This is a genomic window from Roseateles toxinivorans (assembly GCF_004362525.1).
GTDB lineage: Bacteria > Pseudomonadota > Gammaproteobacteria > Burkholderiales > Burkholderiaceae_C > Paucibacter > Paucibacter toxinivorans.
Genome location: NZ_SNXS01000002.1, coordinates 1 through 57,671 on the forward strand (window position 1 = coordinate 1; position 57,671 = coordinate 57,671).

Below are 57,671 nucleotides of genomic sequence, written 5' to 3' on the forward strand. Positions count from 1 at the left end.
TGATGTCTTCCAAATCACTGGCCATTACGTTCCCACGTTGATGTACATGGGAACGTAGGCTGTCAGCTCAACACTCGTTGCTCAAGGACGCGGTTTATTGACCGCTTACGTAATCTCCATGGTGGGCGCCCCTTCCGGTTCGAGTGGTGGATGACACCTCCACTCTGGCACATCGATGCAGTCATCGGGTGGGGGCGTCCATCCCATTGCATACGTAGGTCAGAACATACAGGCCCATCTCAATTGAGGCGTCTGAGAACTCACCGAGCACAATGGTCTAGGTTCATACAGCGAAGGCAACGGGGAGAATCGAGTCCTTCCAGGCGCTACGAAGTACGAAGCTGCTGTGGACACCGGAGACGCCTGGAATTCGCGTCAGATGTCCAAGCAACAGCGCTTGGTAATGGTCCATGTCCCGCACGGCGACCTTGAGCTGGTAGTCCGCATCTTGCCCGGTAATGAGCAGACACTCCAAGACTTCAGGCAATAGCCGCACCGCGGTTTCGAAGGCTTCAAAACGTTCTGGTGTGTGCACATCCATTGAGATATGGACAAGGGCCATGAGAGTTAGGCCGAGTTTTTTGGCGTCAAGCACGGCGCGGTATCCGGTCACAACACCCGCCTCCTCCAACGCGCGTACGCGTCGCAAGCAAGGCGAAGGTGAGAGTCCTATGCGATCGGCAAGTTCTTGATTGTTGACTCTGCCGTCTCTCTGCAGGATCTCGATGATCTGCCGATCGAATTTATCAAGTTTCAAGAGTCTGCCAAATAGTCTGATGCTGTTGGCAGATTATTGCGCAAAACGCGTTTTCTTTGCCAAATTGGCAATCGCCTGCCAACAGCTGATTTCTACACTTACTGCACTGAGTTATCGACTTGGTCGGCGGAAGGTCACAAGCCTCACACCAGCGCGCTTCGGCTTCACAAGAGTCTCGACAGGCGTGAGATCACGCCCCATCGGCATCGCGATGTCATGGGGCTCTCGCTGTAGGCGATGGGATGGACGACCCCACCCGTAGACGGCATCGAAGTGCCACAGTGGATGTGTCAACTACCACTCGATCGGAAGGAGCGTCCATCCCATTGCTTACGCATTCGAAACTCACTAGGCATGTACTTGAATACTGATGCCGGAGCATGGATGGCTCCCTTGAGAGGAGCGGCATTCGGCCACCTCGCCAAGCAGCATAAGGCGGCTGTGGCGCAGCCATCGGAGCTCGAACTTGCTCGCAGCCTTGGTCGAAGATATGAAGTCCGCGTGTGTTCGTGGATGCTGTCATTCAGGTCCTCGCAGCGAAAGACTTGGATCACGTCGAAGGTCCTCGTCGTCAAGGTGTTCAGCGATCACAGGAATTAGCTGTACTCACGACGCCCAGCCTCTCGCCGTTTTGAGGCAATGCGGCACTCACGTGCTGATCAAGCCAGGACAGGGTTTCCGCCAGCACATGCAAGATCGACTCGCGCGCCACGTAGCGGTGCCCTTCGTGCGGCAGCAGCACAAGCCGGGCGGTACTGCCCAGTCCGCGGAGCGCGGCGAACATGCGCTCACTTTGCATCGGGAATGTGCCGCTGTTTGCATCGGCCAGCCCATGGATTAGCAGCAACGGCGCGTGGATCTTGTCGGCCTCGTCAAACGGCGATACCGCGCGGTACATCTCGCGTGCCTGCCAGAAGTGACGCTCCTCGGATTGAAAACCGAACGGTGTGAGTGTGCGGTTGTAGGCTCCACTGCGCGCGATGCCAGCACAGAAAAGCCGGCTGTGCGCCAGCAAGTTGGCGGCCATGAAAGCGCCGAACGAATGGCCGCCAATGGCGATGCGATGCGGCTCGGCCACGCCCAATCGCACAAGCTCATCGACAGCAGCCTGCGCGTTGGCCACCAGTTGAGGCACGAAGCTGTCGTTTGCTGGGCTATCGGCGCTACCAATGATAGGCATTGACGGGTTGTCGAGCACCGCGTAGCCGGCAACAACCATGACCGCCGGGCCCAGCGGGTCGAAAGTGTTGAATCGCAATGGCGAGCCGTCGACCTGGCCGGCTGCGGCCGTGCTGATGAACTCCATCGGATAGGCCCACACCAAAGTGGGCAGCGGCCCGTCCCGATGCGGGTCATGGCCCGGCGGCAGCCACAGTGTTCCGTTGAGGGTCACGCCATCGGCGCGGCGATAGTGCAGTGTCTGCCTGTGCAGGCCACGCAGTTGGGGTGTAGGGTGCGGCCAATGGGTGACGTCGCGTGCAAGCTCGAGACTATGCAATACGACCACTCGGTACTGGGGCGGTTCGTCGGGCGTTTCACGTGTACTCAGCCAAGTCGACCCCGCATCGTCAAGCGGAGCCACCGGAACGTCATGGTGACTTAAATCCGACTGAAAGACGCGAACCTTCTGATCAGTGCTCAAGTTCCAGCGATCGACGAAAGGGCGGTCTCCCTGCGGTGAAGCCCCCGTGCCGGTCCAGGTCGTCACGTCCCCGTCGACGGCGAGAAGTCGCCTGCGGCCACGGGCATCGGCGCGCATTACAGCTTGCCCGGGATCGGCGTAGCGGTCCTCCAGCGATCCACTGTAGAAGCGCCTCGGCGTTTGACCCTCTTTGTCTGGCGCGATGCGCCAGTAGGCGATTGCGCGTGTACGCCACCAGCGCTCCGTCACCACGGCCAGACCACCATCAGCCCAGGCCACCTGGCCAAAGCGTAGTGGCAGCTGCGCTATGCAGCGCGGCGGCGCGCTGAACGGAGCAGCGTGCAGCCACAGCTGGTCGCGCACCTGGGCGACCTGGTCCGGGTCGCCACCATCGGCGGCTTCCACCCAGGCCAGACAGGCATCGGCGTCGGCACGCCAATGCACTTCGCGCGGCCCCGGCGGCACCGCGTCGAATCCTGACGGCAACCGGTCGGCAGCATCCAGCCGGGCCACCGTGTGCAGCAAGGCGCCCGATGCGTCAAGCACCTCGATGCAACGCGCGAAACGATGCGCGGGCACCCGGTGCGAAAAGGGTCGTTCCAGACGCTGCACCAGCAGTTGCAGGCCATCGGGAGAGGGGTCAACGGCCTGATGCAAGGCCGGCTCGCCGAGACGGGTGAGGCCGCCCTCGAGATCGACCCAGGCGAGCTGACTCAACAGGTGGTGTTCGAGCAGGCGCTCGTCGTGCTCGCTGCGCAGCAGGTCGGCAAAGGTTCGGGTCTGCCGGCCCCGATCCAGCGGAGACGCCTCCTCAACGACGGGCCCACCAGGTGACGCCGAAGCCTCGGGCTCGGGCCAAGGTGCCTCTGGGCGCAATGTCAGCAATAGACGCTGGCTGTCGGAGGCCCAGACGAAGCCGGCGCCCATCACGGCGTGCAGCGCTGGTAAGACCAGGCGCCGCGCCCGGCGCGATTGAACCTCGACGCACCACAGCTGCACCTCGGAAGCTGCATCATCGTGGTGGCTGAAGGCCAGTTGCTGCCCATCTGGCGACCAGGACCAATCGGCAAGCGACAACGGGTTTGGAAGACCATCGATGCGATGCACACGCCCATCTGTCAGTTCGATCAACTGCACCTCGTGGACGCGCTCGCCCCCCACGGCCGCTGCCAAGCGTGGGTTCCAGCGCAGGCCGGCCATTCGTATTTCGGGTCGGGCCAGTTCCGCGATCGATGGCATGGCACGTGCATGCAGCACCAGCGCCAACTGCTCTCGCGGTGCGGGCGCCAAACGCGCGAGGGGTGCTGCATCGGCAATCGCCGCAAGGCTTGGTTCGGGCAGCCTGTAACCGGTCCCCTGCACTGAAACATCCCTAGTAGCCTGTGACACTGTTCTTCCTCTTGCACATGTTCGTGGCCGGACGGCTCGGTGCAAGAGTAGAGATGCGCGAGTCCAGCTTTTCCGCCAGTGACTGAGCTGCCCATATTCCCCGATTGTCAGGCTATGGTCCCAGCATCGACACTCGCCGGTAATGAATCCCGATTCGAAGTCCCGCTGGCGCTGGCTGGCCGCCAACATACTGCCGCATGAGCCGGCACTGCGGGCCTGGCTGCGGCGCAAGCAGGACCTGCCAATCGAAGCCGACGATCTGGTACAGGAAGCCTATGCGACGCTGGCAAGCCTCAATACGGTGGACCACATCCACAACCCCAAGGCCTATCTGTTCCAGACCGCGCATTCGATTGCCTTGCAGCAACTGCGTCGGGACCGCGTGGTCTCGATCGTGGCCATTGCCGATGTCGATGAACTGCACCTAAGCATCGACACACCGGGGCCGGAACAGCAGGCTGCCAGCCGCCAGGAACTGCGGCGCGTGGTTGAGGCGATCGACTCGCTGCCGCCGCAATGCGGTGAAGTGTTCCGCCTGCGTAAAGTGGAGGGTCTGTCGCAGCGTGAGGTCGCCGGCCACATGGGCCTTGCCGAGAGCACCGTCGAAAAGCACATGGGTCGGGCGATCCGCACGCTGATGGACCTGTTCGGCCGTGGCGGAAAACCTGCCTCCCGAGCATCTAGAACTGACACCGATTCAAACGACGAGTATGAACAGCGTACGAGAGACCAGTAGCCGCATCGACGACGTGGCCGCCGATTGGGCGGCGCGTGTCGACCGTGGCGCGCTGAGCACCGAAGAGCAGGCCGCGCTGGATGCCTGGTGCGCCAGCGACCGGCGGTGCCTGGGCGCCTATGCGCGCGCGCAGGCTGTCTTGTGCAGCATGGATCGTGCGCAGGCACTCGGCGCAGGTGACTCCTTCGAGCTTCGCAGCGCTGCGCCGGCGGCTGCCATTGCGGCCTTCCCGCCGCATCGGCCCTGGCGGGTGACGGCGGCCATGGCCGCCGGCCTTGCCGCACTGGTGATCTGGTTGATGCCACACTGGTCATCCGACCCTTCGGTGACGACAGTCAAGGGCGAATTGCGGCAGTTGCCGCTGCCAGACGGCTCCTCAGTCACCTTGAACACGGCCACGGCGATCCAGACCCGTTTCACGGCGAAGCAGCGTGTGGTGGAGCTGGTTCAAGGAGAGGCGCTGTTCGACGTCGCCAAGGACCCTACACGGCCGTTCCAGGTGCGCGCCGGCGAGCTCACAATCAAGGCCGTCGGAACGAGTTTCACGGTGCGCCGGATGTCGGGGTCAGCCGTACAGGTCGTCGTACGTGAGGGCGTGGTAGAGGTGGTACATGCGCATGCGCTTCGCCCCTTGCGTGCCATGCAGAACCAGCTGGTGGAGCTCTCGCCACGCACAGAGGCACCAGGCCAGTCGCTGGTACAGCGGACCATCACGCCGCAGCGGGTGGCACGCGAGCTTTCCTGGCGAGAAGGCCTCATCTCCTTCGAAGGCGTGACGCTCGCGAAGGCGGCGGCCGAATTCGAGCGTTACAGCGATATTCGCATCGTCGTGGTCGAGCCAGAGCTGGCAAACAAGACTATCACCGGACTTTTCGCAGCCAACAACCCGGCAGGCTTCGCGCGCGCCGCGGCCGCCGTGGTTGACGCCCATGTAAGCGAACACGCCGGCGAGTTGCGCATCAGCCGCAACTGAGGTCCCCAAGTGTCGGGCCGCGCCCGGCTCCGCTTCCGCCCCTTCCGTGCCCACTGAAACGATGAACGCCTACTCCCAACTTCTCAATGCCCATCGCTCGATTCGCCAATTCAAGTCAGAGGCGATCGATCCGGCTCTGGTCGAGCGCATCTGCGGCGATGCCATTGCGGGCGGCTCGTCTTCCGGCAATCTCAACAGCCTGTCGATCGTGCTGACGCGCGATACCGAACGCAAACGGCATCTGTACGAGTTGCACGCGCAGCAAGACATGGTCTTGCAGGCGCCGCTGGCCATCACTTTCTGCGCCGACTTCTACCGCACCCGCCGCTGGCTGAGCGCGCGTGGTGCCCGTGACAACTTCAACAACCTCATTGGTTACCACATTGCAGCCTTTGACGCGATCATCGTTGCGCAAAACGCCTGCCTTGGCTTCGAGTCCGAAGGACTCGGCATCTGCTACATGGGCACGACGCTGCACTCGATGCAAGCCATCGCCGAGTTCTTGCAGCTGCCACCTACCTGCGTGCCGGTGACCAGCATCGTGGTCGGCCACCCTGCCGAAGACCCGCCCAAGCGCGACCGCCTGCCGCTGTCGGCAATCCTGCATGACGAGACCTACCGGCGGCCCAGCGATGCGGGTCTGGACCTGGCGTTCGGCAAAAGGGAGGTCGACGGCTGGCGGCGCTATCTGTCGACCCCGCGCATCAAGGCCCTGATAGATGAGCATGGCATCCGTTCACTCGCTGAGTTCTACACCAGCAAGGTGAAGTACGAGCCCGAGTTGTTCCAGCGCGACTCGCAGAGCCTGCTGCGGCTTCTGCATGCCAGCGACTTCATCGACGGCGGCCCTCTCGAAGAAACGCCCTGACCCATAACGTCCAGCCGCGTGTGCCGGGTGTCGGGCACGCCTGCTCAGCAGGGGCGCCGCGTATCAGCGTTTACCCGGTGGCGGAAGGTATGGCGCCCGCGCATCCAACATACCAGGGGTGTCCCTGATGCCGCACCCAGAGGCGGCCACAACAAATGGATGGAGATTAGCGAATGCAATATCGACGTACAGTGGTCTCGGCAGCCGCGCTTGTGGCACTCCTGGTCTCGACAGGGCTTCAGGCGCAGACGCGCAGCTTCGACATACCTTCGGACGCCGCCGTGCGTTCGATCCCGCTGTTTGCGCGCCAGGCCGGTGTGCAGATCGTCGCGCCGGCCGATGGGCTGGGCGGCGTCAGCACACCAGCCATCCAGGGCAACCGTGATGTGCGCACTGCGTTGGGTGATCTGCTGATCGGCACAGGCCTGGTAATCGCATCTGACACGGGCGACGTCATCACCTTGCAGCGCGGCTCCGTCACTGCTGCCCCGCCGGCCGGTCCGGCGGCGCTCGCCACCGTCATCGTGACCGGCTCTCGCCTGGCGCAGTTCGATGGCGATTCGCCCACGCCGGTGCTGGCCATCGGCGCCGAGGCGCTCGCGGGTCGGGGCGGTGGCATCTCCGTCGGCGACCAGCTCAGTCAATTGCCTCAGTTCCGCGCCACTTTCACCCAGGCTGCCTCGACCGGCATTGGCTTGGGCGCACCTGGTCAGGTAGGCCTGAACCTGCTGGACCTTCGCGGCCTGGGCACGACTCGCACCCTGGTGCTTCAAAACGGCCGCCGCGTGGTTTCGAGTTCGCAGCAACTGGCCCAGCCCGACACCAACACCATCCCGATGCCTTTGCTCAAGCGGGTGGAAGTGCTGACCGGGGGTGCCTCGGCCATCTATGGCGCAGATGCGATCGCTGGAGTCGTCAACTTTGTGTTGATGGACAACTTCGATGGCATGACCCTGCGCGCCCAGTACGGCACGAGCCAGGAGCGGGACGCAGACTCGCGAAGTGCCAGCATCGCTGTGGGCCGCAACCTGGCCGGTGGCAAGGCGAACATCGCGGCCAGCCTGGAGATTGCCGGACGCTCGCCACTGGGGTATTCGGACAGATCGTTCTCAGTTGGTCAATCGCCCTTCGTACCCAATCCCAAGGCTGGCCAGCCAGGGGAACCGACGCAGATCCTCGTCAACGACATCCGCTGGCTGAGCCGCTCAACCGGCGGCACCTTACCCTATGGCCCTCCGTTCTACCGCTTCGCAGCCAACGGCAGCCTGAATCCCGCAGACACGGGAAGCCGGTCTTTGTTGAACCTCGGCATCAGCGAGGGCGGGGACGGCACAGCACCGGTGGCCTACAACACCCTGCTGCCGCGCAACGAGCGCATCGCGGCGAACCTTCTAGGACACATCGACTTGTCGGCCCAGACGCGGATCTTCGGGCATGTCGCGGCAATAGAGCAACGCTCCGCCGCCTTCAACGGACCGATACTCAGCACGATCAACATCAGCAAGAGCAACCCCTACCTGAGTGCACAGGCGCTGACCGTTCTCAATAGCTACGGACCCACAGCGACTGCACCCGGTTTCGTCATGCTGCGTGACAGCGAGGACCTCGGCATTGCCGGCGAGTCGGTCAGGCGCAGCACTTTGCGCGGAGTGGCCGGCGTCAAGGGATCACTGAGCGGCGACTGGAGCTACGAGCTGTCCGTGAGTCTCGGCCGCGTCGACATCACCAGCACCAGCCTCAACAACCTGTGGCTTGCGCGCATAGGCAACGCCGCTGACGCCGTGGTCGATATCAACGGCGTGCTGGGCAACCGGGGTGCGATCGTCTGCGCCTCACGTCTAGCCGCCGGTGGAGCTGCCACTGGCAATGCTGATATAGACCAATGCGTTCCCGCCAACTTTTTCGGCAATGGCAGCGTGAGCGCTGCGGCGCGCAACTACCTGTCGCTGAACACGGCGGCCGACGCGCGCATCTCCCAAAAGCTGCTCGGTGGCTTCATCAACGGCGACAGCGCTGCGTGGTTCAAGCTCCCGGCAGGTCCGGTAGGCGTCGTGGCCGGTTTCGAGCATCGCCAGGACAACACGCGCTACACGCCTGACGCACGTGATGCCGCCGGACTCACCGGCGCGGCCGGCGTCGGCGCGGTCAACGGCTCGCTGAAGGTGACTGAGCTGTTTTCCGAGTTCAAGGTGCCGCTACTGGCCAAGCTGCCGATGGTGGACAAGCTCGAGCTCACAGCTTCCATGCGCACCAGCGACTACAACCTCTCGGGCGTAGGCCGTACCAACTCCTGGGGCCTCGGCGGCTTGTGGCAGATCAACCGGCAGATCAGCCTGCGGGCATCCACACAGAAGGCTGTTCGCGCCCCCAACGTGGCCGAGCTCTACGAGCCGGTTGCGCCCGTGCAGGTCGGCGTGAACGACCCCTGCAGCGCACAAAACATTGCCCTGGGCAGCCCCACGCGCGCGGCCAACTGCGCAGCGCTGGGCATGCCGGCGGGGTTCCGGGCCAACACGCTGGGTCGACCGATTACCGCCACCAGCGGCGGCAATGCCAACCTGACAGTAGAGGACGGCGACTCCCGCACACTGGGCGTGCTGCTGGCACCCGCCTTTGCGCCCGGCTTCGCGGTCTCGGTGGACTACTACCGCATCAACCTCAAGAACGCAATCACCAAGCCCAACAGCAACCAGATCATCACCACCTGCGTAGATAGCACGTCGATCAACAACCCGTTCTGCGGGTCCATCCAGCGCGGCGCCGACTTCAACATACGCGGTATCACCCAGCAGACGATGAACCTGACGCGACAGTTCGCCGAGGGCTTGGATGTCGACGCCACATACGGCTTCGCCCTGCCCGGTGCCGGCCGTGCCGACTTGCGCGCGATCTACTCGCATGTGCTCAAGCGCGACGACTACCTGCGCCCCACCGAGCCCAGCTTCCCTTCGCAAATGGTCGAGCGTGTGGGCAACCCGCGCGACTCGTTGACCTTCACCACCAACCTTGCCTTCGGCGCATTGCAGCTCACGCACAAGCTACGCTGGTTCTCCGGCCAGTGGCGCGGCGACCCGGCCGACTTCGTCTCCGTGGGCGGGCTGCCCGCGCGCAATCCGAATCTGCTGCCTCAGGACTTGCGCCGCACGCAGGCCGAGAGCTTCCACGATCTGCGGGCGAGTTGGCAGTTTGGCAAGGGACGCGAGATCTACCTGGGCGTAGAGAACGTCAGCAACGTCAAGCCACCGCCCGGCATCTACGGCGCCGGCTTTGGCGGCGCCAACTACGACGCCGTGGGCCGCTTCTTCTACACAGGGATCCGCTATGACTTCCAATAAGACCGCCGCTGCGCTGGCCGCGCTGCTGCTTGGCGCTACGACATGGCTTCCGGCGCATGCCCAGCCACGTCCGGATTGGTCCGGCACCTGGCAAGGCACGCTGGTGAACCTGCCGCTGCGCCCCGGCGTACCCGTGGTCAGCGTGCGCGCCGAGATAGGCCCCTGGCCGACCGCCGAACAGGCCTGCACGACGTGGCGGCGCAGCTACAGCACACCGGAGCAGCCGACGCAGGTGAAGGACTACCGGTTGTGCCGAGGTGCAACCGACGACGAATGGATCGTCGACGAAGGCAACGGCGTGAAGCTTAACGGCCGTATGCGCGGAGACATGTTCGTCTCGCCTTTCAAGTACGACAAGCTCATCTTGGTCGCCACCACCCGCCTCCGCGGCGAGACGCTGGAAGACGAGATCATCACGATCGACGACAAGCCGGCCGTGGAAGGTCCGTTGACCTTGAATGCGCGCACCATCCAGCGCATCACCTTTCGGCGCGTGTCGCCCTGAGCGCAGGCACGACATGCCGGCACCGCACAGCGTGGGCGCGCTCACCGATCGGCTGGTCGCACCCGGGGCCACCGTGAACACGGCAGCGGGCGCGGTGCGCGGCTACCAGCGTGGCGGCGTGCATTGCTTCAAGGGGCTTGCCTACGCCGGCGCGCCGACCGCAGAGCATCGATTCCGGCGCGCGCCCGACCTTGCTGCTTGGACCGGGGTGCGCAATGCATACAACTACGGGCCGGTGTGCCCGCGCTGGACAGCGCCGGCCGATCTGTCGAACAACGAGTGGGCCTTCCTGCTGCAGCGCGGTGCCGAATCAGCAGCCCAGGAGGACTGCCTGCGCATCAACGTCTGGACGAGCAGCACGCGACCCGAGCATCCGCGGCCGGTGATGCTTTGGCTGCATGGCCAGGGTTTCATGTCCGGCTCGAGTCAGGACTTCCTGGCAACCGATGGCGAGAATCTGGCCCGCACCCAGGAGGTGGTGGTGATGAGCCTGAACCATCGGGTCGGACCACTGGGCCTGCTGCATCTGGGCGAACTGTCTGGCGCCGAATATGCCGATTCCGGCAACGCGGGCATGATCGACATAATTGATGCGCTGCGCTGGGTGCGGACCAATGCCGAGGCCTTCGGCGGCGATCCCGACAACGTCACCCTGTTCGGCCAGTCGGGCGGCGGCTTCAAGATCAGCGTGCTGCTGGCCATGCCAGAGGCCAGGGGCCTGTTCCACAAGGCCATCATCCAGAGCGGCGCCCGGCTGCGCGTGCACACCAGCGCCTCGGCCACCGTACTGACGGAACGCACCTTACAGCGCCTGGCCATCAACAGCCGCACCGGTCTATCCGCCCTGCAATGCGTGCCGCTGAACCGACTGCTGCAGGCAGCCCAGGACGCCAGCATGGAGATGGCACCCGCCACCCCCGACGACACCGGCTATCGCAACGCTCCGGGGTTCTACTGGATGCCCGTGGCCGGCGTACCTTCCCTGCCGACACAGCCCGTCGATCCGGATGCGCCGGAGCAGTCGCGCCATGTGCCGCTGCTGGTGGGCACCACGCTCAACGAATTTGCGCCGTGCATGACTTTCCCTGGCGCAGAAACCCTGACCTGGGCCGAACTGCCGGCAAAGCTCGCACCCCAGTTGGGCGATCGAGTGACAGCGGCCATTGCTGCCGTACGCGCCATCGAGCCCAGCGCATGCCCGGTGGATGTGTGGTCGGTACTCGGCGGCCGGCGCTTCCGGCAAGCGGCTGTCGCGCTGTGCGACGCACGGGTGCGCCAGCAACAAGCCGCGCCCGTCTTCAACTACTTGTTCCGCTGGCGCACCGCCATGTTCGAAGGCCGCCCTGGAGCCTTCCATTGCGCCTGCCTGCCCTTCGTCTTCAACAACACCGATCTGTGCGACCACGCCACCGGCGGCGACAGCCGGGCGCAGCGACTCGCCACGCGCATGAGCCGTGCCTGGGCGCAGTTTGCGCGTACGGGACACCCGGGGCATGACGATTTGCCCGCGTGGCCGGCCTTCACGCCCTGCGAACGCGCCGTCATGGTCTTCGACGATCACTGCCAGGTGGCGCGCAACCTCGACACCGAACTGCTGGCGCTGCTGCCCGGGAACTGACCGATGCTGAATGACTTCCTTCGACGCCTGACGGCTGGCGTTCTGCTGGTGCTGTGCCAGGGCCAATGCGCTGCCGGAGAAGCCGGCCAATGGGGCCACGCCTGGGCCGGCTATGGCGAGCCCAAGTACCCAGCAGGCTATTCACACCTGGACTGGGTCAACCCCAATGCCCCCAAGGGCGGAACGTTGGTCCTGCGCAACCCCGACCGGCGAAGCAGCTTCGACAAGTTCAACCCATTCACGCCGCGCGGTGCCGCGCCCACCGGTGTGATGCTGTTCATGTTCGAGACGCTGGCTGTGATGTCGGGCGACGAGCCTCAAACCATGTACGGACTGCTGGCCGAGGCGATCCGCGTCGCACCCGACAAGTCCGCCGTCAGCTTCCGGCTGCACCCAAGGGCGAGCTTCAGCAATGGGGAGCCCGTGACCGCCGCCGATGTCAAGTACAGCTATGACATGCAGGCCGGCCCTGCGAGCAGCCCGGCCTCGCGCATGGCATGGCGCGGAGTCGAACGCGTGGTGGTGCTGGACGATCGGACCGTGCGTTTCGACCTGCGTCAGCACACCACGGACATGGTGCTGGCCACCGGCAACGTGCGTGTGTTCTCACGAAAGTGGGGCGGCGGCAAGCCCTTCGACGAGGTGGTCAGCGAACCGCCAATCACAAGCGGGCCATATGTGATCGGCGCGGTCGACATGGGCCGAAGCCTAGAGCTCAAGCGCAACCCGTCGTACTGGGCCAAGGACCTCGGTGCTCGACGCGGGATGTTCAACTTCGACCGCGTCATTTACCGCTACTACAAGGACACTGCTGTGGCCCGCGAAGCCTTCAAGGCCGGCGAGGTCGATATCTTCCTGGAAGGCGATCCCGGCGCTTGGACTCGCCTGCACACCGGCCGCAAGTGGCAAGACGGGCGCATCCGCAAGGAGACCTTTGCCACCGAGATCGGCGTTCATATGGTGTCCTACGCCTTCAATATGCGTCGGCCGGTGTTCCAGGACCGACGCGTCCGCCAAGCGCTGGATCTGAGCTTTGACTTCGACACACTCAACCGCCAGGCCATCTTCCGCCGCGCCGAAAGCCTGTTCAGCAATTCGGAGTTCGCCGCCGCCGGCTCGCCAACGCCCGGCGAGCTGGCGCTGCTTAAACCACATCGAGCCGAGCTGCCCGAGGCAGTGTTCGGCCTGCCCTACGTCGCACCGCGCACCCAAGGCGACCCGCGCCAGCTGCGCCGTCACCTGCTGCAGGCGCGCGCGCTACTGGAACAGGCCGGCTGGACCTTGGACAGCGGCGGCGTGATGCGCAACGCTCGAGGCCAGCCGATGGTGCTGGAGTTCTTGACGACCGGGCCTACCGGTCAACTCACCGAATGGCAGGCCAATCTGGAGCGGCTGGGCATCCGTCTGATCGAACGTGTCGTCGACAGCGCGCTGATGGGGCGACGCATGGAGCGCCAGGACTTCGACCTCTACCTGTCCACCGAAGGCACTTTCACCTTACCCAGCGCCACGCAGCTCGCCGGGTCTTACGGCAGCAGCCCCGATGGAAAGACCGGCAGCCGCTACCGCGGCATTCAGCACCCCGTGGTGGATGCCTTGCTCAAGACCATGAGCGAGGCCTCGACTCAGGAGGAGCTGCGCAACGCCACCCGCGCACTGGACCGCGTGGTGATGTGGAATCACTGGGGCGTGCCCTATCGCTTTTCAGCCGATGCGCGGGTGTCGTACTGGAATCGTTTCGGGCAGCCCACCCGCCGGCCGCGCTTGTACGTCATTGACAGCGTGTCCACCAACCTGCCCGCCTGGCCACTTTTGGCCTGGTGGGCACTACCCGGCGCGCCGCGCTGACCCGCCATGCTGAGCTACCTGATCAAACGCGTACTACTGATGCTACCGACCCTGCTGGGCGCGCTGACGTTGACCTTCGTCGTCGTCCAGTTCGTGCCGGGCGGCCCTGTGGAGCAAATCATGGCTGAGGCCGGCGAGAGCGCCAGCGGCGCCACCGAGGGCTTCTACAGCGCCGGCCGCGACAGCGACCCCCGACAGGTGGAAGAGCTGAAGAAGCTGTATGGCTTCGACAAACCCCCGCTGCAGCGCTACCTTGACATGCTGTGGGAGTTCGTGCGCCTGGACCTCGGACGCAGCTTCCAGCAGAACAAGAGCGTTTGGGCATTAATTGTCGAGAAGCTGCCGGTGTCGATCAGCCTGGGCGTGTGGTCGATGCTGCTGTCGTATGCCATTTCTGTGCCGCTGGGCATTGCCAAGGCGGTGCGCCAGGGGCAGCGCTTCGACGTCATTACCTCGCTGCTGGTACTGCTGGGCTACGCCATCCCGGGCTTTGTACTGGGCGTGCTACTGATCGTGCTGTTTGCGGGCGGCAGCTTCTTCGAGCTGTTCCCGTTACGTGGTCTGACCTCCGACGGCTGGGCCGATATGACCTGGCCGCAGCGCATCGCCGACTACGGCTGGCATCTGACCCTGCCGCTGATCTGCATGACGCTGGGTGCCTTCGCCGTGACAACAATGCTGACCAAGAATGCATTTCTCGAGGAAATCCGCAAGCAATATGTGCTGGTGGCCAGGGCCAAGGGGCTGTCGGAGCGGACGGTGCTGTGGAAGCACGTGTTCCGCAACGCGCTCATCCCGCTGGTCACCGGCTTTCCGGCGGCATTCATCGGCGCCTTCTTCGCCGGGTCGGTGCTGATCGAGACGCTGTTCTCGCTTGACGGTCTGGGCCTGCTGGCCTACGAGTCAGTGGTGCGGCGCGACTACCCAGTGGTGCTCGGCTCGCTCTACCTGTTCACACTCTTGGGGCTCGTCGTCAAGCTGCTGTCTGACGTGCTGTACGTGTTGGTCGACCCGCGCGTGCAATTCGGCGCTATGCAGCGCTGATGGCTGCGACATGAACAGTTCCAACATCGCCCAAACCAGTCGGTCCGCAACGCCCGCGGCCGAAGTCGCGCGCTCGCCAGAGCAGCGCGCCTGGGCCCGTTTTAAGTCCAACCGCCTGGGCTACGGCTCGCTGTGGCTGTTTGCCTTCTTGCTCGTTCTGTGCTCGCTGGCCGAACTGGTGAGCAACGACCGGCCGCTGCTGGCGCACTACAACGGTACGCTCTTCACGCCGATACTGCACAACCCAAGCGAGGTGGCGCTGGGAGGCGATTTCCACACCCCCGCCCGCTGGACCGACCCGCTGATCGCCGAACAGTTTGCAAAGCCTGGCAACTGGGCCGTGTTCACCTTCAACCGCCACTCGGCGCAATCCACCAACCCCTTCCTCGACGCGCCGGTGCCGGGCCCACCGGACAGCGAACACTGGCTGGGCACCGACAGTCTGGGGCGCGACATGTTGGCGCGGCTGCTCTATGGTTTTCGCGTGAGCATCTGTTTTGCGATCGTGTTGACCCTGATCGGCACCATGCTGGGCATCGCGGCCGGCGCCATACAGGGCTACTTCGGCGGGCGGCTGGATCTGTCGATGCAGCGGCTGATCGAAGTCTGGGGCGCCGTGCCCGAGCTGTACCTGCTGATCATCTTCGCTTCGATCTTCGAGCCCTCGCTGCTGCTGCTGCTGGTGCTGCTCTCGCTGTGGGGCTGGATCGGGCTGTCTGACTATGTGCGCGCAGAGTTCCTGCGCAACCGCAACCTCGAGTACGTGAAGGCGGCACGCGCGCTGGGCCTGTCGCACGCCACCATCATCGCCCGCCATGTGCTGCCCAACTCGCTGGCACCCGTCATCACCTTCCTGCCCTTTCGCATGAGCGGCGCCATCCTCGCGCTGACCTCGCTGGATTTCCTGGGCCTCGGCGTCCCGGCTTCGACGCCGTCGCTGGGCGAGCTGCTGCGCCAGGGCAAGGACAACCTCGACGCGTGGTGGATCATCGGGCCGACCTTTCTCCTGCTGGTGGCAACCATGCTCATGCTGACATTCATCGGCGACGCCTTACGCGACGCTTTCGATACGCGCAAGTCATGACACCCCACCCCGCACCATTGCTGCAAGTCGAAGCGCTGGACGTGCGCTTTGGCGCCACCCACGCCGTACGAAAGGCGAGCTTTCAGATCGCGGCCGGTGAGAAATTCGCGCTGGTCGGCGAGTCCGGGTCCGGCAAGTCTGTCACCGCCCTGGCGCTTTTGCGTCTGATGCATGGCGCTCAGATCGGGGGCCGCATCCTCTTCGACGGGCAGGACCTGACGGTCTTGCCCGAGGACCAGATGCGGGCCCTGCGCGGTGCGCGCATTGCGATGATCTTTCAGGAGCCGATGACGGCGCTCAACCCCGTTTTTCCGGTGGGCAGCCAGATCGCTGAGGTGCTGCAACTGCATGCCGGGATGGATCCCAAGGCAGCACGTCAGCGCGCCATCGATCTGCTCACACGCACCGGCATTGCCGACGCCGAGCGTCGAGTGGACGACTTCCCGCACCAACTCTCCGGCGGCCAGCGGCAGCGCGTCGTGATTGCCATGGCCCTGGCCTGCAAGCCCAGCTTGCTGGTGTGCGACGAGCCGACCACGGCGCTGGATGTCACCGTGCAGGCGCAGATCCTCGCACTGCTCGACGAGCTGCAGGCGGAAATGGGCATGGCCTTGCTGTTCATCACCCACGACCTTGGGTTGGTGCGTCGCTTCACGCACCGTGTGGGCGTGATGGAACGAGGGCTTCTGGTGGAGACGGGCAACACCGAAGCTGTCTTCGCCGACCCGCAGCATCCGTACACCCAGAAGCTGCTGGCGAGCCGCCCACAACGCGCCGTTCAGCCGCTGCTGGTGCAGACGCCGGAGTTGTTGCAAGGGCGCGGAATGCGGGTGGAGTACCACCGCAGCGCCACCTGGTGGCGCAGGGAAGTGAACGCTGCCGTGGACGGCGTGAATCTCGCCGTACGGCGTGGCGAGACACTGGGCATCGTGGGTGAGTCAGGTTCCGGAAAAACCACGCTGAGCATGGCGCTGCTGGCGCTGCAACCTATGGCGCAAGGTGACGTTCATCTGGGCAAGCAGCGCATGGACACCGCCCGCGGTGCGGCGCTGCGCCAGCTGCGCCGCCGCGTGCAGGTCGTGTTCCAGGATCCATTCGCTTCGCTCAGTCCGCGCCTCACGGTCGGGCAGATCGTTGGCGAGGGACTGTCCCTGCACCGGCTCGAGTTGACGCCCGCCGAGCGCGAGCTGGCGGTGCTGAAGGTGCTAGATGAGGTGGGCCTGTCGTCGCGCCAGGGCGTCGATGGCGTGTTGCATCGATACCCGCATGAGTTCTCTGGCGGCCAGCGCCAGCGCATTGCGATCGCGCGTGCGCTTGTCATCGCGCCAGACTTGCTGATCCTCGACGAGCCGACCTCGGCGCTCGACATCTCTGTGCAGAAGCAGGTGCTGGAGCTGCTAGCCGAGTTGCAGCGCCGGCATGGCCTCAGCTATATCTTCATCAGCCACGACCTGAGCGTGATTCGCGCCATGGCGCATCGCGTCATGGTGATGCGGCACGGCCGCGTGGTGGAGGAGGGCGAAACCGAGGCGCTGTTCGCGGCGCCGCGTGAGGCTTACACACGCGAGCTGCTGGCTGCAACCCAATACGACTGGGAACGCTGCGCATGACCAAATTTGGCTCCAGTCTGTCCTACCCGCCGAGCCCGCGTGGCGCCGATGAGGAGCTCTTCCACGGCCGACGCATCGGTGATCCGTATCGATGGCTGGAGGACCCCGATTCCCCGCAGGTGGCGTTATGGATCAAGGCGCAAAACGCGCTGACCGACAGCCTGCTGTCTGGCAACCCTTGGCGCCAGGCCCTGCTGGCGCGCCTGACGCAGCTGCAGCAGTTCGAGCGCCGCACGCCGGCGGCTTGTGTGCAGGGCACGCTCTACCATTGGCGCAACACCGGCCTGCAACGACAACCTGTACTGTGGGCAGAAGCCTTGGATGGCAGCGCCGAGCGGGTGGTGCTGGACGCAAACGAGCTCTCCGCGGATGGCACCGTGGCGGTTGCCGATGTGGCGGTGAGCCCCGACGGACGCTGGCTGGCCTACGCCGTAGCCGACGGCGGCTCCGACTGGCGGCAGTGGCGGGTACGCGATCTGTGCTCGCTGCAAGACATGCCCGATCGGCTTGACCACGCGCGCTTTAGCGGCGCAGCCTGGCTGCGCGACAGCAGCGGCTTCGTCTATGGCCGTTATGGCGCCCCGGCGCGCGGCCGGCATGCTGCGCTCATCGACCATGAGCTGCACCTGCATCACGTCGGCAACGCACAGGAGACCGACACGCTGCTCTACAAGCGTGCTGACCAGCCCCGATGGGTCTACAGCCCGCACATGAGCCGCTGCGGCCGCTGGCTCGTCGTCCGGATCTGGGACGGCAGTGCCAATCACAGAGTGCATCTGGTCGATCTGCACGCCCCTGACCGCAAGCCACTGCACTTGCTGGACGAGGGCCACGCGGCCTATTTCTGGGTGGGCAGCACAGCGGGTGGCGAGCTGCTGTTTCACACCGACGCGCTAGGCGGCACCGGCGCCGTGATCGCGATCGACCCCCAACGGCCGCAGCGCAGCCATTGGCGCACCGTGGTAGCACCTGGCCCGCAACGGCTGGAGTCGGCAGTGCTCAACGGCGCGCACCTCGTGTTGTGCACCTTGCACGATGGCGCAAGTGAGTTGCACCGGATGCAATTGGATAGCGGTGCACGCGAGCCGCTGCCACTCCCAGCCCTTGGCACCGCCAGCGGCTTCATCGTCGAAGACGCGACGCTGCAGCCGGCCGAAGCCGGCGCCCTGCACTTCAACTTCATGTCCTTCACCGTGGCCCCCACCGTGTTGCGGATTCAGGATGAGCGCAGCGCGGCAAGACCATGGTTCGTGGCGAAGTTGCCCTTCGATGGTGCTGACTACGAAACGGTACTCGAATGGGCGGAGAGTGCCGACGGCACGCTCGTGCCGATGCACATCACGCGCCGTCGAGGCCTGGTGCTGAACGGCCAGTCCCCTTGCCTGCTGATCGGCTACGGCGGATTTGGGATTTCGCAGCGGCCTGGTTTCGTCGCGTCGCGCATCGCCTGGCTGGAGATGGGGGGCATGCTGGTGCAGGCCATGCTGCGGGGCGGCGGCGAGTACGGCCGAGCGTGGCACGACGCCGCGCGGCTGGAGCACAAGCCACGCACGTTCGAGGACTACATCGCCGTTGCCGAGTTCCTCGTGCGCAGCCGCCATACTCGACCGCAGCTGCTGGTAGCACATGGCGGCAGCAATGGTGGGCTGACAGTGGCTGCCAGCGTGCTGGCACGCCCCGATCTCTTCGGCGCGATGGTTTCGGCCGTGCCCGTGCTCGACATGCTGCGCTATCAGCGCTTTGGCATCGGCGCAGCCTGGGCGTCCGACTACGGCCTTGCCGATAAGGCCGAACAGTTCACCACGCTGATGCAGTACTCGCCGCTGCACAACGTGCAGACCGGCCGCCGCTACCCCGCCACCTTGCTGCTGACGGCCGAACGCGACGACCGGGTGCACCCGGCGCATGCCTTCAAGTTCGCGGCGACGATGCAACAGGCTCAGGCACTGGCACTGGAGCCGACCGCGCCGGTACTGTTGCGCGTTGAGCAGCGTGCCGGCCACGGCGCCGGCAAGTCGGCACGGGCCGACGTGCATGAGAAGACGGACCTTTACACCTTCATCGCCCTGGCACTGGGCCTGCCGTACCAATCTGGGGACCTATCTTGACCCCAAGCAACCTGCTCGCGACCATCCTGACCCTCACCTTCGTCATGACATTCAATCCCAGTATCGCAGCCAACATTGCCGGTGTTGACGTCCCGCCTCCGCTGCCTGCGGTCGACGTCGTCGACACCTTGTGGGGACAGCCGGTGCCCGACCCTTGGCGGCGACTGGAAGATCTGACCGACCCGGCCGTGCAAGGCTGGATGCGGCAGCAGGCTGACGCGACCCTGCAGATACTGAACCGGATACCCGGCCGCGCTGCTCTGGTGCAGCGTCTGCGCAAGATCGATGACGGAGCAGCTGGCCAGGTCGGCAACGTGGTGCGCTGCCCCGACGGCAGCCACTTCTATCTGCGGCGCAACCCGGACGAGGAGCAGTTCAAGGTCGTGCGGCGCGGCGTCAGCGATAACACGGATACCGTCGTGCTGGACCCGAGCCAGATCGAACGCGGCGGCGGTCCAAAGGCCGCCGTGATGGACTACCAGCCCTCACCCGACGGACGTCGGCTGGCCTACTCGCTGCAAACCGGCGGCGCCGAGCAGGGCACCTTGCACGTCATCGACCTGGCCACCGGTCGTGCGCTGATCGAGCCTGTCACCGGTGTGCGCTACCCGCAGGTGAGCTGGCGCGGCGACAGCAGCGGCTTCTTCTACACCCGCCTGCGCGAGGGCTACGGCGAGATGTCGCAAGCCCAGCGGCAATTGGACCAGCAACGCCGCTACCGCACGCTGGACGGAGAGGCCGGCGATCGCTTCGTGATGAGCGCGAGCCAAGCGCCCGAACTGGGACTGCCCAACTTCACGCATCCTGGGGTGTTCGAGATCCCCGGCACCGAGCAGGCGGGCGCTTGGATCGCTTATGGCGTAGAGCCCTATGGCGCACTGGCCATCGCCGAGATGCGCGACGTGCTGCAAGGCAGAGCCCGTTGGCGTCTGGTGGTCAGCCGTGCCGATGAAGTGATTGCCGCCAGCATGGCCGAAGGCAACATCTACCTGCTGAGCACCCGCGACGCACCGCGGGGCCGGGTGCTTAGACTGTCGCTGAAAGACCCCGTGCTCGCCAGGGCGACGGTGGTGGTGCCGCAGGGCGAGGGCGTCATCGTCAGCATCGCCGCAGCGCGCGACGCACTTTATCTGACTCGCCGATCCGGCGTACAGGTGGTGCTGAATCGCCTGCCACACGCCGCGGCGCCACCCGCGGCGCACAACCCATTGCAGCGAGTGGAGCTGCCCGTGGAAGGCCGTGTCGCTTTGCGCTACGCGCACCCGCAGCAAGACGGCGTGGTGCTGGCTGTCGGCGGCTGGACCATGGCCTCCCGCATCTGGACTTACGACTCCACCAAGGCCGAGGCGCGCCTGCTGCCGCTCGGGCGCGCGGGCCGCTTCGATGTCCTGGCCGGCTACGTCGCCCGGGAGGTGATGGTGCCGGGGCATGACGGCGTGCGAATACCGCTCAGCCTGGTGATGCGCGCCGACCTGCCGCGCGACGGCCGCAACCCGACCATGATCTTTGGCTACGGTGCCTACGGTATTCCCAACGATCCAATGCTCAACCCGCACACGCTGGCCTGGATGGAGCGTGGCGGCATCTTTGCCGTGGCCCATGTGCGCGGTGGCGGCGCCTTGGGTCGTTCGTGGCATGAAGCCGGCCAGAAAGACTCCAAGCCCAACACCTGGAAAGACGCCATCAGCATCGCACAGTGGCTGGTCGATCAGCGCTATACACAGCCGGCCAAGCTCGGCATTTGGGGTGGGAGCGCCGGCGGCATCCTGGTGGGCCGTGCCATCATCGAGCGCCCCGACCTATTTGCCGCGGCGGTGCCCGCCGTGGCGGTGCTCGATGCCCTTCGCGCCGAGCACATGCCCGGTGGCAGCGCCAACGTTCCTGAGTTCGGCACCGTCACGCGCGAGCAGGATTTCCCAGCTTTGCTGGCCATGAGCAGCTACCATCAGCTGCATGAGGGGCAGCGTCTGCCCGCCGTGATGCTGATCCACGGTGTCAACGACAACCGCGTGCTGGTATGGCAATCGTCCAAGTTCGCCTCTCGGCTCGCGTCGCTGAAGTCCGCCGGCAAACCGGTGCTGCTCAATCTGGACTACGAAGCTGGTCATGGGCAGGGCAGCACCCGTGAGCAGTCCCGCCGACAGATGGCCGACATCTGGTCGTTCATGCTGTGGCAGTTTGGTGATCCGGACTTCCAGCCGCGACTTGCACCTTGAGTCATCGGAGGCCGCATCCTCAACGAGGACTAAGGAAACACAGCCCATCATCTTGCCTGCTGGCAGACTGAACGAAGTCACTACCCGCAGCAGAGAGCTCGTCCGTTGCCATGCCGTCGCCGTCGGCCACCACTACAGACCAATGCGCAGAGGTCGGGAAGGTGCTTTCGCCGGAACGCACCGCAGACATTCGTCAGGCTGGCGGCTGCGGCCTATCCTGGCCACGGACGTCCGCAGTTCAATCTAGCCTAGGCAATGACGCCAACAACAGGTCATCACTTGGCCAAACTGAAAACATCTCTCCGCGTTGTCGACACTCAACTGCACGCGCTTCAATACTCAGCGACGGCAAGGGCATCAGCTGCGTGTCAACGGGCATCAGTACAAACCTCTGAATGGCTGCGAACATAGCCCACTTGTTGCAGGCGAGCTCGCAGAGCATGACGCGGCCGTCGAGGGCATCTATCAGAAGCTGATTGCCAAGGCCGCGAAGGCATCGCAGCCGGTCGTCAAGCCAAGCAAGACGAGGAGCAAGGGCGCACGGAGCGCCCAAATGGTCTGACCGTCGGCCAGGTGAAATCTGGCGGTCTCTCCTTCGAGCCTATGCCGAGCTTAGGTTTCGGCACCGGGGTCAACGAGTGACTGCTCCTCAGCCCACTCATGCCTCGGCACATCAGCGACGGACGAAGCTGTTGGCCTTGGGCAGGTTGCCATTTCGTTCCTCGACGCCCACGTCGCCCATCGCTCAAGTGGACCACCTTTGGCAACTCACGACGCGTAATCGTCCAGGCAAGTCGTGTTGAGGCGCCGAGCTGAGCCAAGGATGCTCGTGTCCGCCAGGAGCACTGATCATGGACATGATTCTTGCCGGCTCAGCGGCCAACTTCAAGATGGGTTGGCCGGACGGTTACGGCGGTTCATAGTCAGTCCTTGCCGCGGCGACCACGGGTCTTTTCTAGGGCATCCAAGTCTGTCCAGGTGAGGTCAGTCGCTCGACGCACGACGCCGCTACAGGTCCAGGTGGAGAACGAGCTCCCGTCGGCCTTTCATCAGTCAGAACCGCTCGACGAAAGCCAGTACTCGAGCCTCGCCCACGCCGTCTGGTTGGAAACACCGCGGGCCGGGTCACAGGCGATCACCACGTCCGCCTCGACCAGATGCGGAAGCAACTCAGGCTGATCATCGAGCACACGGAACATAGACGGATCCAGGCGAAGCCGCCTAGCGAATTGAAGAATCGACAGCTCGCCATCGAGTCCCCGGTCTGTGGCCCCAACCAGGCGGTCGCCGACTGGACCCAACAAGCGCCGGATTTCTGCATCGATGTGAGTCATGCGCCAAGAGGAATGCACAACCAGGCCTACTGCCGCGTATGGAGCCAGCTGTTCCGCCAATTGGTCGGTGTGAATGAACAGGCCAGCGGCTGGCTGCTCTTTCAGCGGAGGGCGAACGGATCCGAGCTCTGCATGTGCCTGGGCTGGATGCAACACGCCATCGAAGTCGAGCAATAGAAACCGATCAAACTGGCCAGTGGACGCAAGGACTTCGGCCGGAATTTCAAGGGCAAGACGGTCGAATGGTCGCCGCGCAACTCGACAGGTCATCACGTTCCCTCTGCTTCCGCCAACACCAACACCCGAGCTCCAGGCCCGCGCTCAACAGCTTGGCACGACGTGAGTCCATCGAGCTCAATTAAGGTTGCTTCCGTCCACACAGGAGCGGCCATGCTGCTCGAATCGAATGCAGTCAAAATTTCCGCATCCGAGCTATCTTCGGTGCGACCGGGTAGGCGAGTCAATGCTCGAATCGTGTGTGAGATATCCGAACGCTGTGCAGATGAGAATACTTCTTGGCCAGCGCACGACGTTCAAGGCGAAGAGCGACCAAGGCCGGCCAGATCCATCCGGCGAAGGTCCGCTTGTGGTGCTGGCGGACAAGACCCGATGCCGGCCATCAGCGGCCATCTGATGCTCGAACTCGAATGGCTCTTGAAGGCGGAAAGCGGACTCCAATGTCAGACTGGCGCGGCCCAGGATGAAGCTCGCTGGTCGGGGTTTCGCGGCAGACTCCGGTTCGACTTGCAGCGCAGTTACGACAAACGAGCCTCGGGGCAATTCATGACATCCCCTTCGAGCCTCGATACTCCAAGCTGATGACTGATACCCCACCCCACCCATTGAGCCATTCCTACGCCGTCGTCGATGTATTCAATGGCACGGCATTCAAGGGGAATGCCGTGGGTGTTGTCTTCGATGCAGATAACCTCTCCGATGCCGAGATGCTGTCCTTCACGCGATGGACCAATCTCAGCGAGGCGGTTTTCGTACTGACGGCTACGGATCCCCTGGCTGACTACCGCCTTCGCATCTTCTCTTCGCTGCACGAGCTTGACTTTGCAGGTCATCCAACACTGGGTGCCTGCCATGCCTGGTTGGAGAAGACCGGGCATCAGGCTCTGCGCGACTACGTGCAGCAGTGTGGTGTCGGCCTGGTGACTTTGCGGCGCTCGGTCGAGGGGCTTGCCTTCAGAGCCCCGCCTCTCATCAGGTCTGGGCTCATTGACGCGTCGTTGCTGGAACGGGTGTCTTCCGGGTTGAGACTTCAGGCTGTCGGGGCGCGCCTGGTGTCTGCCCAATGGGTGGACAACGGTGCTGGTTGGCTCGCCCTGATGATCGATGATCGCGACAAGTTGCTGGCCCTGAAACCCGATTTCGCTCAACTTGATGGGCTGGCCATCGGCGTTTTGGCACCGTGGCGCAGTCCGCCGTGCGACGGCGAGGTCGACTTCGAACTCCGCGCGTTCATCGCAGGCGACAGCTTGCCCGAGGATCCGGCAACGGGCAGTCTTGCAGCGGGCATTGCCCAGTGGTTCGCACAGACCGGTCAAGCACCCAGCTCCTACACGTTCAGCCAAGGCACTGCTCTGGATCGTCCCTGCCGGATTCGCGTTTCGACCATGGCTGATGGCATCTGGATCGGCGGTGCGACAAAGACATTGATACGCGGACAGGTGCAGTTCCCAGGCTCAGTTGCAACTCGTGGATGAAGATCTCGGGATTGAAATGCCTTGACCAGCCATCAATAAAGCGAGGGCGCTTTGTCAGGCGTCGACGAATATCACCTTGCCGGTGATGAAGCTATCGACCGAACGCTCGAACGCTTTACCTACCAGCGCGCTGGGTACCGGCTGGAAGCCTGGCATCATTTCCCCATATACGTCCCATGCCTCCTCGAGAACTGTAGGGTTGACGACGTTGATGCGAATTTGGCGTGGAAGCTCGTGCGCTACGCATTGTACGAAGGTGTCGATGGCGCCGCTCGTGGTGGCGTCCGCAATGGCCATAGGAATGGGTTTGACATTGAGAATGCCCGAAATCAGCGTAAACGAGCCGCCGTCTTTGATGTAGTTCAGACCCACATTTACTAGATTGATCTGGCCGACCATCTTGCTCTGGATAGTCGTGTCCCACTGCTCATCGGTCATTACGCTGAAGTTGGCGTATTCGCAGTAGCCTACGGTATTGACGACGGCGTCGAACGACCCGACTTTTTCGAACAACGCCCTGATCGACGCCTTGCTGGTGATGTCGACCTTGTGGTCGCAGCCTGTGCCTGAGCGACTGGCGGTGATGACATTGTGCTTCTTGAGGCCTGTCATAGCGGCTTGGCCCATATGCCCTTGGGCGCCAATCAAAATTACAGTTTTCATAGAAATGCTTGGTTAAATGCTTGGGAACCGGTACTTTAGGCACCCACGGATACAATGACAATCACGATTGGCTTGTATGAGATACAACTCAAATGACAGAAAGAATCGATGTAAGGCACATGCGGGTTTTGCTTCATCTCGTGCGCGAGAAAAACGTTTCTCGCGTTGCTGAGCGACTTGAGATATCGCAACAGGCGGTCAGCAATTACCTTAAGCGCTTGCGTGAAGTCTTTCCCTATGAGCTTTTCCTGCGGCAGAGCGCAGGCCTACAGCCAACCGACTACGCGTATGAACTAGCAGCCAAATTCGAAAAAATAATAGAAGAGGTCGACGGTGTTTTCAATTCATTCCCATTCGATCCTGTAACGAGCGAGTACGTGTTCAGGGTCATCGCAAATGAATATGCACAACTGTCTATCATTCCGTCGCTCTCGCTGCTCATGCGCAAACGCGCAGCCGGGGTGAAGCTTGAAGTCATTGACTTCAATCCTACTCAACATACCAAAATGCTGGAGCAAGGGGAGGCTGATCTGGTGATTGGTTTTTCTGACTACGTCGATTCAGGACTGGTACGAAAAACGCTGCGACGCGATCATTACTGCTGTGTCGCCCGGGAAGATTCGATTCTCTCTCGGCAGATAAAAGAGCTAGGCGATGTGTCTTCCCATCCCCATGTGGATTTCGCCAGCGGTGTAGGCAATTTGGGAAGCCGATTGGATGATTTCCTTGGCGCCCAGAAGGTGAGTCGCACCGTGATTGCCACTTTGCCCTGCTACACGTCTCTGCAGGCGTTTATGCGCGTGAACGACACATTAGCTTTTGTACCCTCGGCAATTGCCGCCGCTGGAGGCTTTCAGGTGATGGATATAGACATGTCTTCCCTGAGTTTTAATGTGGTTATGGGGCGGCATCGCAGAGCTTTGGGTAGTGCAGCCGGAGATTGGCTTGCCCGAGTGGTCGAAGAACTGGCCGCGTCGACTTAGTTATAAGTCACGCAGGGGATGCAGCGTATTTGTCGAGTCCCGGATGAATGGCTCCTCGGCGGACAATATGCGATCCTTGTGGGCCGGGAGGTCCTGAAGGGCCTTCTGGCAGACTTGAACCAGCGGAGGGCACGATGCTGATCAGCTTGCACAAGAACGCTACGACGACGCCTGCGACACGCTTGGCGATCCAGCCGGCCCACGGCACTGAGACCGAATTGGCGTAGCGCTTCGGTGTCGGCAAATTCACGATCCGCAAGTGGCGCAAGCGCAGCACGGTCGAGGATGGCAGCCACACACCTCACCGGCTGCAGACCACGCTCAATGCCGGCCAGGAGGAGATCGTCGTCTATCTGCGCACGCACCTGCGCCTGTCGCTGGACGACCTGCTGGCGGTGGTGCGGGAGTTCATCGAGCCGGCGATGAGCCGCTCTGCGCTGGACCGGCTGCTGCGTCGGCGTGGCGTCAACCGCTTGCCCGAGCCCGAAGTCGAGAAGACCCAGGTCAAGAGCTTTAAAGCCTACGAGCCGGGCTACGTCCACATGGACGTGAAGTACCTGCCCCAGATGGAAGACGAGGCAGATAGGCGCTACGTGTTCGTGGCCATCGACCGGGCCACGCGCTGGGTGTTCATCGCCATCAAGAGCAAGAAGACCGCCGCAGTAGCGCGCTCGTTCCTCAATGCCTTGCACAAGGCTGCGCCGTTCAAGGTCAAGACGCTGCTGACTGACAACGGGCGCGAGTTCACCGATCGTGCATTTGGTCGGCGCGAGAAGGACGCCAGCGGGGAACACGAGTTCGACGCGCTGTGCCTAGCACTGGACATCGATCACCGACTGACCAAGCCCAAACACCCCCAGACCAACGGCATAGTCGAGCGCTTCAATGGGCGCTTGGCCCAGGTGCTCAAGACGCACCGCTTCAACAGCGCACATGATCTGGAGACGACGCTGCACCGCTTCGTCTGGCTCTACAACGAGCATCTGCCCCAGCGCGCTCTGGACCTGAACACGCCGATCCAGGCGCTCAAGAAATGGCAAGTCAGCCATCCAGATTTATTCGCCAAGAGGGTGGTCAATCACCCGGGACCTGACACGTATTGCCTCAATGCTTAAGTTGGTGATTCAGAGTCGCATCGCCGCGACCGTCTTTCGCCATTGAAGGGGTGACAAGCCAACTGGGCTTGATTCGCGCTAGATGACGGGTTTCAATGCACTGCTGTCATCGCCTCTCCCATGCCGAATGGCTCTGGCGGGTCGGGACCGCGAGTTCGGGTAGCGGGGAAGCTGTCACTGCCACGGCACCACCCGCCATTTGAGAGCCCTACGACTGCAGTACCTCGCAGAGCCGGCATTCAATGCAGCGCCTGGAGCTAAGCCCAACGACTGCTTGGTGCTAAGTAGCGTGAGTCCGCACGGCGGCGGCCACCGCAGCAACCGCTGCAGAGCCGCAATCCGTCTAACTTGAGAAACAGGCTGGCTGCGGGCATTCGCGGTCGACGGCGCGAATGCCCGCTGCGGCGGTCAGCAGTCATTTGACGGGCGCCATGGCGTGCGACCGTTGTGCCTCCGATACTAGGTGTCAGCGGCAAGCCACTCAATGCAGCCTGGGCGAGATGAGTACCATCTGGCCCACTTTCCCTCAGAGCCATGCAATGCTGAATGTCCAAGTGCTTCGAACACTGCTGGTTGAAACCGAATCCGGACGAGTGCATCTCAGTGCAGCCAGTGGTCTGATCCAGATTGGCCATCGGCTGTACGTCATCGCCGATGACGAGAATATGCTTGGCGTGTTCAGCCTTGAAGGCGACCAGGAGGGCACGCTCGTACGCCTCTTCGGTGGCGAGTTGCCGTCCGCACCGAAGGCCCGCAAAGCAGCCAAGCCGGACCTTGAAGCGCTTGCGTTGCTGCCTGCATTTTCTGGCTACCCGCACGGCGCACTGCTGGCCCTGGGCTCGGGGTCACGGAAGCAGCGGCAACGCGCCGCCCTGCTGGCGCTTGACAGCGCAGGTGAACTCGATGGCACTGTGCGGGAGGTTGACCTCTCGCTCTTGTATGCCTCGCTGCACGTGCGGCACGAGCAGCTGAATATCGAAGGTGCCTTTGTCAGTGAAGGCACTTTCTGCCTGCTACAGCGGGGTAATGAAGCGACCCCGATCAACGCATTGCTCAGTTTCGACTGGGCAAGCACCCAGAACTGGCTGTGCGGTGTTGGTCCTGCACCTCAGCCGGTATCAACCACCCAGTACGACCTCGGTGACATCGACGGCGTGCCCTTGTGCTTTACCGATGGCTCAGCGCTCCCGGATGGCGGTTGGGTGTTTTGTGCGGCAGCCGAAGCCACTTTCGACAACTATGCAGACGGCCCATGCCGGGGGTCGGCGGTCGGCGTCGTCGCGGCCAATGGCGAGCTCCGCACCGTGCTGCCCCTGTCCTTGAGATGCAAGGCCGAAGGCATTGCAGTCAACGTCGAGAACGGCCTGCTGCAACTGCGGATGGTGACCGACGCCGACGATCCCGACACGCCTGCCTTGCTGCTGGGCGCGACGCTGGAGTCGCCAAGCGCCTGATTCAAAAGGCCGTTTCGGGCTGATGTGGGCGCTGCTGCGGTGCAACAATCGCGCACTTTCATTTCGGAGTCGCATGCGTGGACAGTGCCAGTTGTAGCAGTGATGTCAAGCGTGCCCAGGTGGGCGGCGCAACGCACTCGACACCGTAACCCAGGTCTCCTGGCTGCGGCGAGTCCGTCGCGGCCCTCAAGCTTGCTGTTCGGCATGCTCATCCCCAACAAGCAAGCCTTTCATCGCTGACGCCCCTCGCGTCGAGTGCCTGCCTTCTCATGGCCTGCGCCTGCCGTTCAGGTTGCTTCTTGCCGGTCTTTCGAACCAGGCTTCTTCGCTGAGACGGAGTGCGGTGATGTTCCATGCCAAGACGAATGGTGCCCGCCCCAGGCAGGACCAGTGCCTGCGTTCGTCCGCGCCGTTCGCAGCGCGGCGCATGGTCACCAGCCTTGAGGCCCTGGACCAGTTGCAGCTCTGGTCCACGCGCCGAGTCCGCATCGCCTACCTGACTCAGCCCAAGCCACTGGCAGGCTGAGCCCAGACCGCCGAACGACTGTCTGAACAGCTACTACCAGACCGGGCTGAAGAACCTGCTGGACGTGGCCGTGCTGGAGCATGCCGAGGTGCACCGTGAACTGCGATTCTCCTGAATTGCGAACCCCTGCTCGCTTAGGTTGGTACGGCAGGATGGGAGCAGGTCAATCCGGACCAGCTGCTACGCAACGCGGATGCGGCAATGTACGCCGCGAAGGCCAGTGGGGGGCACTGCGCAAGGTTTTTTGACGATCATCTCGGCGTCACCCCAGAGTCGTGAACTCGACCTGATAGCCACTGCCGGTGCGGCGTCAGCCTGCCCGGGCGCTGCGGCGACTGGTAGGGCTGCCAACCCGTTTGGTGCAGATAGCTGCGCACCGTGTTGCGGCTGCAGGCCAGCTCGCGGCCGATGCGCTTGGCGCACCGGCCAAGCGACGCCAGCTTGAGCATCGCTTGAACCTCCTCAGGCGTTTGCATCGCCTGCCTCCCTTCGATCCACTCGGACCGGGGAGCTTGCTCGTCCATCTCTTGCACTTCGACCTCCTTCCACGAAGGGAGTCAGTTTGTCGTGTCGCCTTACACGGGTACGCCGAACGTGTCCTAAGGATGGGCTGCTCAGAGAATATTTTGCGCCCACCCCTAAAGTCCCAGCACGATCGGCCGATACCCACCCTGTAAGTTCGAAATCGCTCGGCTGCTGGTACAGCATTGCCTTTTTTTGCCTCCAATCCGGTCACCGACCGATTGGCCGACTCGCAACAGGGTCACCGATGAAGCTCACGCTTGATCGGCTCTTTTTTTGATTCGCGGTCGAACCGACCTGAATCCTCCGCCGGAGGGTTGGTTGGCTCTCGCGCTCAAAAAGGAGCCCTGATCATGAGCAATCGCCCCCTCCACAGCCCCCTCCTCGCCCACCATTTCCGGGGGCCGTGGTTAGAGTGGTTTGGCTTCGTGCCACGAATTGAGGCACTAGAAAAGTACTGCGACCAACTCGAGAGCGACCTAGGCAGGTCGCACCCACACAGCCAGTTGGCCAGATCGTGGCTGTCTGTTTCATACGGAGCGGAGCACTTCGATGCGGGGCAGTTGGATGTGCTTCGCGAAGCCGAATCCTCGATTCGAACTCACTTCCCATCGGCCCACGAAGCACTAGCGCTGAACGTTGCCGCGCAGGGGTGCCATACATGGTTCCTTCATACACGTGCGGCATCCGTCCCCCTTCTGGCTGATGCGCTCCAGATCATGATCACCCATGACGTCTGCTGCGACGCCGACGTCATCAAAGTCGGCGAGCTTCTCGCGGCAAGCCAGGCTGCCTGCGGCCAAGTTGAGTCTGCATTTCGGACGATTCATCGCGTCCTTCCGCGCCTCGCGGCGGCGACCAAACAGAGTCCCAGCATCACCTCAATGTTTGTTGAACTTTGCGAGCAGCTGATCGACGAGATGGGCGCCGATGCTCAACCAAAACCCGGCTCGGCGGCAGAGGCAGTGATGTTCCAACGAGCCAGCATGCATCTCATCCTTGACGAACGGTAGAGGTCGCACGCCTAGCCATACCGAACCCGCGACGCATCCAGCTCAGCACTTGGCACTACGCCGCCAAGTGCGCAACAAACAAGGACCAGACTATGAACCACGCCCATACGCCCAACACTCGTGTCATCGATCAGCCTGCGAAGGTTGGTCGTACGCGATCCACCGAAACTCGCACGGACATCCGAGCATCCGCAAAACCGCGCGGCAACAAAGGGCGCAATGACGCGGCCGGCCTCTTGGCACCAGCAGCGGCGGCACGCATCGATGTCAATCCGCCTGCAAAAGACGATTCACGCGACCGTCGGCCGCAAGTGCAAGCGGTACCACGCCCATCCTTCGAGGGTGACAAGGGTGCGGAGCTGGCTCTGACGATTTCATCCTCAATCAAGGCGCAGCTGCTTGGGGGCACCGATACTGAATTGGACGTCCGCGCCGATTTCGGCTCCATTAAATGGCGCGAAATTACTCCGATCGCGGTCGAAATCAAACACATGCTGGCCAGTGAGCTAAAGATCAATCCCTCTGAAGTCACCATCAGCCAAAGCATGCTTTTTGGAGCGAACCATGGCACCGCCCGCGTCTTGTTTCGCGTGCCGGCACAACACAAACAAACACTGGATTCATCCGGAGTCCAAAACATGATTCGCGCGTTCTTTCTGTGCTTAATCCATGGGCCGGAATCATCGCCCCGCCCCCTGCCAGCGACGGTCGATATGTTCGAACCGCTGCAGCGCGCCGATCTCGCCGGAACCCCAAGCGACAACGCGCCCAGGGAAGTCGCCGCAGATGTCGCGGCCCACGCACGCAACGTGCTATCGCAGATCGGCGGGAGGACGCTTCCCGGCCAACTGGTCATAGAGGCGCCGAACTGGCGGACCAAGGATTCAATTGGCGGGACGCTGGCGCCAAAGCCTGAGTCTCACAAGGAACCCCAATTGATCAAATTGGAGTGCCATGTCGATGGATTCATCAAGAGCAAACGGACCGTCCACCTAATCGAGCGGCTGGGCGGCGCCGTGATTGACGTCAGCTTCGACGAGGCCAGGTGGCTCACGAAGGTCATCGATCTTGCAAGCCGAAACGCAGAGAAGGTCGAGGTCACCTACAGGGAAACAACCGTCGGATCAAAGGCCGAAAGTCGGGAATTGATAGCCCTGAACCAACTCTGCATTATGGGCCTGATGTCTGAATGACTAACTCTTATCTTGTGCGTTTATCCAAACGATCCAGATCAAGAGCAACTCGTAGGAAGTCCTGATTAACCCGGAACGCAAGGGGAGCATTGCAATTCGGTCGGGCGCCTCGTGCCGCAGTGGCCCAAACTTTGCGACATCCAGTTGCAGCTCCCCGCCCCGCTCCTTCATGAGTTCGGTAAGCCCGGCATCATTTGCGCAGCCGGACAAGATACTGGAGAGGCCCTTCTTGTGTGCCAATTGAATGTCGGCGGCACCAAATCCGAAACACCTGACGAATGCCCCTACCCAGGCGAAGTGATGCGGCAGAAACAGCAGTATTTGTCGGCTGCTGCCAATCGTCGGGAGCCAATCACGACAGTCGACGGTCTGCCCGACTGATGGACTCTTCAAGGCCAATAGGATCAAGTCGTCCCAGCGGTCGATCGGCACCTTTGACACAATCTTCATGACACTCAATTCTCCGCCCGCTCTAGTGAGGCGCCTCCCTGCCTCCGCTATGCGCTCAACTAGTTGGCTTGCTTCATCATCGCTAAGTAGTGCCTGTTGCGAAGCAGCCTCACTAGCCTGTCCAATCGATCGCAGCCTCAAGTAGCGCATGCTACGCAGCAGCAACGGCTCGGAGGACTGATCGTCTGGCTCGGGTTCGGGCTCGATTTGAATTGACAGGTAGTCGTCACGGCGCTTCCGTGCATCCAAGTCGATCGGGGCGGAACGGCTGGGCGCTGGCCCCAGTGGAGCCCGATCGTCGGGAATCGGAAGCCACGCTTCCATCCCATGCAAGTAGGCCTTCAGTGTCATGGCCGGAGACGCGTGGCCCAGCATACGGGCGACGGCCCACAGCGTTCGACGACTGGTTCGAGTGCTTCCAAGCAGCAGTTGCCTGGCATGCTCTGACTCAGTGGACTCGAAGGCGATGCCTTTGCCCTGATGCTTGCCAACCAACAACGCAAGCAGGCGCGTTGCAAAGCTATGTCGCAGGTGGTGCACCGTCGCGGCAGGGTTGCACGTAACACGCTTGAGTAGCGGCAAGAGGCAGCGGGATATGGCTGCCTTTTGCTGCTTGAAATGGACTCGACCCACTCCGACAACAAGTGGAGTCTCTCGCCTGACACCTTCACGGTTTGCCCAACGCCGCAGGGTTTCGTCAACTACGGATTGCTCCATACTGTTGAACGTACCCACCAGTGGAACCTGCCTCTTCGATCGGATCGTCTTCAGCCCGCGGGTGGCGTTGCTCCGCACAAGCACAACGACGGCGCCGCCGGCGTCAATCCAGTCGCTCCGGTGCAGCCCTACCGACTCCTTCGTCCGCAAGCCAAATCGCGCGCAAACAAGCAGAACGAAAGCGCTGGCAAGCACTGCATCGCTCAGGCTTTCGGGCCTGCCGCCGGAACACAAGCTTTGCAGAGCCACGCTGTACTCTTGCGGCAAGATAACGCCCGGCCGTCCACTGCCTACAGAGTCGCCGGGAGATATCTCAGCCCAATCGGGATCCTCGATCCCATACCGCCGGCGGGCGAACTCGTGGAATTCCACGAGTTCTTTGAACGTTCGACTTCGCGCATCGCTGGGTTTGTTGCTGGCCGCTGGCGGGCTGGGTTCACCTGTGGGTAGGATTGAGCTGCCAATGTGATCGGTCGTGTCCAGAATCGCGCCGTAGATTTCGGTGAGTTCCTCATCGTCCGCACTGGTCAGACTCTCATCGGCAGCGGCGTCTCTGATGCCCGGCGCAAGTGAATCCCAGTATCGGCGCGCTGTCGACGATTTCAATCGACCACTGGGTCCTGACTTTTTCGGCCGTTTCAACAAGTGCTGCACATATTCTGCAAGCACGAACGGAGCATCTCCAGTGGCGAATGTCGAGGCTTTTACCTCCCGCGCGATCTCAGCTGCCTTCTTGTCGATTCGCATCAGGTCGTCGCTCAGGATCTTGCCGATCGCTTTGAACAATGTCGTGCATCTCAGAAGCGAAGAGTCTTCCTCTGCAGTTTCGATAGACCCGCCTGGATGATGCCGAAAGAGGGCCTGCTCGCGCTCAACATCTTGCGAGGCCTCTGCCGCGGGCTCGTTGGCGGCTGAGATCGGTGCCTCGAGGTGCGTGACTCGAAACCAATCCGCATGCGGCAGAGCCGCGCACTGGCGCTTGTTGTTGAGGATCGCCGCGACGGCACCGGGGAGTTCAAGTGAGTTCGCCTGAGCCACCAAGTTCACCGCACGTGCCAGACTCTTCCCCAGGTCATCGGTCGACTCAGGTTTCAGAAACTCCAATCCAGCCGGCAGGTGGGGCAAGACCTTGAGACGCTTCTCGCTCGCTTGCGCATGACCTATCCAGCGAGCAGCCCGATCAGTGATCGGTACTCTATAGACCGGCAGTCCGTCGTACCAATCCCCGCGGTAGGACCATTCGAACCAAGCACGTCCTTGGAACAGGACCACAGAGATCGTCGGCGCATTGCGGACGAGATCCACTAATGCCTGCAGGTTTCCTACCCGCGAATACAGCGCCAGATCGAACGCCGCCAAACACGCTGCCAAGATAGGCAGTGGGGCACGGGCAGACAGGCGAGCAGAGAATTGATCAAAGGCTTCTCGAAGATGTGCAAGCCGCGATTGCGCCTCAATGACTTCTTCCGAGAATGGCCCCGTTGCCTCCTGAACTGGAATGGTGCGGCGCTTGGTCGTCTTGTAGATTCCATTGTCCCGCCAGATCTCGGACAGATAGTCCTCGAACACCTCATATCGAAGTGACGCCATGTTGTGAGGCGTCTTGTTCTTGCGCATCAACATGGAGTGGGCAATCTTGTCCCACTCGACATCCGACAGCGTTGCCGGCGGGCGACCCTTGAGCCCTATTTGAATGTCGGCCCGAGCGGTTTGACGCGCAGCCGCATGAGTGCGCTCCCGAAGCGTGGCCCGCTTCTGCCGACCGAACGGGCGCGATGCAAATGTAGTCGGCTCGTTCGCTGCGACGCCACTCAGGGACAGCGGCACCAAGGTCTGGTTGGGCAATGCAAAGCCAAACTCGACCATCAATTCGTTGACTAGCGGCCTCGCGGCCTCGAGGTCGTCTGCCGGGACGCGCCAGGAGAAGTCGCCGTGGCTTTCCGCGCCGCGGTCGCCATGGCCCAGCAAGGCGTCCCTGATCTCCGGATGCAGTTTCTTGCGCCGAAGCAGTGTCGAGTGCAGGTGCCGGAAGACGTTCCACGGGAGCGGCCAATCGATTTGGCACATCAACGACAACTGTGTTTCACTGACCTCGAACCAGTCCAGGCTCGGCGTTGCGCGTAAGTAGAAGAACATCGGGATCTGACTCTCGGGATTGCGAGACAGAACCCTGGTGATCTCGGCGGCAAACGTTGGAGTGAAAGGCTCGAGTGATCGGGACAACCGCCTCAGGTGAGGCAGATAGTGCTCATTGAGCAGATCAGCCGCGAGGTCGGCAAGAACGCACAAGCGCGCGCCGCGCGACGGCCCGCTGTGCTTGTCTTCAACATAGATTCGACGGCCGTCGAGATCGATCCAGGCCAACGACTCGAATGGCGAAGTGACTGGGCGCCCGCCCGTACTGGCCAGCAGGGCTAGCACGCAGAACGATGTGAGCAAGTTGTGGTGATCGACCCAACGTGCAGGATCCTTTGCCACATCGTTCACCTTGCGACGCAGGCGCTTGATCTGGACACGAAGTCGTTCGAGATCAACGTCCAGTTCGCTACCGGCCGCGTTAACCGCCCAGTCAGCCTGCGGTGCCATCAGTTCTGCAATTCCGTCAGCGAGCGGACTCTTAAGTCCACCGCGCACCTCAGGCGCGCGGTACGAGCCATACGCGCAGGCCGAAGGCAGGCCGGTTCTCGTGCTGGAGCCCACCAGCCGAGCCAACGCGTGATCGTCGGATTCTTCAAACGCGTGCTGAGCCAGCATCGTGGCGGTGACCGGACTGGTCAGGCGCGCCAGTGCGTCGGTCGCGGCAAATGTTTCCCCAAACCAGTTGTCGAGGGGCTTACCGGGGCTGACGCGCGACCAAATCTGCTTGATCTGCTTGTCGCCAGCCAATTTGACGCCGGGCTCAAGCAGGGGAGCAAGCACTGGGGCGGCCAATTCAAAGCGCCAGTCGTCGGCCATAGGCCTCACCCATCCGGCGGCCGAGGGTCGATCATCAGCAAGCGCCTGCCAACGCCGCTCGAATCGCGGTGGCAGCCGCCGCAGGATGCCTTTGGGTAGGTGGATAGCCCAATCCTTGCATAGGCCACGTCGAATAGCGAGCCGTCCAACGCCGTTGAGGCTACTCGAAGTCAACACCGCGATCGCAACGAGCGCCGCGCCGACTCGATCGTGGCGCTCCTTCGCGCATAGGAGTTCATTCAACCGCTGCAGGAACGCGGCCTCTTCGCAGTGGCTGAGGCGATGCCAGGAATGCCGCAAGTACTGGGTCTCCTCGAGCGCCTGCAGGATCAGTCCCGAGCCCTCCTTGCGCTGCCGCGGAGCCGAGTGCGTGTTATCGACTTCGCCATTGGCAATGGTCTGGGCCTCACCACCTTGCTCGACATACCCCGCCATTCCCGGCGGATCGTCCTCCCACGTGGCGTCGGTCGGCGGCAACGCTTCCGATGCCTGCGCTCTGGGGAAGGCCTCAAGGTGTGGCGAAGTCTGGGGGCTACTCCAGTTACTGATCGCCCGCCAATCGTGATCCAGAACGGCGATGAGCGCCCGATGAAACTCACGCTCCTTGGGGTCTTCTGCCTTTTGCAGCGCCAGCGCGCACTGCCGGCGCGTCGCCTCGATGAAGTCCGGGAATCCGACTGTCTCTGCGATCAATGGCTCGAGCCATGCACGTTTCGGTTCGTTTGTACTATCGCAAATTTGACGGATGCGGCGGCATAGCGTCTGCAGGTGCTTCTCACCAACAACCCCGGCGCCTTGCGATTCAAAGGCGGAGACGACCAAGAAGACTCGCAGCTTCTCTAGCCAAGTGGACACGCGGTCATCCGGCAATGCCCGTCGTCCGGCCGTCATGGCGGCCAAGTAATGATCTTCGAGGGACCCCCACCAAGCTGTGGAGACGACCAGCGCCGCACTCACCGGCTCCAACTCGGTCATTGAGCCAGCGTCAGCCCATACCGCACCACCTAGGCACTGGAGTTGAAAAGCAATGTCTGACTCTTCGGCCCAGGAGGACAAGATCGCATTGCGCTCGCGGCCCGCTACGAAGGCAACAATGGCGCGGGCTGCATCAGGTTTCGAGCTGGCGACCGACACAGCACGCAGCCGCATGAAGAGTTCAACGGCGTTGATCCTGCGTACGACTGAATCGAGCTTGGTATAAGCTGGATCCTGGCCAATGGTCGTCGATTGAGCGGGGGAACTGGCATCCAAGATAGACGAAATTCGCTATTAATTGGGTTTCAGTGTAAATTCACTCCCTCGATTGATCACTCACAAGCCTTTGATTTACAACGATTAATCACGTAAAACGTAGTTTGAAAACTAAACAAGTACCAAGAACATGCTTGGACTCCGAAGCCGGGCGCACCAAAAAGCTGCACGAAGCGACGGGCCCTCCACGAGGGCGTGTTTGCTTTTCGCGCCTTATCTCGGGTTGTGAGCCATGCCGCTTCGCACTGTCAACGTCACGCGCTATGTCACACCGCTGCGCGAGGGAGGCTCCCTGCCTGCCATCGTTGAAGGCGATGATGACGGCTTGTACGTCCTGAAATTCCGTGGCGCCGGCCAAGGCCCGAAGGCCTTGATCGCGGAGCTGGTGGCTGGTGAACTGGCGCGTGCGGCGGGCCTGAGCATGCCCGAAATCGTCTTCGCGCAGCTCGACGGCGACCTGGCCCGCACCGAGCCCGACCCCGAGATCCAGGACCTGATACGTGCCAGCAGCGGCCTCAATCTGGCGCTGGACTACCTGCCCGGCTCCGTTACCTTCGATCCGCTGGTGGATCACCCCGACGCGGCTCTGGCCTCGGCCATCGTCTGGTTCGATGCCCTGGTGTCCAATGTCGACCGCAGCGCCCGCAATGCCAATATGTTGATGTGGCATCGCCGGCTATGGCTGATCGATCATGGCGCGGCGCTGTATTTCCATCACAACTGGAGCACCGGCCTGCAACGCAGCGATGCACCCTTCCCGATGATCAAGGACCATGTGCTGCTGCGCCGGGCCACCGGGCTGCGCGAGGCCGATGCGCTGATGAGCGCGCGTCTGTCACCCGAAATCATCGAGCGCATCACGCAGCTGATTCCCGACGCATGGCTGCAGGAGGACGAGAACTTCCCCGACGCTACGGCCCAGCGCGAGGCCTATTTCCGGTACTTCGTCCAACGGCTGCAGTCGCCCCACCAATTTGTCGAGGAGGCCCTGCGTGCGCAGCACCTATGACTACGCCATCGTGCGGGTGGTGCCGCGCGTGGAACGGGGCGAATTCGTCAATGTCGGCGTGGTCCTGTCCTGCTCGGCCAACGGCTTCCTGAAAGCCAGGGTGGAGCTCGACACCGCCGCTGTGGCGGCCTTGCATGCGCTGGCGCCCCAACTGGACATCGAGCAGATTCGCTCCAGTCTGGCCGCCATACCGCTGATCTGCGCGGGCGGCCCGGAGGCGGGCGCCATCGGTGCGCTCTCGGTGCGCGAGCGCTTCCACTGGTTGGTGGCACCGCGCAGCACCAGCCTGCAGACCTCGGCGGTGCACACCGGACGCTGCCAGGACCTGGATGCCGCGCTGGACTGCGTTTTTGACCGGATGGTGCGCCGATAGCTCTAGCTGACTATCGAGCGTAGTCAGCCATCGGTGCCGACGCTCAGCGACCGCCACCGGGCGAGTTCGGTCTGCATATCGCTGAGCTTGGCACTGATCGCATCGAAGGCGATAGAACCGGCCACGAAGCGCAGCGGTGGCTCCGCTTCGTTGGCGAGCAGCACCAGGGCCTCGGCCAGCTTGGCCGGGTCGCCGGGCTGGCGCCCGTTGCGCTGCTCGAACGAGGCGCGCAGGCTGGCCCGGGCCTCGTCATAGTCGGTCACCGCATGAGCCGCGAAGTGAACGGACTCGGCGCTCAGGAAATCGGTGCGGAACGGGCCAGGCTCGACGATCACGACCCGGATGCCGAACGGTGCGACCTCCTGCGCCAAGGACTCGGAGAACCCCTCGAGCGCGAACTTGCTAGCGCAGTACAGCGAGCCGAACGCGGTGCCGCGCAGGCCAGCCAGCGACGAGATGTTGAAGATGCGGCCCTTGCGTGCCGCGCGCATGATGGGCAGCACCACCCGCGTCACGCTGAACACGCCGAACAGATTGGTGCCGAACTGCGTTTGCACGTCCTGCGCCGAGGTTTCTTCAAACAGGCCGAGATGGCCGTAGCCGGCGTTGTTGACCAGCACGTCGATGGTGCCGAATCTGAGCACCGCCGCATCGACGGCCGCCTGCGCCTGCGCTTCGTTGTTGACGTCGAGCTCCACCGCCAGCAGCCGGTCGCTGTCGGGCCCGAGGCAGTCGCTCACCGCCGCCCGGCTGCGGCCCGCTGCGACAACGCGGTCGTCCGCACGCAGGGCTGCCTTGGCAATTTCAGCACCGAGACCTCGGCTCGCGCCGGTGATGAACCATGTCTTCTGCATCAGAAACTCCTTGATTGGGCAAGCGTGCATTGGAGCGCCCGGCGGGGCTTTCGCGGTAGCACTAAGCTGCCCGGCTCTTGCACGATCCTGCCAACCCGAGGCGGCTCATGCGGGTGGCCCTTGCGCCTGCGGCGTGCGCCGGTTACGGTGGCGCCATGGAGCTTATCGAAGAACTTCGCCTGCTGATCGCCCGCCACGCGGGGTCGACGCAGGCACCCCCAAGCGCATCCGGCATCAGGGCCATATCGGTCGATGCGCCCACCGAACTGGCTCATCATGTGATGGAGCCCATCTTTGCCGTGGTGGCCCAGGGCGCCAAGCGGGCGGTGCTGGGCGACAAGGTGTTCGAGTACGGCGCGGGGCAGTATCTGGTGGTCTCGGTCGATCTGCCCATCGCCGGCCATGTGTTCCGGGCGAGCCGCGAGGAGCCCTATCTCGCCGTCGGCCTGACCTTGAAGCCGACCGCCATCACCAGCCTGCTGCTAGAGGTGGCCGGCAGCGATCAAGCGACTACCGAGCCGGCCGGGTTCGGCGTCAGCACCGCGCCCGCCGAGCTGCTCGAACCGATGATCCGCATGCTGCGGCTGCTGGACCGGCCGCGCGATGCGGCCGTGCTCGGCCCGATGCTGGAGCGCGAGATCCTCTGGCGGCTCTTGAATGGCGAGCAGGGTGCGATGGTGCGGCAGATCGGCCTGGCCGACAGCCGCCTGTCGCAGATCAGCCGGGCGATTCGCTGGATACGGGCCCACCCTGCCAAGCCGGTTCGCATCGAAGAACTGGCCGAGATGGTGGCGATGAGTTCGTCCTCGTTTCACCGGCACTTTCGCGCCGTCACGACGATGAGCCCGCTGCAGTACCAGAAGCTGATACGGCTGCAGGCCGCGCGCAACCGGCTGCTGGCCGAGTCGGAAGATGTCGCGGCGGTCGGCTTCAGCGTGGGCTACGACAGCCCGTCCCAGTTCAGCCGCGAATACAGCCGCCTGTTCGGTGCGCCACCGGGGCGCGACGTCGCCCGACTGCGCTCGGCCGCCAGGGTGCCAACCGAAGGCCAGCTACAGTCCGCCCCATGAGCTATGAACTTCATTACTGGCCGACCATCCAGGGTCGCGGCGAATTCGTGCGGCTGGCGCTGGAAGCCGCAGGTGCGGCCTACATCGATGTGGCACGGGGCGCAGAAGACGCGGGGCGTGGCCTGCCGGCGATGCTGCGCTGCCTGCAGGACGAGCGGCTGACGACGCCGCCCTTCGCGCCGCCCTTCCTCAAGGACGGCAATATCGTGGTCGGGCAGACCGCGGCCATCCTGAACTATCTCGGGCCGCAGCTGAAGCTGGTGGCCCGCAACGAGCAGGCTCGCGTCTGGACCCAGCAGATCCAGCTCACCATCGCTGACATGGTGACCGAGGCGCATGACACCCACCATCCGGTCGGAGCCGGTCTGTACTACGAGGACCAGAAGCCCGAGGCGCTGCGCCGGGCCAAGGAGTTCTGCGCCGAGCGACTGCCCAAGTTCCTGCAGTGGTTCGAGCGCATCGTGGTGCGCAACCCGGCCGGGTCGCGCCATCTGGTCGGCGGCAAGCTCAGCTACGCCGATCTGTCGCTGTTCCAGCTGGTGGAAGGCCTGCGCTATGCCTTCCCGAAGGCTGCGGCGCGGGCCCTGGCCCAGACACCCGAGGTGACGCAGCTGCATCAGCGCGTGGCCGCACTGCCCCGGGTGGCCGCCTATCTGGCCAGCGAACGGCGCATTCCGTTCAACGAGCAGGGCATCTTCCGCCACTACCCGGAACTCGACGACGGCGGGTGATACTCAGTCCGGCTCGTTCAGCGGCACCGGAATCGTCAGCCCGCGCTTGAGCACGCTCAGGGCCACCTGGGTGGTGAAGCGCTCGACATTGGGGTTGTCGCTGACCAGGCGGGCCATCAGGGCGTCGTAGATGGCGGTGTCGGGGGCGGAGATGATGAGCACGAAGTCCGCCTCGCCGGTCACGTAGAAGGCCTGCTGCACCTGGGGCTCGGCGGCCAGCCAGCCGCGCAGCTCGCTGAGCAGTTCGGGCCGCTCGCTCGCCACCTTCAGCGAGACCACGAACAGCGTCGAGGGCCCGACCTTGCGCGCATCGACGACCGCAATCTCCCGCGCAATCACACCCTCCTCGCGCAGGCGGCGCAGACGCCGCTGTATCGCCGAGGGCGACAGCGGAATCTGCTCCGCCAGGCGTTCGGTGGTCTGGCCCGCGTCCTCCTGGACGAGGTTGAGCAGCAGGCGGTCGAAGCGGTCGAGGGGCATGCACCGAGTCTAGAGCCACCCAGGTCCGCACCGGTCAACGCCTTCAGACGATGGTCGCGTGATCGCCTGATCGCTGCTAGTCTTGCATGCATGTCGTCAAGCCAAACGCGCAGACAATGCCTGGCCCTGCTGGGGCTGGCGCCGCTGGGTCTGACGCTGGCGGCCGAAGGCCCCGGCCTGCTGGTGCGCCATATGCTGGTTGATCTGCCCAGCAATGCGCCCAACTACGAGCTCGGGGTGCTCAGGCTGCTGCTGGACAAGACCGTACCCAGCCACGGCCCCTATCGGCTGCAGGCTCTGCCCTTCATGACACAGGGGCGCGCCTTTCTGCAACTGGCGGCCGGCGAGCTCGATCTCGCCACCTCAATCAGCACAGCGCAGCGTGAAGCCCAGGCCGAGGCACTGCGCGTCTGCCTGTATCGCGGCCTGCTGGGCCTGCGCCTGCCCATCGCGCTGGCCAGCCGCAAGGCCGAGCTCGAGGGGGTGCGCACGCTGGAGCGGGCGCGGCGCCTGAGCATCGCCCAGGTGGAGAGCTGGCCCGACCGCCGCATCCTGCAGGCCAATGACTGGCCGGTGCAGACCATCACACGCCGCGACGTCTATGCCGATATGCTGCGCCGCGGCCGCATCGACCTGTTCGCCCTGGGGGCGATCGAGGTCTATCCCATCGTCGATGCCCAGGCCGGCCTGGCCGTGCTGGAGCAGTGGCTGATCGCCTATCCGGCGGCCGCGTACTTCTTCATCAGCCGCAAGCGGCCGGAGCTGGCCGAGCGCCTGCGCCAGGCCTGGGAGCTGGTGCTGGCCGATGGCAGCTTCGCGGCCCTGGCCGAGCAATGGCTGGGGCCGCAGCTGCGACGCGCCCGCCTGGCCGAGCGCCACTGGCTGCTGCTGCGCAACCCCGAGCTGCCGGCCGCCACGCCGCTGCGCGACACCCGGCTGTGGCACCCGCTGGTGCTCGAGCGCCTGCTGGGCACGGCTTGAGCCGCGTCAGAAGCGCGGCGTCTTGCCGCTGAACTGCGGGTCGTATTTGCGCATCTGCGTCAGGTCATCGCGGCTGCGCACGCCACAGCGCAGGTACTGTTCATGCAGCTCGACCAGTCGGGCACGGTCGAGTTCGACGCCCAGGCCCGGCGTGGTCGGCACGGGTACCGCACCCTCAACAAACTTGATGCGCCCGCCCTTGATGACCTCCTCTTCCTGCCAGGGGTAGTGGGTGTCGCAGGCATAGGTCAGGTTGGGGATGCTGGCCGCCACATGGGTCATGGCCATCAGGCTGATGCCCAGGTGCGAGTTCGAGTGCATGGACATGCCCAGGTCCCACAACGCACACATCCTCGCCAGCGTCTGCGTCAGGCGCAGGCCGCCCCAGTAGTGGTGGTCGGACAGCAGCACCTTGACCGAGCCCATGGCGGCACCACGGCGGAAGTCGTCCATCGTCGTGATGACCATATTGGTGGCCAGCGGCAGCGGCGTGTGTTTGGCCAGTTCGGCCATGCCAGCCAGGCCCGGGGTCGGGTCTTCGTAGTACTCGAGCAACTCGTCCAGCTCGGGCGCGGCCTTGATGCTGGTCTCGAGCGACCAGTTGGCATTCGGGTCCAGCCGCAGCGGCAGGCCCGGAAAGGCCTGGTGCAGCGCCCGCATGCAGGCAATCTCGTGGGTGGGCTCGAACACGCCACCCTTGAGCTTGATGCTCTGGAAACCGTACAACTCGATCATGCGCCGCGCCTGGGCGACGATCTGCCCGGGGCTGATGCCCTCGCCCCAGGCATCGGGCGCATAGGGCTTGTCAATGTGTTCGGCGTATTTGAAGAACAGATAGGCGCTGTAGGGCACGGCCGGGCGCACGGCGCCGCCGAGCAGATCGACGATCGGCGCCCCGACGATCTGACCCTGCAGGTCCAGCATCGCCACCTCGAAGGTGCTGACCACCTTGGCCGCGTTCTTGGCCGTGTGCGAACCGGGCGCCAGCTCGAACTCGATCGCACCGGGGCTGGGCTTGATGGTGGCCCGCACCCGCTGCTCCATTGCGTTCAGCGCGAACGGCGACAGGCCCAGCACCAGCGCCCGCGCCTGCTCCAGCACACGCAGCATCGGCTCGTCGCCATAGGTCTCGGAGATGCCGACGCGGCCGTCGCTGCTCTCCAGCTCGACGATGGCGCGCAACGCCCAGGGCTCGTGGATGCCGGCCGCATTGAGCAGCGGGCCGTCGCGGAAGGCGATCGGCGTGACGCGCACGGCGCTGATCTTGATGTCCCGGTTCATCGCCCTGCCCTCAGTTCGCCGATGCGCCGGACTTCTTGACCAGGGCCGCCCAGCGCGGAATCTCCTTGGCCATCAGTGCTGCCAACTCCTCGGGCGAGCCGCCAACGATCTCCATGCCCAGCTGGCCGTGCAGCTTGGCCTGCACATCCGGCTGGCGCAGCGCCTTGGCAATCTCGCTGCTGAGCCTTTGCACGATGGGTTTGGGCGTGCCCTTGGGCGCGTAGATGGCCTGCCAGGATGACATCTCGAAGCCCGGCACGCCGGCCTCGATCATCGTCGGCGTGTTCGGCGCCAGCGCGATGCGCTTGCCCGTGGTCACCGCCAGCAGCTTGAGCTTGCCGGCCTGCAGCAAGGGCAGTGCGGCCGTCATCTGGTCGAACATGAAGGTGACCTGGCCGGAGGACACATCGATCATGGCCGGCGGCGTGCCCTTGTAGGGGATGTGGGTCAGCGGCACGCCGATCAGGTCGGCGAACATCTCACCGGCCAGATGGGTGGAGGTGCCGGCGCCCGAGGAGGCGAAGATGCGCCGCTTCTCGTCCTTCTTCAGCAGCGCGATCAGCTCGGCCACCGAGTTGACGCCCAGGGCCGGATCGACCAGCAGCACATTGGGCAGGAAGGCGACCAGGGCCACCGGCTCGAAGTCCTTGACCGGGTCGTAGCTGAGGTTCTTGTAGAGGCTGGCATTGATCGCATGGGTGCTGATCGTGCCGCCGAACAGGGTGTAGCCATCGGGCGCGGCCTTGGCCACAAAAGAGGCGCCGATGCCGCCGCCCTGGCCGGGCTTGTTGTCCACCACCACGGTCTGCTTCAGCACCGCCTGCAGCTTCTCGGCAATGGTGCGGCCCACCACATCGGTCGAGCCCCCCGCAGTGAAGGGCACGACATAGGTGATGGTCTTGGCCAGAGGCCATTCGGGAGCTTGGGCCAGCACGGTGCTGGAGAGGGTGGCGGCAATGCAGCTCAGGGCCAGGCGGCGTTTCATCGGTTTGTCTCCTCGGGTAGGTTCGATCGCAGTAAAGCACTAATACATTAGTGTGTCAATGCATGGCCCTGGCTAGAATCGAGGCTCCATGGCCACCTCCGCATCGATGCCCCCCCGCAAACCCCCACCGCTGCGCCTGGACCGCACCCGCCAGGTCGCCCCCCAGGTGTTCGAGCACCTGCGCGAGCAGATCGTCTCGCTGGAACTGGCGCCGGGCACGGTGCTGTCACGCGCCGAGCTGGCCGATGACTACGGCCTGAGCCAGACGCCGATACGCGATGCGCTGATCAAGCTCGGCGAGGAGGGGCTGGTTGACATCTTTCCGCAGCACGCGACGAGGGTGAGCCGCATCGACATCGACTCCGCCCGCCAGGCCCACTTCCTGCGCCAGGCGATAGAGGCCGAGATCGTGCGCACCCTGGCCGGCAGTGCCAGCCCTGCACTGCTGGCCCAGCTGCGCGCGCAGGTCGAGCTGCAGCAGGGGCTGATGGGCGGCGAGAGCTACCGCGAATTCATCGCCGCCGATCGGCAATTCCATCGCCTGATGTACGAGGCCGCCGGCGTGCCCGAACTCTACGATCTGGTGCAACGCCGCAGCGGCCATGTGGACCGCCTGCGCCTCCTGCACCTGCCCTCGGCCGGCAAGGAGCGGGCCATCATCGGCGACCACCGTGCCATCGTCGAGGCCATTGCCGGCGGTGATGCCGAGGCCGCGCAGACGCATCTGCGCCAGCACCTGCAGGGCACGCTCAGCGCGGTGGAAGAGATACGGGTCAGCCACCCGCAATACCTGGCCCCCTGACACAATCGTCAGTCATGCGCCGCTACACCCGTTCACGCTTCGCCGCCTTCGGCTTGCTGTCTGTCGGCAATGTGCTGGCCCTGCTGCTCTATGGCCTGGTTCTGTCGACCAAGGTCAGCGGCGGGGGGGCGGCACCGCTGCCCGCGGTGATCGTGCTTGCCGTCGTCTTCCTATTGATCGCCATGGCTGCCGCCATCAAGCGCGGGCGCGATCTCGGCTGGCCGGCATGGTTGACGGTGCTGGGCTTCTGGATCGGCCTGGGACTGGGTCCGCTGCTGCTGGTCTTGGTCGGCTATCTGGCCTTTGCCAAGACAAAGGCCCAGGCCGATACCTTCGAGCCCGCCCCGCCGCCGGCCACGCTCGTGACCTGGATCTTCGCGCTGATGAACCTGATCTGGCCCTGGGCCGTGTTGGGCGTTCTGTCGGCCGTGCTGTAGCTGCGTCAAGGCCACAAGGTCGTCAGCATCTGCGCCAGTCGTGCGCCGGCCTTGACCAGCTGCTCGTGCTGCAACGCCTCGCGGGTCTGGCGGTAGTTGGGGTCGGTGGCCGTGGCCGGCCATGCGGCACCCATCGCGCCCGCTTGCTTGGCGCCGATCTTCAAGCCCTTGAAGGCCTTGCCGGCCTGGACGACGCTCTCGCCGGCCCAGTCGGCCGCCCACTGCGCCATCGCGCCCTTGGCGGGCGGCACTGCTCTGGCCTCGGCCAGTCCGGGGCCGCTGACCATTTGCTTGAGCAGTTTGTCGGACACATCGTCCCAGAGACCATGCAACTTCGCAGTGCCGACCATGATGGAGTTGCCGCCGGCATTGCTGTGGTCGTGCGCCTCCTGCTCGGTGGCCGGGTCCAGCGCATGGCCGGCGCCATCGAGGTAGATGGAGCCGACATGCAGGGGCTGGTGCAGGTCGCCAAGGTAGTGGGTCAGCAGGCGCAGCGCCTCGCGCTGGCCGCGCAGGTCGAACGGCGCCGGTGACTTGCCGCCCTCCAGCACGATCAGGCTGGCATTGATCGCATGGACCAGATCGGTGGGTCCGGCCCCGGGCAGCTTGGGATCGTAGGTCGTGTGCGGCAGCGACAGGTCGACGAAGTGGTAGGACTTGTGCCGGCACTGCACGCTGCTGGCAAAGCCGCCGCAGCGGCTGGCATTGCGCTTGACGAAGGCGATCAGCGCGGCCTGGCTCTCGGGGTTCTCGTAGAGCTTGCAGCTGGGCCAGGTGCCCGGCTTGACATAGCTCCAGACGCCACCGCTGGACTCGACCGAGCGGGCGCAATCGGCCCAGCTGGCGGCCGTCTGCAAGTTGCTGCCGAGGATGGACCGAACCTTCTTGGCCGTCGGCGTGCCGGCGATCAGCTGGTCGGCGATGGCGCCGACGGCCGCATGGCCGCTGGGGCCCCAGGCGGCGGCAGGGATTGGGCCGAGCAAGAGCCCACACAACAGGGCGAGTAGCGAGATGGTGGATGCGCGCATGGTCGGCCTTTCTGCAAGCCCGGCATCATCTGATGTGCCGCGGCAAAGGCCTCGATCTGATCGCGATAGCTCAGCGACGCACCGATCATGTCCAAGCCCTCCAGGAACATGCGGCGGTGGCGCTCGGCCAGGCTGAAGCCCGCTTGCAGCGCCGGGCACATCGAGCAGCCGGGCTGGCGCCACTCGAAGCCGGCGGCCAGCAGCAGATCGGCAATACCCTCGGCCTCGGCCTGGGCCTGGGCCTGGGCCTTCACGCGGCCCGAGCCGGGCACGACCATCGCCCGCACCGATGGCGCGACCCTGCGCCCGCGCACGATCTCGGCCACGGCGCGCAGATCCTCGATGCGCGCATTGGTGCAGGAGCCGATGAAGACGTGCTGGATGGCCAGGCCTTCGAGTGGCGCGCCTGCAGTCAGACCGGTGTAGCGCAGCGCCTGCTCGGCGCTCTGCCGCGCCACGCCCTCGGCTTGCGCTGATGGGTCAGGCACATTGCCGGTGATGGGCACGGCCTGGTCGGGGCTGGTGCCCCAGGTCACGTAGGGCACGACCTCGGCGGCATCGAAACGGTGCTCGATGTCGAACACCGCCTCGGCATCGCTGTGCAGCTGGGCCCAGGCGGCCAAGGCCTGCTCGCGCCAAGGGCCGGTGATGTCCTTGGCACGGTCCAGCACATAGGCGATCGCCGTGGCGTCGGGGGCGATCAAGGCGCCGCGCGCACCCGCCTCCACCGCCATATTGCACAGTGTGAATCGCGCCTCGACGCTGAGCGCGCTGATCGCCGTGCCGCAGAACTCGACCACATAACCGCGCGCGCCCTGGGCGCCGATGCGGCTGATGATCATCAGAATCAGATCCTTGGCCGTCGTGCCCAGCGGCAACAGGCCATCGACCTGGATGCGCATGTCCTGCGCCAGACGATAGACCAGCGTCTGCGTGGCCAGCACATGCTCGACCTCGGACGTGCCGATGCCGAAGCCCAGGGCGCCGAGGGCGCCATAGGTGGTGGTGTGGCTGTCTCCGCAGATCACCACCATGCCGGTGGCGGATCATGCCCAGCTCGGGCGGGACCACATGCTCGATGCCCTGCAGCGCATCATTGGTGTCGAACAGCGGGATGCCGTGACGCTCGCAGTTGAGCTTCAGATTGCTGGCCTGCAGCGCCGACGGCGGATCGGCAATGACGCGAAACTTGACCGGATGGGTCGGGATGATGTGGCTCACCACCGCGACGTTCTGTCCCGGCACCAGCACGCCACGGCCCTGCTCGTGCAGGCCGGCAAAGGCCTGCGGGCTGGTGTATTCGTTCATCAGGTGCAGGTCGCAGAACAGCAGCACGTTCTGCGCGTCCAGGGTCGCGACGATGTGCGACTCGACCAGCTTGCGGTACAGCGCTTTTCCAGAAAAAGTCATCGCAGATCCTGGGTCAAGAAAGGCAGGGCCTGAGCCAGCAGCGCCTCGGGCGCCTCCTCGGCCACGTAGTGGCCGCAGGGCAAGGCCTGGCCCCGCACATCGCTGGCGACCAAGCGCCACTCATCGAGCGGCTTGAAGCATTGATGGACGACTCCACGTTCGCCCCACAGCACCAGCAACGGCACTTGCAGCATCCGCCCGACCTCGCGGTCGGCGCGATCGTGCTCCAGATCAATGCTGGCAGCGGCGCGGTAGTCCTCGCAGATGCCGTGGCCTGTGCCGTGCAGCGCCAGGCAGCGCTGGTACTCGGCCAGGGCGCGTGGATCGAACGGCGCCAGGCCGGCGCTGCGGTTGCCCATCACCTCCAGCACATAGGCCGCGGGGTCGGCGGCGATCAGCCGCTCCGGCATCGGCGCTTTCTGGATCAGAAAGAACCAGTGCCAGTAGGCCCGGGCAAAGGCCTCGCTGGTCTGCTGGTACATCGCCAGGGTCGGCGCGATGTCCAGCAGCACCAGGGAGCGCACTGCCTGCGGGTGGTCCTGCGCCAGCCGGTGCGCGACGCGGGCGCCGCGGTCGTGCGCCAGCACGTCGAAGCGGTTGAAGCCCAGCGCCTGCATCAGCGCGAGCTGGTCCTGCGCCATCACCCGTTTGGCATAGTTGCCGTGGTCGGCCGCACCTGGCGGTTTCGATGAATCGCCATAGCCGCGCAGATCGGCCGCGACGACGGTGAAGTGCTTCAACAGTTCCGGCACGACGCGGTGCCAGATCGCCCGCGTCTGCGGGTGGCCGTGCAGCAGCAGCAGCGGCGGGCCCGAGCCACCGATCGAGGCGGCGATCTGCATGCCCTCGCCTACCGACACCAGACGGTGCTCGAAGCCTGACAGCAGATCCTGCAAGTTCGTGTTCATGGCAATACTCCGCGGGCGGGAATGAAGCGATGGTAGTCATGTGCAGACACAACATAATGTCGCCATTCACAATTCATTCGTGCCTTCAATTCACCTATGGACGCCTTCTCCGACCCGAGCTTCTTCGTGCTGCTGATGAAGCGCGGCAGCCTGGCCGCGGCGGCGCAGGAGATGGGCGTGACGCCGCCGTCGGTGAGCAAGCGGCTGTCGGCGCTGGAGGCTCGGCTGGGCGTGCGGCAGTTGCACCGCACCACCCGGCGCATCAGCCTCACGCCCGAGGGCGAGACCTATCTGGTCGAGGGCACGCGGGTGCTGGCCGAGCTCGATGCACTGGAGCACGCGGTGGCCGGCTCGCGCGCCACGCCCAAGGGCCTGCTGAAGATCAATGCCACGTTGGGCTTCGGCCGCCAGCACATCGCACCGATGCATCTTTCTGCGCGAGAGCGACGAGACCTATGGCACCTGGCATCTGCGCGCCGGCGCCAGACAGGAGACGGTCAAGGTGCGCGGCACGCTGAGCAGCAATGATGGCGAGGTAGCGCTGGGCTGGGCGCTGGATGGCCAGGGCATCCTCTTGCGCTCGCAATGGGACGCCGCCCCCTATCTGCGCTCGGGCCGGCTGCGCCTGGTGCTGCCCGACTGGAGCCTGCCCCCGGCCGACATCTACCTGGTGTTCCCGACCAAGCACCATCTGTCGGCCAAGACCCGGGCGCTGGTGGACTTTTTGCTGGACGGCTTCAGGTCGCGGCGCGAGGAGGCGGGCGGGGATTACGGCGGCTGGTGAGTCTGCTCAGGCATCAGCCACGATCGGCCAGGTTCGTCGCCAGCACGCGGCCGGCCTTGCCGTACTGCGGACAGCTCACCGCCAGTGTCTGGATGAAGGCCGCCAGGCGCTGGCCGCAGGCATGCAGGCCCTGCAGCAGCTCGGCCTGATCAAGGCGGACGTCCGTGTCCTTGGAGCCTGTCAGGTGCACCACACCGCCCTCGGCCACAAAGCTGTAACTGCCGGGCCAGCCGGCCAGGCGCAGCTGAGCCTTGCCGTCGCGGCGCAGCGCCGCGGGCACATCGGCGCACAGCGCCAGGCCCAGCAGGGTCATGTCGTCGTCGATCACCACCGTGGGCTGGCCCTCCTGCTCCAGCAGGACGCGCCCCCACAGGTGATAGGGCTCCTCGGGCGCGCGACCGTCGGCCACGGCCTGAATCGAGGCCGCCTCGTCGCCAAAATCGTCAATCTCGAACCTGACTTGCATAACTGCTCCTGAACTCATCGTGCGGCGCTATTTGATCGCGGCAAAGATGGCATTGATTTCCGCTTCGCGGAAGACCGGCGTTTCCATCGGATGCGGTGGCGCGACGCTTCCCCGCGGCCCGAAGTGGTTGACCATGGTGTCGTTCACATAGCCGATCTCGACGGTGATCTGGGTCGGCGGCGGGCCCACGGTGACCGTGACCTGCTCCGCGCGGTCGCGGTCGTCGGAGACCTGGGCCAGTGCCTGGTCGATCAGCGCGCCGACATCGATGCCGGGCGGAAACATCGACTGCTCGTAGTTCGTCTTGCCCTTGTCGTAGGTTTCCGGCTGATGGCGCTTCAGCACCGAGGCGGTGACCGTCTCGATCCCGGCCGTCCGCATCGCCCCGCTTTCGGGCTTCCAGCCCTCCTGCGCCGTCTCCAGCGCCATATGCGGCGCCATTCGTATTGCCTGGTTGCGCTGGTTGCCCTCGGCAATGGTCTTGATACTGGGCATGAATTGCGTGGCCAGCTTGGCGATGCGCTGCTCCGGCGTGCCCTTGAGCTGCTTGCCGCCCAGCAGCAGCGCCAGGCCCTTGCCCGGCTGTCGGTAGTCCCTGGGCGGCATCTCGGGATAGTCGGGGAACTCGTTGAAGGCATCCAGCATGCGCTTGGAGTCTGCAGGACCATCGGGCCCGCCAAAGGCCTTGGCATAGACCTTCAGGTTCTCGCCCTTGCCGCCCAGGCCGTCGACGAAGACCTTGCTCAGCGTGTCCGGATGCTCATGCTTCTTGCCCGGCAGGCTGGTGTCACCGCCCATGCCGCCGCCGTCGAGCAGGCCCTTGAGCCGGGCGCAGTCCTCGGGCTGGGTGAAGGCCGTGGCTATCGACTTGACGCCCACGGCGCCGGCCTTCTTGGCCAGCGGGCCCAGCACGGCCACGTGCTCGGCCACGCCGGCGGTGCTGACGAGGCGCTTGAGCCCGGCACTGTCGCCGACAAAGGCATCGGCAAAGGCGCGCAGCTCGTCGCCCTTGCCATCGAAGCCGCCCTTGTGCATCAGGCTGGCCAGCGCGCCATCGCTGCCGGCCAGGCCGCCCTCGACCATCAGCGCGCTCATCGCCGCCTGACCGGCGTCGCCGCTGAAGTTCTCTGCCAACGATTTCAGGCCGGCCGCATTGCGCGCCTGGGCCTGCTGCTTGGCCAACGTCAGCTCGGGGCTGTCGCCGGGCTTGGGCGCGTCGCCCAGCAGGCGGCTGAGCAGCTCCGGATTGCCGCCCAGCCCGGCCTTGTCGACCAGGCCCTCCAGCGAGGCACGGGCGCCCTTGCCGCCCTCGCCGTCCAGCGCACGTGCCAGTGTGGCCAGGCCGCCAGGGCCGCAGCGGGCCAGCACCTTGGCAAACACCTTGGGGCTGCCGCCCAGCGGCCCCTCGGCCAGCTGGCGTATCGCCGGCCCGTCGCTGACCAGCACGGCGCTGAGTGCCTCCCGGGCCTTCTTGTCCATGCCGGTGATCATGCCCGGCCCGCAGACCGAGAAGGCCAGCTCGCGCACGCCCTCGGCCAGATCGGCGAACGGCGCCTTGGGCGTGCTGGCGAAGTCGCCTTCGGCCGCCACCTCGCGCATGCGGGCGACCAGCTCCTCGTGCAGTCGGGCCGTCAGCGGCATGTCGCGATCCGTGCCGGTGAGGGTGAAGCGGTTGTCGACCAGCGCCTTGGCCTTGCTCAGCTCGGTGCGCGCCGCCGGCCGGGCCGCGCCGCTCGCCGCCGCGTAATCGGTAGCCAGGATCAGCCGGGCCGCGGTGACACGCTTGGCCGCCGCGGCATCGTCGGCGGCACGCTTCAGCAGCGCCGGGAAGGGCTTGGCATGGGTCTCGGCCTCTGTGACGTTGACCTCCAGCAGCGGCTTGGCCAGGCTGGTATTGACCTGCTTGCGCAGCGCGTCCAGCACCAGGCCGAAGGCCGGGTCGGCCTCGGCCGGATTGGCCTGCTGCACCAGCTGCGCCACGGCCGCCTTGCGCTGCCCCAGCACAATGCCGGCCGGGCCCACATAGGCCCGCCAGGCGGTGACCAGCTCGCTGCTGGTCTCGACCTCCGGCCGCGCCTTGGAGGCCTGACCGCCGCTGCCCACGCCGAGCAACTGGCGGGCCTTGGCGATGGACTTGTCGAGCGCCTCGGCATAGCCCTCGGCCGTGTCGTCCAGCTTGGGCAGCTGCTTGGCCTCGGCCGCGCAACGTGCCAGCTCGGCCTGCATGAAGGCGATGGCCGCCTCCTTGGCGCCCGGGTTGCCGCCGCCGGTCATGCCGGCGATCAGTCCCATGATCTCGATCTTCAGCGCATCCAGTGCGGCCGGCACCTTTTCGGTCTCGGCCCGGCCGGCGCCAACGGCCAGTTTGGGATTGAGCTTGTCGATGTCGCCCAGAGTCTTCAGCGCCGGCGCCTTGTTCTTCTGCCCCAGGCTGCCCTCCAGCGCCTGCACCCGCTCGCGCAGCTTGGCGGCCTCGGCGGCGAACAGCGCGCGCATCTGGCGCAGTGCCAGCGCCTCCTGCTCCACGGGCGTCCAGGCGCTGCGCAGCTTCAGCAGCGCGTCCTCGGCCTTGGCCAGCGCGTCATCGCTCAGCGGCGGCGCCAGCAGCGCACGCACCGCGCCGCGCTCGGTGTCCAGGCTGCCCGGCGGGGCCTCCGGGGCCGGCTTCAGCGCCTCGACATCGGCTTCGATGCGTTCGGCCTGCTTGCCCCTCTGCTCGATCCGGAGCTCGATGCGCTCGCGCTCCTGGGCGATGGCGTCCAGCCGGAGCTGCTCGGCGCCCAGCGCCTGCAGCGAGCCGGCGCGCTCCAGAGCCTCGACGGCGGCATCGCGCAGCGACGCCAGCGTGCCGGTGTCCGTGTCGACGGAGCCCGGCACCAGGGCGGCGCCGGTCTTCTTGGCCGGCGCCAAGGCCTCCAGCCGGGCGAGCATCTGCTGGCGCAGCGTGCATTGCGGCAGTTCCAGCGCATAGGCTTTGACCATGGCCTCGAACTGGGCCTTGATCAGCGCCAGTGTCTTGTCGTCGGGCGTGCCCGAGTAGAGGTTGGTGAACTGCGTGCGGGCGAGGGACAGCCGGTCCGATTGTGCCTGGGAGGCGCCCTTGGGATCCTTGGCAAAACGCTGCTGGAAGCTCTTCTTCAGCAGCAGCGCGGCGTCGGCGTTGTCGGTCGGGTCGCCGTCCGCCAGGGCCTCGTCGCCCTCCTGCGGCATCACAGTCCTGGCCAGCTTGAGCAGGGCCCGCATCTCCTGGCACCACTTGACTGTCGGATCGTCTTCTCCCAGCACCTCAAGCTCCCTGGTTGACCGATGGAACCGGCAGAATGTGGGGCATGCGCCGCTATTTGTCCAGCGCCCGGTCGCCCCTGGTCAGCTCGCGCAGATAGGCCGCGCTGGCCTCGTCGATCGGGAAGAAGGTCTCGATCGCCAGCTCGGACACGGTCACATCCATCGGCGAGCCGAACACGGTGACGGTGCTCATCAGGTTCAGCACCCGCTCACCAACGGCCAGGTGCAGGGGCACGACCAGGCCCCCGTACTCGGGCGCGGGCGGCGCCGCTCTTGCCTGGGGCGAGGTGTTGTCGGCCGGGTAGGCTTGCAGCTCCTCCAGCAGCTGCGCCAGGCCGGCATCGGCGGTGTTGGCGATCTGCTGCTCCAGCCGCTCCAGCAGATGGTCACGGCACTGGCGCAGGTTCAGGATGCGCTTGGACACGCCCTCCGGGTGCAGGCACAGGCGCAGCACATTGACGGCCGGGCCCTGCAGCAGATGCGGGGCCACGCCGTCGAGCAGCAGAGGCACCATGCGGTTGGCGCAGATCATGTTCCAGTGCCTGTCGACGGCCAGCGCCGGAAACGGTTCATGGGCCTGCACGATCAGATTGACGGCGCGGCGCGCGGCCTCCAGGCCGGGGTCGTCGAAGGGCCGCTCGCCATACAGCGGCGCATAGCCACCGGCCACCAGAAGCACATTGCGCTCGCGCAGCGGGATGTTCAGGTGCCGTGCCAGCAGCATGATCATCTCGCGGCTGGGCTGCGAGCGGCCGGTCTCCAGAAAGCTCAGGTGCCGCGTCGAGATGCCAGCCTCCAGGGACAGCGCCATCTGGCTCATGCGCCGACGTTCGCGCCAGGTGCGCAGGTGTTCGCCCACCGTCGTTCGGCTCTGTAGTTCGGCCACTGCCATGCTGTCTGCCCCCGTCTGTTTGATCGGCATCGTAAGGGCTGCCGGCCACGGGCCAATGACCTCGGAGGTAATCGCAGGCTTGATGCGCGGCTCGCACCATTGGCTCATCCGATTCAACCACCGAAGGAGAGAAGCAATGGAAAACACCCTGCCCATGTCCCCCACCCTGAAGGCCGCCCTGCTGGCCGATGCCGTCGTCAGCGGCGCCGTGGCCGTGCAGCAACTGGCCCTCACCGCCCCGCTGGCCGAGCTGACGCAGCTGCCGGCGCCCCTGCTCAGCGGCACCGGCCTGTTCATGGTCGGCTACACCGCGCTGCTGCTGGCCCTGTGGCGCGCGCCCCGCGTGCTGCCCTGGCTGATCAAGTTCATCGTCGCCGGCAATATCGGCTGGGCGCTGGCCTGCCTGTACCTGTTGGCAGGCCAGGTCGTGCCCTTCAATGCCTGGGGCGAGGCGCTGCTGCTGGTGCAGGCTGCGGGCGTGCTCATGCTGGCCGGCTGGGAGGGGCTGGGGCTCAGGCGCTGCGGGGTGGCGCGGCCGGGCTTGCGCGCAGCGGCGGCCTGAAGGTGCTGGTGGCCAAGGCCAACAAAAAGGGCTCCATGAAGGAGCCCGATCGTGTCACTGCACGGGCGTTAAGCCCGTGGCGAATCAGACGGCGCGACGGCGACGCGCCACGAAGCCCATCACACCCAGGCCGGCCAACATCAGCGCGACAGTTTCGGGTTCCGGCACGGCCGTGACGTTCAGGGTGCCGCTGTAGCTGGCGTTTTCAGCGGACATGCCCTTGATGACCAGCGTCAGCGGACCGGTGACGGCATAGCTCCCCGGCGTATAGAGCAACTCGACAAAGCCGCCAGCATCCGTGGTCAAGACCAGGGGCATGCTGTTCAAGGTGGCCGAGATGAAGTCGATGTCGGCCACACCCGCACCAATGGTGGTGATGCTCACACTGGCTGATGTGATGCCCGGCATCATGAAGGTGAAGGTATCGGTGAATGCACCGGCGCTGTGCAGTGCCGCATACGTGGACGTGAGCCCGGCAAACGAAGGAGAACCAACCACGTCGTTCGCGAATGCAGCGCTGGAAGTGGCAACAATCGCGGCGGCCAACGCCAATTTCTTGATGAACATGGTGACTCCAAAGGGAAGTTGCGCAGACAACGCGACAACGCCGCGAGTTTTATCGTTTTACCTAAACAATACTTGCCTGCAAACCCCCTACCTTGGGGGCTGGTCGTTTCACCAGTGCGCGAAAGGCGCTCCATTACTCAAGGCGAGGCCCTGCCACCGGCGCAGACGCCGGTTGCCAACAAGGGTGGCGGAGTGGTGCTTGGGGCTTGAGGGGCGCCAGCTCAATGGGCGCGACATCCGGGGTCCAGGAGAAGGTCTTCCCCTGGGCGGGCTGTGGTCAGGCTTCCGGTTCGTGGCAAACCGCTTCGACCTTGTGCCCGTCGGGACCGATGACGAAGGCCGCGTAATAGTTCGAGTGATAGTGCGGTCGCAGACCGGGCGCACCGTGGTCCGTGCCGCCAGCCCCCAGAGCCGCTCGATAGAAGGCATCGACCTGCTGACTATTGCCGGCCGTGAACGCCAAGTGCAGATGCGCCGGCCTCTCATCGGTTTGATACAGGCAAAGGGAAAGCTTGCCCATCGGTTGGCTCAGCTCCACACCGTTCGGCGGCCATTCCGTGACAACGGTGACCCCGAGCGGTTCGAGTGCCCTGAGGGAGAACGCCTTGCTCGCCGCATAGTCGCTGACGCCGAATTTGACGTGGTCAAACATCAGTGCAGATGAGCGGCGGCATCCTCGCGATTGAAGAACTAGGCAGCAGCATCGGATGCGACCAGTTCAATGCGGTTGCCAAAAGGATCATTCGTGAAAGCCCTTCGGACGGCCGGAAGCGACGTGTCTTCGGTAATCTCGAACCCTTCATCCTGAAGACGAGCAAGAAGTTCCTCGAACTGCTCGACGAGAAAAGCGGGATGCGCTTTCATGGCCGGGCGAAAGCCACTCTCGACCCCAAGATGAACTTGAATGCTGCCGCATTGAAACCAGGCACCACCGCGGCCGGCAAGTTCCTCTGGCTTCGCCAGCTCGGTGAGGCCCAATAGGCTTCCGTAGAAGGTTCGCGCCTGTGGCTCGGCCCCTCCAGGCATTGCGAGTTGGACGTGATCAAGGCCGACAACAGGCATACAAGACCCCATTCGGTTGATGTGAACGAGCGCCTTCGGTCGCTGCGGATCGGCACATCCGCGCAGGCGAACCTTGGCGCTGA

The 57,671-nt window shown here is 64.4% G+C and carries 44 protein-coding genes and 3 pseudogenes; 28 read left to right on the forward strand and 19 right to left on the reverse strand.

Annotated elements, in window-relative coordinates; all coding sequences use genetic code 11:
* Positions 1-283: 283 nt before the first annotated feature.
* Positions 284-757, reverse strand: coding sequence for an Lrp/AsnC family transcriptional regulator (locus DES47_RS05735; protein WP_133699743.1), 474 nt, complete (start codon positions 755-757; stop codon positions 284-286).
* A gap of 580 nt (positions 758-1,337) precedes the next feature.
* Positions 1,338-3,656, reverse strand: a complete 2,319-nt coding sequence (locus DES47_RS05740; protein WP_243748254.1) for an alpha/beta hydrolase family protein — start codon at positions 3,654-3,656, stop codon at positions 1,338-1,340.
* Between the two features lie 274 nt (positions 3,657-3,930).
* On the opposite strand from DES47_RS05740, the gene DES47_RS05745 reads away from it, so the two are divergent.
* From DES47_RS05745 to DES47_RS05800, 12 genes are all read left to right on the forward strand, one after another.
* Positions 3,931-4,524: an RNA polymerase sigma factor gene (locus DES47_RS05745; RefSeq protein WP_133699745.1), complete on the forward strand. Its 594-nt coding sequence runs from the start codon at positions 3,931-3,933 to the stop codon at positions 4,522-4,524.
* A complete protein-coding gene (locus tag DES47_RS05750; RefSeq protein WP_133699746.1) occupies positions 4,499-5,497 on the forward strand; it encodes a FecR family protein in 999 nt (332 codons plus the stop codon). The genes DES47_RS05745 and DES47_RS05750 overlap by 26 nt, the downstream gene beginning before the upstream one ends.
* 61 nt (positions 5,498-5,558) lie before the next feature.
* Positions 5,559-6,365 (forward strand): nitroreductase family protein, encoded by an 807-nt coding sequence (locus tag DES47_RS05755; protein WP_133699747.1) that lies wholly within the window; start codon positions 5,559-5,561, stop codon positions 6,363-6,365.
* A gap of 173 nt (positions 6,366-6,538) precedes the next feature.
* Positions 6,539-9,700, forward strand: a complete 3,162-nt coding sequence (locus DES47_RS05760) for a TonB-dependent receptor (RefSeq protein WP_133699748.1) — start codon at positions 6,539-6,541, stop codon at positions 9,698-9,700.
* Positions 9,687-10,205: a hypothetical protein gene (locus tag DES47_RS05765; RefSeq protein ID WP_133699749.1), complete on the forward strand. Its 519-nt coding sequence runs from the start codon at positions 9,687-9,689 to the stop codon at positions 10,203-10,205. Before DES47_RS05760 ends, DES47_RS05765 begins: the two co-directional genes overlap by 14 nt.
* Positions 10,206-10,218: 13 nt before the next feature.
* Positions 10,219-11,823: a carboxylesterase/lipase family protein gene (locus DES47_RS05770; RefSeq protein WP_166651870.1), complete on the forward strand. Its 1,605-nt coding sequence runs from the start codon at positions 10,219-10,221 to the stop codon at positions 11,821-11,823.
* 3 nt (positions 11,824-11,826) lie between these two features.
* The gene (locus tag DES47_RS05775) at positions 11,827-13,671 is read left to right on the forward strand and encodes an extracellular solute-binding protein (RefSeq protein ID WP_133699751.1); all 1,845 of its coding nucleotides are present in this window, start codon (positions 11,827-11,829) and stop codon (positions 13,669-13,671) included.
* Positions 13,672-13,677: 6 nt separating this feature from the next.
* Positions 13,678-14,715: a microcin C ABC transporter permease YejB gene (locus DES47_RS05780; RefSeq protein ID WP_133699752.1), complete on the forward strand. Its 1,038-nt coding sequence runs from the start codon at positions 13,678-13,680 to the stop codon at positions 14,713-14,715.
* 10 nt (positions 14,716-14,725) lie between these two features.
* On the forward strand, positions 14,726-15,799 hold the full coding sequence (locus tag DES47_RS05785; protein WP_208114919.1) for an ABC transporter permease: 1,074 nt from the start codon (positions 14,726-14,728) through the stop codon (positions 15,797-15,799).
* Positions 15,796-17,409 carry an ABC transporter ATP-binding protein gene (locus DES47_RS05790; RefSeq protein ID WP_133699753.1) on the forward strand — a complete coding sequence of 538 codons (1,614 nt, stop codon included), beginning with the start codon at positions 15,796-15,798 and terminating at the stop codon, positions 17,407-17,409. Before DES47_RS05785 ends, DES47_RS05790 begins: the two co-directional genes overlap by 4 nt.
* Positions 17,406-19,517 (forward strand): prolyl oligopeptidase family serine peptidase, encoded by a 2,112-nt coding sequence (locus DES47_RS05795; protein ID WP_133699754.1) that lies wholly within the window; start codon positions 17,406-17,408, stop codon positions 19,515-19,517. Before DES47_RS05790 ends, DES47_RS05795 begins: the two co-directional genes overlap by 4 nt.
* Entirely contained in the window at positions 19,514-21,733 is a 2,220-nt protein-coding gene (locus tag DES47_RS05800) for a prolyl oligopeptidase family serine peptidase (protein WP_133699755.1), read from the forward strand. Before DES47_RS05795 ends, DES47_RS05800 begins: the two co-directional genes overlap by 4 nt.
* Before the next feature lie 1,049 nt (positions 21,734-22,782).
* Here the strand turns inward: DES47_RS05800 and DES47_RS05810 are convergent.
* Positions 22,783-23,337, reverse strand: a complete 555-nt coding sequence (locus DES47_RS05810; RefSeq protein WP_243748255.1) for an HAD domain-containing protein — start codon at positions 23,335-23,337, stop codon at positions 22,783-22,785.
* A 548-nt stretch (positions 23,338-23,885) separates the two neighbouring features.
* Here DES47_RS05810 and DES47_RS05815 point away from each other — a divergent pair.
* Positions 23,886-24,779 (forward strand): PhzF family phenazine biosynthesis protein, encoded by an 894-nt coding sequence (locus DES47_RS05815; protein ID WP_133699757.1) that lies wholly within the window; start codon positions 23,886-23,888, stop codon positions 24,777-24,779.
* Between the two features lie 54 nt (positions 24,780-24,833).
* On the opposite strand, the gene DES47_RS05820 is transcribed toward DES47_RS05815, so the two are convergent.
* Positions 24,834-25,442 carry a short chain dehydrogenase gene (locus tag DES47_RS05820; RefSeq protein WP_133699758.1) on the reverse strand — a complete coding sequence of 203 codons (609 nt, stop codon included), beginning with the start codon at positions 25,440-25,442 and terminating at the stop codon, positions 24,834-24,836.
* A gap of 92 nt (positions 25,443-25,534) precedes the next feature.
* Here DES47_RS05820 and DES47_RS05825 point away from each other — a divergent pair, with 92 nt between their 5' ends.
* The 4 genes and pseudogenes from DES47_RS05825 to DES47_RS05840 all read left to right on the forward strand — a co-directional run bounded on the left by DES47_RS05825 (position 25,535) and on the right by DES47_RS05840 (position 29,520).
* Positions 25,535-26,425, forward strand: coding sequence for a LysR family transcriptional regulator (locus DES47_RS05825; RefSeq protein WP_133699759.1), 891 nt, complete (start codon positions 25,535-25,537; stop codon positions 26,423-26,425).
* Positions 26,426-26,559: 134 nt separating this feature from the next.
* Positions 26,560-27,540, forward strand: a pseudogene (locus tag DES47_RS05830) (IS481 family transposase).
* A 539-nt stretch (positions 27,541-28,079) separates the two neighbouring features.
* On the forward strand, positions 28,080-28,994 hold the full coding sequence (locus tag DES47_RS05835; RefSeq protein WP_133699760.1) for a DUF6929 family protein: 915 nt from the start codon (positions 28,080-28,082) through the stop codon (positions 28,992-28,994).
* A 346-nt stretch (positions 28,995-29,340) separates the two neighbouring features.
* Positions 29,341-29,520, forward strand: coding sequence for a hypothetical protein (locus DES47_RS05840; protein ID WP_133699761.1), 180 nt, complete (start codon positions 29,341-29,343; stop codon positions 29,518-29,520).
* A 251-nt stretch (positions 29,521-29,771) separates the two neighbouring features.
* Here DES47_RS05840 and DES47_RS05845 read toward each other — a convergent pair whose 3' ends face one another.
* Positions 29,772-30,044 (reverse strand): hypothetical protein, encoded by a 273-nt coding sequence (locus DES47_RS05845; protein WP_133699762.1) that lies wholly within the window; start codon positions 30,042-30,044, stop codon positions 29,772-29,774.
* Between the two features lie 351 nt (positions 30,045-30,395).
* Here DES47_RS05845 and DES47_RS05850 point away from each other — a divergent pair, with 351 nt between their 5' ends.
* A complete protein-coding gene (locus DES47_RS05850) occupies positions 30,396-31,055 on the forward strand; it encodes a hypothetical protein (RefSeq protein ID WP_133699763.1) in 660 nt (219 codons plus the stop codon).
* Positions 31,056-31,147: 92 nt separating this feature from the next.
* Positions 31,148-32,248, forward strand: coding sequence for a hypothetical protein (locus tag DES47_RS05855; protein ID WP_133699764.1), 1,101 nt, complete (start codon positions 31,148-31,150; stop codon positions 32,246-32,248).
* On the opposite strand, the gene DES47_RS05860 is transcribed toward DES47_RS05855, so the two are convergent.
* Complete coding sequence (locus DES47_RS05860; RefSeq protein WP_133699765.1) at positions 32,249-37,621, reverse strand: site-specific integrase; 5,373 nt, start codon at positions 37,619-37,621, stop codon at positions 32,249-32,251.
* 232 nt (positions 37,622-37,853) lie between these two features.
* Here DES47_RS05860 and DES47_RS05865 point away from each other — a divergent pair, with 232 nt between their 5' ends.
* Together DES47_RS05865 and DES47_RS05870 are read left to right on the forward strand one after the other, a co-directional pair.
* Positions 37,854-38,630 (forward strand): HipA family kinase, encoded by a 777-nt coding sequence (locus DES47_RS05865; RefSeq protein WP_133699766.1) that lies wholly within the window; start codon positions 37,854-37,856, stop codon positions 38,628-38,630.
* Positions 38,614-39,003 carry a DUF3037 domain-containing protein gene (locus DES47_RS05870; protein WP_133699767.1) on the forward strand — a complete coding sequence of 130 codons (390 nt, stop codon included), beginning with the start codon at positions 38,614-38,616 and terminating at the stop codon, positions 39,001-39,003. Before DES47_RS05865 ends, DES47_RS05870 begins: the two co-directional genes overlap by 17 nt.
* Before the next feature lie 23 nt (positions 39,004-39,026).
* Here the strand turns inward: DES47_RS05870 and DES47_RS05875 are convergent, their stop codons facing one another.
* Positions 39,027-39,857 (reverse strand): oxidoreductase, encoded by an 831-nt coding sequence (locus tag DES47_RS05875; RefSeq protein WP_133699768.1) that lies wholly within the window; start codon positions 39,855-39,857, stop codon positions 39,027-39,029.
* A gap of 155 nt (positions 39,858-40,012) precedes the next feature.
* On the opposite strand from DES47_RS05875, the gene DES47_RS05880 reads away from it, so the two are divergent.
* Together DES47_RS05880 and DES47_RS05885 are read left to right on the forward strand one after the other, a co-directional pair.
* On the forward strand, positions 40,013-40,927 hold the full coding sequence (locus DES47_RS05880; RefSeq protein ID WP_133699769.1) for an AraC family transcriptional regulator: 915 nt from the start codon (positions 40,013-40,015) through the stop codon (positions 40,925-40,927).
* A complete protein-coding gene (locus DES47_RS05885) occupies positions 40,924-41,658 on the forward strand; it encodes a glutathione S-transferase (protein WP_133699770.1) in 735 nt (244 codons plus the stop codon). Before DES47_RS05880 ends, DES47_RS05885 begins: the two co-directional genes overlap by 4 nt.
* Before the next feature lie 3 nt (positions 41,659-41,661).
* Here DES47_RS05885 and DES47_RS05890 read toward each other — a convergent pair whose 3' ends face one another.
* Positions 41,662-42,138: an Lrp/AsnC family transcriptional regulator gene (locus DES47_RS05890; RefSeq protein WP_133699771.1), complete on the reverse strand. Its 477-nt coding sequence runs from the start codon at positions 42,136-42,138 to the stop codon at positions 41,662-41,664.
* 90 nt (positions 42,139-42,228) lie between these two features.
* On the opposite strand from DES47_RS05890, the gene DES47_RS05895 reads away from it, so the two are divergent.
* Positions 42,229-43,119, forward strand: a complete 891-nt coding sequence (locus DES47_RS05895; RefSeq protein ID WP_133699772.1) for a type 2 periplasmic-binding domain-containing protein — start codon at positions 42,229-42,231, stop codon at positions 43,117-43,119.
* Between the two features lie 6 nt (positions 43,120-43,125).
* Here the strand turns inward: DES47_RS05895 and DES47_RS05900 are convergent, their stop codons facing one another.
* Positions 43,126-44,400 (reverse strand): glucarate dehydratase family protein, encoded by a 1,275-nt coding sequence (locus DES47_RS05900; RefSeq protein WP_133699773.1) that lies wholly within the window; start codon positions 44,398-44,400, stop codon positions 43,126-43,128.
* Between the two features lie 10 nt (positions 44,401-44,410).
* Positions 44,411-45,385: a Bug family tripartite tricarboxylate transporter substrate binding protein gene (locus DES47_RS05905; protein ID WP_133699774.1), complete on the reverse strand. Its 975-nt coding sequence runs from the start codon at positions 45,383-45,385 to the stop codon at positions 44,411-44,413.
* A gap of 88 nt (positions 45,386-45,473) precedes the next feature.
* Between DES47_RS05905 and DES47_RS05910 the strand changes: the two genes are divergently transcribed.
* Both DES47_RS05910 and DES47_RS05915 read left to right on the forward strand, forming a co-directional pair.
* Positions 45,474-46,187 (forward strand): GntR family transcriptional regulator, encoded by a 714-nt coding sequence (locus DES47_RS05910; protein ID WP_133699775.1) that lies wholly within the window; start codon positions 45,474-45,476, stop codon positions 46,185-46,187.
* 14 nt (positions 46,188-46,201) lie between these two features.
* Complete coding sequence (locus DES47_RS05915) at positions 46,202-46,624, forward strand: DUF805 domain-containing protein (protein WP_133699776.1); 423 nt, start codon at positions 46,202-46,204, stop codon at positions 46,622-46,624.
* Between the two features lie 5 nt (positions 46,625-46,629).
* Here the strand turns inward: DES47_RS05915 and DES47_RS05920 are convergent, their stop codons facing one another.
* The 3 genes and pseudogenes from DES47_RS05920 to DES47_RS05930 all read right to left on the reverse strand — a co-directional run bounded on the left by DES47_RS05920 (position 46,630) and on the right by DES47_RS05930 (position 49,904).
* Positions 46,630-47,607 carry a S1/P1 nuclease gene (locus DES47_RS05920; protein WP_166651872.1) on the reverse strand — a complete coding sequence of 326 codons (978 nt, stop codon included), beginning with the start codon at positions 47,605-47,607 and terminating at the stop codon, positions 46,630-46,632.
* A gap of 191 nt (positions 47,608-47,798) precedes the next feature.
* A pseudogene (locus DES47_RS05925) lies at positions 47,799-49,062 on the reverse strand (3-isopropylmalate dehydratase large subunit); the annotation flags it as partial.
* Positions 49,059-49,904 (reverse strand): alpha/beta fold hydrolase, encoded by an 846-nt coding sequence (locus DES47_RS05930; RefSeq protein ID WP_425057430.1) that lies wholly within the window; start codon positions 49,902-49,904, stop codon positions 49,059-49,061. The gene DES47_RS05930 and the pseudogene DES47_RS05925, both read right to left, overlap by 4 nt.
* Positions 49,905-50,066: 162 nt before the next feature.
* On the opposite strand from DES47_RS05930, the pseudogene DES47_RS05935 reads away from it, so the two are divergent.
* A pseudogene (locus DES47_RS05935) lies at positions 50,067-50,754 on the forward strand (LysR family transcriptional regulator).
* Between the two features lie 13 nt (positions 50,755-50,767).
* On the opposite strand, the gene DES47_RS05940 reads toward DES47_RS05935, so the two are convergent.
* The 3 genes from DES47_RS05940 to DES47_RS05950 are packed head-to-tail and all read right to left on the reverse strand — an operon-like array spanning position 50,768 to position 55,397.
* Entirely contained in the window at positions 50,768-51,220 is a 453-nt protein-coding gene (locus DES47_RS05940; RefSeq protein WP_133699779.1) for a hypothetical protein, read from the reverse strand.
* Positions 51,221-51,247: 27 nt separating this feature from the next.
* Positions 51,248-54,505 carry a coiled-coil domain-containing protein gene (locus DES47_RS28640; RefSeq protein ID WP_166651873.1) on the reverse strand — a complete coding sequence of 1,086 codons (3,258 nt, stop codon included), beginning with the start codon at positions 54,503-54,505 and terminating at the stop codon, positions 51,248-51,250.
* Between the two features lie 52 nt (positions 54,506-54,557).
* Positions 54,558-55,397 carry a helix-turn-helix domain-containing protein gene (locus DES47_RS05950; protein ID WP_133699780.1) on the reverse strand — a complete coding sequence of 280 codons (840 nt, stop codon included), beginning with the start codon at positions 55,395-55,397 and terminating at the stop codon, positions 54,558-54,560.
* A 136-nt stretch (positions 55,398-55,533) separates the two neighbouring features.
* Between DES47_RS05950 and DES47_RS05955 the strand changes: the two genes are divergently transcribed.
* A complete protein-coding gene (locus tag DES47_RS05955; protein ID WP_133699781.1) occupies positions 55,534-55,959 on the forward strand; it encodes a hypothetical protein in 426 nt (141 codons plus the stop codon).
* A gap of 84 nt (positions 55,960-56,043) precedes the next feature.
* Here the strand turns inward: DES47_RS05955 and DES47_RS05960 are convergent, their stop codons facing one another.
* From DES47_RS05960 to DES47_RS05970, 3 genes are all read right to left on the reverse strand, one after another.
* Positions 56,044-56,526: an FxDxF family PEP-CTERM protein gene (locus DES47_RS05960; protein WP_133699782.1), complete on the reverse strand. Its 483-nt coding sequence runs from the start codon at positions 56,524-56,526 to the stop codon at positions 56,044-56,046.
* Between the two features lie 277 nt (positions 56,527-56,803).
* Positions 56,804-57,178 (reverse strand): VOC family protein, encoded by a 375-nt coding sequence (locus DES47_RS05965; protein WP_133699783.1) that lies wholly within the window; start codon positions 57,176-57,178, stop codon positions 56,804-56,806.
* Between the two features lie 38 nt (positions 57,179-57,216).
* Positions 57,217-57,600 carry a VOC family protein gene (locus DES47_RS05970; RefSeq protein ID WP_341800589.1) on the reverse strand — a complete coding sequence of 128 codons (384 nt, stop codon included), beginning with the start codon at positions 57,598-57,600 and terminating at the stop codon, positions 57,217-57,219.
* Positions 57,601-57,671 lie beyond the last annotated feature (71 nt).

Excerpts from the sequence above, each read along its gene's own strand:
- DES47_RS05780 (WP_133699752.1), top strand. The coding sequence starts at position 13,678 with ATGCTGAGCTACCTGATCAAACGCGTACTACTGATGCTACCGACCCTG.
- DES47_RS05880 (WP_133699769.1), top strand. The coding sequence starts at position 40,013 with ATGGAGCTTATCGAAGAACTTCGCCTGCTGATCGCCCGCCACGCGGGG.
- DES47_RS05755 (WP_133699747.1), top strand. The coding sequence starts at position 5,559 with ATGAACGCCTACTCCCAACTTCTCAATGCCCATCGCTCGATTCGCCAA.
- DES47_RS05745 (WP_133699745.1), top strand. The coding sequence starts at position 3,931 with ATGAATCCCGATTCGAAGTCCCGCTGGCGCTGGCTGGCCGCCAACATA.
- DES47_RS05840 (WP_133699761.1), top strand. The coding sequence starts at position 29,341 with ATGTTCCATGCCAAGACGAATGGTGCCCGCCCCAGGCAGGACCAGTGC.
- DES47_RS05845 (WP_133699762.1), bottom strand. The coding sequence starts at position 30,044 with ATGGACGAGCAAGCTCCCCGGTCCGAGTGGATCGAAGGGAGGCAGGCG.
- DES47_RS05815 (WP_133699757.1), top strand. The coding sequence starts at position 23,886 with ATGACTGATACCCCACCCCACCCATTGAGCCATTCCTACGCCGTCGTC.
- DES47_RS05765 (WP_133699749.1), top strand. The coding sequence starts at position 9,687 with ATGACTTCCAATAAGACCGCCGCTGCGCTGGCCGCGCTGCTGCTTGGC.
- DES47_RS05910 (WP_133699775.1), top strand. The coding sequence starts at position 45,474 with ATGGCCACCTCCGCATCGATGCCCCCCCGCAAACCCCCACCGCTGCGC.
- DES47_RS05865 (WP_133699766.1), top strand. The coding sequence starts at position 37,854 with ATGCCGCTTCGCACTGTCAACGTCACGCGCTATGTCACACCGCTGCGC.
- DES47_RS05810 (WP_243748255.1), bottom strand. The coding sequence starts at position 23,337 with ATGACCTGTCGAGTTGCGCGGCGACCATTCGACCGTCTTGCCCTTGAA.
- DES47_RS05940 (WP_133699779.1), bottom strand. The coding sequence starts at position 51,220 with ATGCAAGTCAGGTTCGAGATTGACGATTTTGGCGACGAGGCGGCCTCG.
- DES47_RS05905 (WP_133699774.1), bottom strand. The coding sequence starts at position 45,385 with ATGAAACGCCGCCTGGCCCTGAGCTGCATTGCCGCCACCCTCTCCAGC.
- DES47_RS05850 (WP_133699763.1), top strand. The coding sequence starts at position 30,396 with ATGAGCAATCGCCCCCTCCACAGCCCCCTCCTCGCCCACCATTTCCGG.
- DES47_RS05960 (WP_133699782.1), bottom strand. The coding sequence starts at position 56,526 with ATGTTCATCAAGAAATTGGCGTTGGCCGCCGCGATTGTTGCCACTTCC.
- DES47_RS05915 (WP_133699776.1), top strand. The coding sequence starts at position 46,202 with ATGCGCCGCTACACCCGTTCACGCTTCGCCGCCTTCGGCTTGCTGTCT.
- DES47_RS05820 (WP_133699758.1), bottom strand. The coding sequence starts at position 25,442 with ATGAAAACTGTAATTTTGATTGGCGCCCAAGGGCATATGGGCCAAGCC.
- DES47_RS05775 (WP_133699751.1), top strand. The coding sequence starts at position 11,827 with ATGCTGAATGACTTCCTTCGACGCCTGACGGCTGGCGTTCTGCTGGTG.
- DES47_RS05795 (WP_133699754.1), top strand. The coding sequence starts at position 17,406 with ATGACCAAATTTGGCTCCAGTCTGTCCTACCCGCCGAGCCCGCGTGGC.
- DES47_RS05965 (WP_133699783.1), bottom strand. The coding sequence starts at position 57,178 with ATGTTTGACCACGTCAAATTCGGCGTCAGCGACTATGCGGCGAGCAAG.
- DES47_RS05855 (WP_133699764.1), top strand. The coding sequence starts at position 31,148 with ATGAACCACGCCCATACGCCCAACACTCGTGTCATCGATCAGCCTGCG.
- DES47_RS05770 (WP_166651870.1), top strand. The coding sequence starts at position 10,219 with ATGCCGGCACCGCACAGCGTGGGCGCGCTCACCGATCGGCTGGTCGCA.
- DES47_RS05890 (WP_133699771.1), bottom strand. The coding sequence starts at position 42,138 with ATGCCCCTCGACCGCTTCGACCGCCTGCTGCTCAACCTCGTCCAGGAG.
- DES47_RS05970 (WP_341800589.1), bottom strand. The coding sequence starts at position 57,600 with ATGGGGTCTTGTATGCCTGTTGTCGGCCTTGATCACGTCCAACTCGCA.
- DES47_RS05955 (WP_133699781.1), top strand. The coding sequence starts at position 55,534 with ATGGAAAACACCCTGCCCATGTCCCCCACCCTGAAGGCCGCCCTGCTG.
- DES47_RS05875 (WP_133699768.1), bottom strand. The coding sequence starts at position 39,857 with ATGCAGAAGACATGGTTCATCACCGGCGCGAGCCGAGGTCTCGGTGCT.
- DES47_RS05785 (WP_208114919.1), top strand. The coding sequence starts at position 14,726 with ATGAACAGTTCCAACATCGCCCAAACCAGTCGGTCCGCAACGCCCGCG.
- DES47_RS05835 (WP_133699760.1), top strand. The coding sequence starts at position 28,080 with ATGCTGAATGTCCAAGTGCTTCGAACACTGCTGGTTGAAACCGAATCC.
- DES47_RS05750 (WP_133699746.1), top strand. The coding sequence starts at position 4,499 with ATGAACAGCGTACGAGAGACCAGTAGCCGCATCGACGACGTGGCCGCC.
- DES47_RS05790 (WP_133699753.1), top strand. The coding sequence starts at position 15,796 with ATGACACCCCACCCCGCACCATTGCTGCAAGTCGAAGCGCTGGACGTG.
- DES47_RS05895 (WP_133699772.1), top strand. The coding sequence starts at position 42,229 with ATGTCGTCAAGCCAAACGCGCAGACAATGCCTGGCCCTGCTGGGGCTG.
- DES47_RS05760 (WP_133699748.1), top strand. The coding sequence starts at position 6,539 with ATGCAATATCGACGTACAGTGGTCTCGGCAGCCGCGCTTGTGGCACTC.
- DES47_RS05900 (WP_133699773.1), bottom strand. The coding sequence starts at position 44,400 with ATGAACCGGGACATCAAGATCAGCGCCGTGCGCGTCACGCCGATCGCC.
- DES47_RS05825 (WP_133699759.1), top strand. The coding sequence starts at position 25,535 with ATGACAGAAAGAATCGATGTAAGGCACATGCGGGTTTTGCTTCATCTC.
- DES47_RS05930 (WP_425057430.1), bottom strand. The coding sequence starts at position 49,904 with ATGCAGATCGCCGCCTCGATCGGTGGCTCGGGCCCGCCGCTGCTGCTG.
- DES47_RS05885 (WP_133699770.1), top strand. The coding sequence starts at position 40,924 with ATGAGCTATGAACTTCATTACTGGCCGACCATCCAGGGTCGCGGCGAA.
- DES47_RS05950 (WP_133699780.1), bottom strand. The coding sequence starts at position 55,397 with ATGGCAGTGGCCGAACTACAGAGCCGAACGACGGTGGGCGAACACCTG.